Source organism: Enterobacter cloacae complex sp. OE43NF, from assembly GCF_023544405.1.
GTDB classification, from domain to species: domain Bacteria; phylum Pseudomonadota; class Gammaproteobacteria; order Enterobacterales; family Enterobacteriaceae; genus Enterobacter; species Enterobacter cloacae.
Genome location: NZ_JAMJFW010000010.1, coordinates 56,981 through 113,613, shown reverse-complemented (window position 1 = coordinate 113,613; position 56,633 = coordinate 56,981). Strand labels below are relative to the sequence as shown.

The following is a 56,633-nucleotide window of genomic DNA, read 5'->3' as shown; positions in this document are numbered from 1 at the left end:
CGATCCGACGCATCGTCGTCGCGACGGGGGTAATCACGCTCATAGCATTACTCATTACAAAAATTGACACACAATTGCTGTTAATAGCACCGCAGAAAGGGGAGTGCAAGCGAGGAGTTTTCAGGAAGAATACCCCTTACGCCCTGAAGCGTAAGGGGTAAAAGCATTACAGGGCCGCAATCACCGCCTGCTGCTCAATCAGCTTGGTCTTCGCATCGGCGAAAGCAACCAGGCGTTCACGCTCTTTGGCGATGACCGCTTCCGGCGCGCGGGCGACAAAGCCTTCGTTCGCCAGTTTGCTTTCGATTTTGCCAATTTCCACGTCGACTTTCGCCACTTCTTTCGCCAGACGTGCCAGCTCAGCGTCTTTGTCGACGAGACCCGCCATTGGGATCAGCAGCTCAGCGCCGTCGATGATTTTCGTCACGGAGACCGGACCTTTGTCATCGGCTGGCAGCACGGTGATGCTTTCCAGACGCGCCATGGTTTTCAGGAAGGTATTGTTCTCGGTGACACGACGAACAGCCGCGTCGCTGCAACCGCGCAGGAGCAGCTCCAGCGGTTTGCCCGGGGCGATGTTCATTTCTGCACGGATGTTACGTACAGCGACGATCGCCTGCTTCAGCCACTCGGTATCCGCTGAGGCAGCTTCATCCACTTTAGCGGCATCGAATTCCGGGAACGGCTGCAGCATGATGGTGTCGGCGTTGATGCCCGCGATCGCTTTCACACGCTGCCAGATGGTTTCGGTGATAAATGGAATGATCGGGTGCGCCAGACGCAGCAGGCCTTCCAGCACAGTGATCAGCGTGTTACGCGTGCCGCGCAGTTCTGCCTCCGTTCCGCCGTTCATGACCGGCTTCGCCAGCTCCAGGTACCAGTCACAGAACTGGTTCCAGGTGAATTCGTACAGAATGCCCGCCGCGATGTCGAAGCGGTAGCTGTCCAGCGCCTCGCGGAACGCTTTCACCGTCTGGTTGAATTCCGCCAGGATCCAGCGGTCGGCCAGAGAGAGGATCATCTCGCCGCCGTTGAAGCCGCAATCCTGATCTTCGGTGTTCATCAGCACGAAACGGCTGGCGTTCCACAGTTTGTTACAGAAGTTACGGTAACCTTCCAGACGCTTCATGTCCCAGTTGATGTCGCGACCGGTAGAGGCCAGCGCCGCCAGAGTGAAACGCAGGGCGTCAGTACCGTGAGATTCAATCCCGTTCGGGAACTGCTTCTCGGTGCGCTTGCGGATCTTCTCTGCCAGCTGTGGCTGCATCATGTTACCGGTGCGTTTTTCCAGCAGCTCTTCCAGGGAGATCCCGTCCACCATATCCAGCGGGTCAATGACGTTGCCCTTGGATTTGGACATCTTCTGGCCTTCATCGTCACGGATAAGACCGGTCATATAGACGGTATGGAACGGAACCTGCGGCTTGCCGTTTTCATCTTTAATGAAGTGCATGGTCATCATGATCATGCGGGCAATCCAGAAGAAGATGATATCGAAGCCGGACACCATCACGCTGGTTGGGTGGAACTGACGCAGCGCGTCGGTGTTCTCTGGCCAGCCGAGGGTGGAGAAGGTCCACAGCGCGGAGGAGAACCAGGTATCCAGCACGTCTTCGTCCTGACGCAGGGCAACATCTGCGCTCAGGTTATTTTCCTGACGCACTTCATCTTCACTGCGGCCAACGTATACATTGCCTTCGTTGTCATACCATGCCGGGATACGGTGACCCCACCACAGCTGACGGGAGATACACCAGTCCTGAATATCGCGCATCCAGGAGAAGTACATGTTTTCGTACTGCTTCGGCACGAACTGAATGCTGCCGTTTTCAACCGCTTCAACAGCCGGTTTTGCCAGCACGTCGGCACGCACATACCACTGGTCGGTCAGCATTGGCTCGATAACCACGCCACCACGGTCGCCGTACGGCACGGTCAAATCGTGAGGTTTAATCTCTTCCAGCAGGCCGAGTGCGTCAACAGCAGCCACAATCGCTTTACGCGCGGCAAAGCGTTCCAGCTTCTGGAACTCTGCCGGAATGTCGCTTGAGTAAACGTCGGATTCGTTGCCTTTGGTGTCATACACTTCTGCGCTTTCACGGATGTCACCGTCGAACGTCAGAATGTTGATCATCGGCAGGGCGTGACGACGACCCACTTCGTAGTCGTTGAAGTCGTGCGCCGGGGTGATTTTCACGCAGCCGGTGCCTTTTTCCATGTCGGCGTGTTCGTCGCCCACTATCGGAATGCGGCGGTTCACCAGCGGCAGCACCACGAATTTGCCAATCAGATCTTTATAACGCGGATCTTCCGGGTTAACGGCCACGCCGGTATCGCCCAGCAGGGTTTCCGGACGGGTGGTTGCCACCACTAAGTAATCTTTACCGTCTGCGGTTTTCGCGCCGTCGGCCAGCGGATAGCGGATGTGCCACATGGAACCTTTAGACTCGCGGTTTTCCACTTCCAGGTCAGAGATCGCGGTGCGCAGTTTCGGGTCCCAGTTAACCAGGCGTTTGCCACGGTAAATCAGGTCTTCTTTGTACAGACGGACGAACACTTCTTTTACGGCGTTGGAAAGGCCTTCGTCCATGGTGAAACGCTCGCGCTCCCAGTCTACGGAGTTACCGAGACGGCGCATCTGACGGGTAATGGTGCCGCCAGATTCTGCTTTCCACTGCCAGATTTTATCGATAAAGGCGTCGCGACCGTAATCGTGACGGGTTTTACCCTCTTCAGCGGCAATCTTACGCTCAACCACCATCTGGGTCGCGATACCCGCGTGGTCAGTCCCCGCCTGCCACAGGGTGTTTTTGCCCTGCATGCGCTGGTAGCGGATCATGGTATCCATGATGGTCTGCTGGAAGGCATGACCCATATGCAAACTGCCGGTGACGTTCGGCGGCGGGATCATGATGCAGAAGGACTCTTTGCTTTCATCGCCGTTAGGCTTGAAATAGCCCTGCTGTTCCCAGTGCTCGTAAAGCGGCTGTTCGATATCGCGTGGGTTATATGTCTTTTCCATTATTTCCAGGTTGCCGTATTCAGGTTAAAACCAGCCAGGCGGTACGCTTTGTAGCGTTCGCGCGCCAGTTGTTTCAAGGATTCTTCGTAAGGGACAAAGTCTACCACTTCTGTGAAAGCGGTGGCAAAATCTGCAAAATCTATCCGCAGGCTAATCAGAATATCGCGCGCGCTGCTGTTGCGCTTTTGCGGCCAGGCTATCTCGACCGGTGCGCCGCCGCGCGGCCCTTCGCCAGACAGGTTATGCGGTACAAAACTCTCCGGCGGGCGCGCCCACAGCGCTTCGTCAAGACGAATCGCCTGCTGTTCATCTTCACAGGCAATCAGAACCCGCTTACCTGCGCGCCAACGTTCTGCGGCAATTTCACACACCAACTGTTCTACGGCGCTGAGGCCATCCTGATGGGTGTCATTGTCCAGAAGGTAGAACGTTGCATTCTTCATATATGGGGCTTCTTGTGCTCACTTTAAATACTTAAGCCGGGTGGCGGCTTCGCCTTACCCGGCCTACGGTTTACTGCCGTTTTGACTTACTCGTCGCCGTTAAATCCGGCGCGGTTTAGCAGGAACTGCGACAGCAACGCAACCGGACGACCGGTCGCGCCTTTGGCTTTTCCGGAGCGCCATGCGGTGCCGGCAATATCCAGGTGCGCCCAGTTGTACTTGCGGGTGAAGCGTGCCAGGAAGCAACCCGCGGTGATGGCACCACCAGGACGGCCGCCGATGTTCGCCATGTCCGCAAAGTTAGACTCCAGCTGCTCCTGGTATTCGTCACCCAGTGGCAGACGCCATGCGCGGTCGCCGGCTTGTTCGGACGCGCCGATAAGTTCGTGCGCCAGCGGATTGTGGTTCGACATCAGGCCGGTGATGTGGTGGCCCAGCGCGATCACGCAGGCACCGGTCAGGGTGGCCACGTCGATCACCACGTCAGGTTCGAAGCGTTCAACGTAGGTTAATACATCGCACAGCACCAGACGGCCCTCGGCATCGGTGTTCAGCACCTCAACGGTCTGGCCGGACATGGTGGTCAGGACATCACCCGGACGATAAGCGCGTCCACCCGGCATGTTTTCGCAGCCCGCCAGCACGCCGATAACGTTAATCGGTAACTGAAGTTCAGCCACCATACGCATCACGCCATACACCGCCGCTGCACCACACATGTCGTACTTCATCTCATCCATGCCTTCAGAAGGCTTGATGGAGATACCACCGGAGTCGAAGGTCAGGCCTTTACCGACCAGCACAACAGGACGCGCGTCTTCTGACGGATTGCCCTTGTATTCGATAACCGACATCAGGGATTCGTTCTGCGAGCCGTTGCCCACCGCCAGGTAAGAGTGCATACCCAGCTCTTTCATCTGCTGTTCGCCGATAACGCGGGTGATGACATTCTTGCTGTAGGAGTCAGCCAGCTGGCGCGCCTGAGAGGCCAGATAGGCGGCGTTACAGATATTAGGCGGCATGTTGCCCAGATCTTTTGCGGCTTTAATCCCGGCGGCAATCGCCAGACCGTGCTGGATGGCGCGCTCGCCGCTGGTGAGTTCGCGACGGGTTGGCACGTTAAAGACCATTTTACGCAGCGGACGGCGCGGCTCGCTTTTGTTGGTCTTGAGCTGATCGAAGCTGTACAGGCTCTCTTTTGCGGTTTCGACAGCCTGGCGCACTTTCCAGTAGGTGTTACGACCTTTGACGTGCAGTTCGGTCAGGAAGCAAACGGCTTCCATTGAGCCGGTGTCATTCAGGGTATTAATTGTTTTCTGAATCACCTGCTTATACTGACGTTCATCCAGCTCGCGCTCTTTACCGCAGCCAATCAGCAGAATACGTTCGGACAGCACGTTCGGAACATGGTGCAGTAACAGCGTCTGCCCAGGTTTGCCTTCCAGTTCGCCACGGCGCAGCAGGGCGCTAATGTAGCCGTCACTGATTTTATCGAGTTGCTCGGCGATCGGGGAGAGTCGGCGTGGTTCAAAGACGCCCACAACGATGCAGGCACTCCGCTGTTTCTCCGGGCTACCGCTTTTTACACTGAACTCCATGCACTACGCTCCTGAATCTTAAAGACAACAGCGGCTGCTACGGATAGAATTGAAACCTTTCGTAACTCAAGTCCGCTGTTGTGGTGACTTCGTGTTAATCTTACGTTATTACGGTTTCGACACGTCAGAAAAAGTCCTGAAGCGTGAATCCGCCGGGTGTTTTAATCTTAGCGATGATTTCGACGACTCAAGAGAATAAATGACGTTTAAGCCATGAAACAAGCGATTTTCCAGCAAAGAGACGGGTTTTTACGGGCGTATTTAAAGTGATAATCATAAGATATCTGGTGCGGGAGACGCTCAAAAGCCAACTGGCGATCCTCTTCATCCTGCTGCTGATTTTTTTCTGTCAGAAGCTGGTCAAGATCCTCGGTGCGGCCGTTGACGGCGAAATTCCAACGAATCTGGTGCTTTCCCTGCTTGGTTTAGGGATCCCGGAAATGGCGCAGCTTATTCTGCCGCTAAGTCTTTTCCTCGGTCTGCTCATGACGCTCGGTAAGCTTTATACCGAGAGTGAAATCACGGTGATGCATGCCTGTGGCTTGAGCAAAGCTGTTCTGGTGAAAGCCGCCATGATACTGGCGCTGTTCACGGGTATCGTCGCCGCGGTGAATGTGATGTGGGCGGGCCCACTGTCCTCTCGTCATCAGGATGAAGTGCTGGCTGAAGCAAAAGCGAACCCCGGTATGGCGGCATTAGCGCAGGGGCAGTTCCAGCAGGCGACCGACGGAAACTCAGTGCTGTTTATTGAGAGCGTTGACGGCAGCAAATTCAACGACGTCTTCCTGGCACAGCTGCGGACCAAAGGAAACGCCCGTCCATCGGTGGTGGTAGCAGACTCCGGTCAGCTTGCGCAGCGCAAAGATGGTTCCCAGGTCGTGACGCTGAATAAAGGCACCCGCTTTGAAGGCACCGCGATGCTTCGTGACTTCCGTATTACGGATTTCCAGAACTATCAGGCCATTATTGGTCATCAGGCGGTGGCGCTCGATCCAACGGATACCGAGCAAATGGATATGCGTACGCTGTGGAACACTGATACTGACAGAGCGCGTGCGGAGTTCCACTGGCGTATTACGCTCGTCTTCACCGTGTTTATGATGGCATTGATTGTCGTGCCGCTGAGCGTGGTGAACCCGCGTCAGGGGCGCGTGCTCTCAATGCTGCCGGCGATGCTGCTGTACCTGATCTACTTCCTGCTGCAAACCTCGATTCGTTCTAACGGCGCGAAGGGTAAGCTGGACCCGATGCTCTGGACGTGGTTCGTCAACAGCCTGTACATCTTACTGGCGCTGGGATTAAACCTGTGGGATACGGTGCCAGTGCGCCGCATACGTGCCCGATTTTCGCGTAAAGGAGCCATCTAATGCAGGCGTTTGGCGTTCTTGATCGCTATATCGGTAAAACCATTTTCACCACCATCATGATGACGTTGTTCATGCTGGTGTCGCTCTCCGGCATTATTAAATTTGTCGATCAGCTGAAAAAAGCCGGGCAAGGGAGCTACGACGCGCTGGGTGCAGGGATGTATACCCTGCTCAGCGTGCCAAAAGATGTGCAGATCTTCTTCCCGATGGCGGCCCTGCTGGGCGCGCTGCTGGGGCTGGGGATGCTGGCACAGCGCAGCGAACTGGTTGTGATGCAGGCATCGGGCTTTACCCGTTTGCAGGTGGCGCTGTCGGTCATGAAAACTGCGATCCCACTGGTGCTGTTGACCATGGCGATTGGCGAGTGGGTGGCACCGCAGGGCGAACAGATGGCGCGTAACTATCGTGCCCAGGCGATGTACGGCGGTTCACTGCTCTCTACACAGCAAGGGTTATGGGCGAAAGATGGCCAGAACTTCGTCTATATCGAACGTGTGAAAGGGGATGATGAGCTGGGCGGCGTGAGTATTTACGCCTTCAATGATGAGCGTCGTTTACAGTCTGTACGTCACGCATCGTCAGCGAAGTTTGACCCCGAACACAAGCAGTGGCGGTTATCCCAGGTTGACGAGTCTGACCTGACGAACCCAAAACAGATCACCGGCTCTCAGACGGTGTCCGGGACGTGGAAAACCAACCTCACGCCGGACAAACTCGGGGTGGTGGCGCTGGATCCGGACGCGCTCTCCATCAGCGGGTTGCACAACTACGTCAAATACCTGAAGTCGAGCGGGCAGGATGCCGGGCGCTATCAACTCAATATGTGGAGCAAAATCTTCCAGCCGATGTCCGTGGCGGTCATGATGCTGATGGCCCTGTCGTTTATCTTTGGCCCGCTGCGTAGCGTACCGATGGGTGTTCGAGTGGTCACCGGGATCAGCTTCGGCTTTGTATTCTACGTCCTCGATCAGATCTTTGGCCCGCTGACGCTGGTTTACGGCATTCCGCCAATTATTGGTGCGCTGCTGCCGAGCGCCAGCTTCCTGCTGATCAGCCTCTGGCTGCTGCTGAAACGCTCCTGATTGTCCTCTCCTCGCTTCCGGTTAGCCGGAAGCGAGGCTAATCTCCTGTTTCACCCCGCACTTTTTCTCACAACCTTCAACGTCCCGCCGCGAATTTGAGTATTATTGAGCGATAAAGTCGTGAAGGGATCCTCTATGAAGCAAATTCGAATGCTTGCCCAGTACTACGTCGACCTGATGATGAAGCTCGGGCTGGTGCGTTTCTCCATGCTGCTGGCGCTGGCGCTGGTTGTTCTGGCCATTGTCGTGCAAATGGCCGTGACCATGGTGTTGCATGGTCAGGTCGAGAGTATCGACGTCATCCGCTCTATCTTCTTCGGTTTGCTGATCACCCCCTGGGCGGTCTATTTTCTTTCCGTCGTCGTTGAACAGTTGGAAGAGTCCCGTCAGCGCCTGTCAAAACTGGTTGATAAGCTGGAAGAGATGCGCGAGCGCGATTTAAAGCTCAACGTCCAACTGAAAGACAACATTGCCCAGCTTAACCAGGAGATTTCAGATCGTGAGAAGGCGGAAGCCGAGCGTCAGGCGACGCTTGAGCAGCTGAAAATCGAAATGAAAGAGCGTGAGGTGACGCAGATCCAGCTTGAGCAGCAATCCTCTTTCCTGCGTTCATTCCTTGATGCTTCTCCGGATCTGGTTTTCTACCGCAACGAAGACAAAGAGTTCTCCGGCTGTAACCGGGCGATGGAGCTGCTGACCGGCAAAAGCGAAAAGCAGCTGATCCACCTGAAACCCCAGGATGTGTACTCAGAAGAGGCGGCCGCCAAGGTCATGGAGACGGACGAAAAAGTCTTCCGCCACAATGTCTCGCTGACCTATGAACAGTGGCTGGATTACCCGGACGGGCGTAAAGCCTGCTTTGAGATCCGTAAAGTGCCGTACTACGACCGCGTCGGGAAACGCCACGGCCTGATGGGCTTTGGCCGCGATATCACCGAGCGTAAGCGTTATCAGGATGCCCTTGAGCGCGCCAGCCGCGATAAGACGACTTTCATCTCCACCATTAGCCATGAACTGCGTACCCCGTTGAACGGCATCGTCGGCTTAAGCCGTATTCTGCTGGACACCGACCTGACGGCGGAGCAGGAAAAATACCTCAAAACGATCCATGTCTCGGCGGTCACGCTGGGGAATATCTTCAACGATATTATCGACATGGATAAGATGGAGCGCCGTAAAGTCCAGCTTGATAACCAGCCGGTTGATTTCACCAGCTTCCTTGCCGATCTGGAAAACCTGTCCGGCCTGCAGGCGCAGCAAAAGGGGCTGAGCTTTGTCATGGAGCCAACCCTGCCGCTGCCGCACAAAGTGGTCACGGACGGCACGCGTCTGCGCCAAATCCTCTGGAACCTGATCAGCAACGCGGTGAAATTTACCCAGCAGGGGCAGGTGGCGGTGCGTATCCGCTATGACGAAGGCGACATGCTGCACTTTGAGGTGGAAGACTCAGGCATTGGCATTCCGCAGGAAGAGCAGGACAAAATCTTTGCCATGTATTATCAGGTGAAGGACAGCAACGGTGGTAAGCCTGCTACCGGCACGGGCATTGGCCTTGCGGTATCGAAACGGCTCGCGAAGAGCATGGGCGGTGATATCACCGTGGCCAGCCAGGCGGGCAAAGGCTCTACCTTTACGCTGACGGTGCATGCCCCGGCGGTGGCAGAAGAGGTTGAGGATACCTTTGAACAAGACGATATGCCGCTCCCTGCGCTGCATGTTCTGCTGGTCGAAGACATCGAGCTGAACGTGATTGTGGCGCGCTCGGTGCTGGAAAAACTGGGTAACAGCGTGGACGTGGCGATGACCGGAAAAGCCGCGCTGGAGATGTTTAAACCGGGCGAATATGACCTCGTCCTGCTGGATATTCAACTGCCGGACATGACCGGGCTGGATATCTCCCGTGCGCTGACAACGCAGTATGCCGCCGATGAACTGCCGCCGCTGGTCGCGCTGACGGCCAACGTCCTGAAAGATAAAAAAGAGTACCTCGATGCCGGTATGGATGATGTGCTCAGCAAGCCGCTGGCGGTGCCTGCTCTGACCGCCATGATCAAGAAGTTCTGGGATACCCATGATGAAGAGGAGAGCACCATGACGTCTGTTGATAGCGCGAAGGCCCAAACGATTCTGGATACTGCGATGCTGGAGCAGTACATCGACCTGGTTGGCCCAAAACTGATTACCGATGGTCTGGCCGTGTTCGAAAAAATGATGCCTGGCTACCTGAGCGTGCTGGAGTCCAACCTGACCGCACGCGATCAGAAAGGCATTGTGGAAGAAGGACATAAGATCAAAGGCGCTGCAGGCTCTGTCGGGTTACGCCACTTACAGCAGTTGGGACAACAGATTCAGTCACCTGATTTACCGGCATGGGAAGATAACGTGGGTGATTGGGTCGAAGAGATGAAACAAGAGTGGCAGAACGATGTGGCGGTGCTAAAAGCCTGGGTGGATGCCAGAAAAAAATGACCCCGGCTTAACCGGGGTGCGCGAATACTGCGCCAACACCAGGGAAATCGTGGCTGCGCCTGATTTTTCGTGTTGTTTTCGCATGGGCGCCGCCTGAAAATTTAGGCCGCACGCAGATAAGATAGCAAATCTTAAATGGTTTGTTACATGAATCAGTGAAATGTGTGAAGCATAGCGTTTTAATCAAAATTAATTATGTGCTTCAGCAAGTTGCAAAGAAGGAACGTCAGGATGAAAAAGGTTGGTGTCGTACTGAGCGGATGCGGTGTTTACGATGGTTCAGAAATTCATGAAGCCGTCATCACGCTGCTGGCCCTGGCAAGGCAGGGGGCGGAAGCGATCTGTTTCGCGCCAGACAAAAAGCAGGCAGATGTGATTAATCATCTGACCGGAGAGGCCATGGCGGAAACCCGTAACGTACTGATTGAAGCGGCGCGTATTGCGCGTGGCGATGTCCACCCCCTTATTCAGGCGGACGCCGCTGAGCTCGATGCGTTAATCGTGCCGGGCGGGTTTGGGGCGGCCAAAAATCTCAGTACCTTTGCTTCAGAAGGGGCGGCGTGTCAGATCGATCCCCATTTAAAAGCGCTGTCGCAGGCGATGCACGCGGCAGGTAAACCGCAGGGCTTTATCTGTATCGCGCCGGCAATGCTGCCTAAAATTTTTGATTTCCCGCTGCGGCTGACAATCGGCACCGATATTGATACCGCAGAAATCATCGAGGAGATGGGCGGCGAGCACGTACCTTGTCCGGTGGATGACATTGTGGTGGATGAAGACAACAAGGTCGTTACCACGCCTGCCTGGATGCTGGCGCAGAATATTGCCGAGGCCGCTGCAGGCATCGAAAAACTGGTGGCCAGAGTGCTGGTGATGACTGAATGAGTCGTAAATTCGGCGCAGGCGCGTGGGTGAAACGCGCCCTGTTGCGCATCGTTCTCGTGCTCGCGGTATTCTGGGGCGGCGGACTCGCCTTATTCAGCATTATGCCGGTCCCGTTTTCGGCCGTGATGGTCGAGCGTCAGCTTGGGGCATGGCTCAGCGGTGATTTCAGCTATGTGGCCCACTCGGACTGGGTAAGTATGGATGAGATCTCACCTTTTATGGGGCTGGCGGTCATTGCGGCAGAGGATCAGAAATTCCCGGAACACTGGGGGTTTGACGTGGCGGCAATCGAGAAAGCGCTGGCGCACAATGAACGCCACGAAAACCGCGTCCGTGGGGCATCGACATTATCGCAGCAAACCGCAAAGAATCTGTTCCTGTGGGACGGTCGCAGCTGGGTACGAAAAGGGCTGGAAGCGGGGTTGACGCTGGGGATGGAAACGGTCTGGAGCAAAAAACGCATTCTGACCGTCTATCTCAATATTGCTGAGTTTGGCGATGGTGTGTTTGGTGTGGAGGCCGCCGCGCAGCGCTATTTCAATAAACCGGCCAGCCGACTGAGTATGTCCGAAGCAGCGCTCCTGGCTGCCGTCTTGCCTAATCCCATCCGCTTTAAGGCTAATGCCCCTTCAGGGTACGTGCGAAGCCGTCAGGCGTGGATCATGCGCCAGATGCGTCAGTTAGGCGGGGAAGGGTTTATGCAGCGTAATAAGCTGATGTAGGGCGGGTAAGCGCAGCGCCACCCGCCAGCGGGGCTGAAATTAATCCTCGTCAAACCCGGCGTTAAACAGCGCAATCACCGCCGCCAGCGCTTCCTCTTCCTGTGGGCCGGTGGCTTCGACTTCAATCTGGCGACCTTTGGCGGAGTCCAGCATCAGCAGCGCAATGACGCTGTTTGCTTCCGCTTCGGTCCCTTCATCATTTCGCAGCAGAACTTCCGCATCGAAACCCTGCATCAGTTCAAACAGCTTCATTGCCGGGCGGGCGTGCATGCCCAGCTTATTGGTGATCTCAACGGTTTGTTTTACGGTCATGTTTTACGTTTTTCCAGCGTGCGATGACGGGACTGAACGTTCTTTCCGCGTGAACGGAAATAGTCGGCCAGCTGTTCGGCGATATAGACCGAACGATGTTTACCGCCGGTACAGCCAATCGCCACCGTCAGATAGCTACGATTGTTTGTCTCCAGCATAGGTAACCATAGCTCAAGGTAGCTTCGCGTCTGGTAGATAAAATTGTGAACTTCTGTGTGCCTGTCGAGGAACGCCGCGACGGGTTTATCCAGACCGGTCATTGGACGCAGTTTCGGATCCCAGTGCGGGTTTGGCAGGAAGCGCACGTCGAAAACATAATCCGCATCGATAGGAATGCCGTGCTTAAAACCGAATGACTCAAACACCATTGTCAGTTCACGCTCGCGTTTGCCCAGTAAACGGGTACGCAGCATTTCTGCCAGCTCGTGAACGGACATTTCGGAGGTGTCGACAATCAAATCGGCACGTGAGCGCAGGGGCTCCAGCAGGTCGCTCTCTTCGTCGATTGCGCTCTCCAGAGAGAGGTTCTTGCTGGAAAGCGGGTGCAAACGACGGGTATCGCTGTAGCGACGGATCAGCGTGTTGCGGTCCGCATCAAGGAACAACAGCTGAGGTGAAAACGTGTCCGGCAGGTTGCTCATCGCCTGTTCAAAGATTTCTGGCGATTCAGGCATGTTACGGACGTCGATGCTGACGGCGGCAGAGATTTGTCTGTCTGCAAGGGTGCGTGCCAGCTCGGGCAGCAGTACCACCGGCAGGTTATCGACGCAGTAAAAACCCATGTCTTCCAGCGCGCGCAGGGCGACGGATTTCCCCGACCCTGAACGGCCACTGACAATCATCAGCACCATGTTCCGTTTCTCCTCAGGACAACAGATGTGAAGGCCATCTCCTGGTTATGCCTCATCCTGACTGCCTTCTGCTTCAGTGATAATTTCATAAAGCTCTTCATCACTTTGCGCTGAGCGCAGTCGACGGCAGATGGTTTTATCGGCCAGGCGTTTAGCGACCAGTGAAAGCGTATGCAGATGGGTTTTCGTCTGATCGGCAGGAACCAGCAGCGCGAAGAGGAGATCAACGGGCTGGTTATCGATGGCATCAAAGGCAATAGGCGTTTCCAGTTGCACAAACACACCGACGGCACGCAAGGTGTCCTCTTCCAGTTTGCCATGCGGGATCGCAATGCCGTTGCCGATACCGGTACTGCCCATTTTTTCACGGGTCAGGATGGCTTCGAATACGACCTGCGGTGGCAGGCCCAGCTGTTTTGCGGCCAGTTCACTGATAATCTCCAGCGCACGTTTTTTGCTCTGGCAGTGAACGCCACTGCGGGTACATTCCTGGTTAAGGACATTGCTCAATTGAAGAGCGGAATCGTTGTTCATCATAATTTCACCTAAGCGCTAACTGTACAAATGGCCTGTTGTGCTCCACAACAGGCCTTCCTGCACCCGTTAACTGCCCGGACAATTAGTGTTGTTTCAGTTTATCTTTATGTTTATTGAGCTGTCTTGCAAGCTTATCAATCAAGCCGTCGATAGCAGCGTACATGTCTTGCCCTTCCGCACTGGCGTGGAGTTCGCCCCCATTGACATGCAGGGTTGCATCCGAGATATGAGTCACTTTCTCCACTTTCAACACAATATAGACCTGATTGATCCTTTCGAAATACTGCTCGAGTTTTGCGAATTTCGTGTTCACAAAGTCGCGTAAAGCTTCAGTAATTTCGACGTTTTGTCCAGTGATGTTGAGCTGCATAGTGTCTTCCTTATCGGTTGTGTCAGACCAGCTGTTTACGCTGGTTAGACGGCGGAATGGATAAAGACTCTCGATACTTCGCAACAGTACGACGTGCCACCATAATACCCTGGTCGGACAGCATGGTGGTTAACTTACTGTCGCTCAGTGGCTTCGCGGGGTTCTCCGCGGCGATCAACTTCTTCACCAGTGCACGAATCGCCGTTGACGAGGCTTCGCCACCGCCTTCGGTATTCACATGGCTGGAGAAGAAATACTTAAGCTCAAATATACCGCGAGGACTGTGCAGATACTTCTGCGTGGTCACGCGGGAAATCGTTGATTCATGCATCTCGACGGCCTGGGCGATATCCGCCAGCACCATCGGTTTCATATACTCTTCGCCCTGCTCAAAGAAAGCCTGCTGTTGTTCGACGATACAGCGGCTCACACGCAACAGCGTATCATTGCGGCTCTCCAGGCTTTTGATTAACCAACGCGCTTCCTGCAGATTGCTACGAATATACTGGTTGTCGGCGTCGTTACGCGCGCTGGTGCACATGGAGGCATATTGCTGATTGATTTGCAGGCGAGGAATGCTGTCTGAATTGAGTTCAACGACCCAGCGGCCGTTGTGTTTTCTGACCAGCACGTCAGGTATGACGTATTCAGGCTCACTGGTCTGGATCGACTGGCCGGGGCGAGGATCGAGCGACTGAATCAGGTTAACCGCCTCTTTCAGCACCTCTTCTTTCAGACGCGTAACGCGCATCAGGGTACGGAAATCATGGTTAGCCAGCAGATCCAGATGATCGCTGATGATTAAGCGGGCTTCATCGATCCAGGGCGTCTCTTTGCTGAACTGCGAAAGCTGGATCAGCAGACAGTCGCGCAGGTCTTTCGCTGCTACGCCCACCGGGTCGAAACGCTGAATGCGCTTCAGAACGGCTTCTATCTCTTCAAGTTCAATCTCGTCATCGCCCATGCTTTCCAGAATATCGTCCAGCGTGACGGTCAGATAGCCGGTGTCGTCAACGGCATCGACGATGGAGGTGGCAATCGCGCGATCGGTATCGGAGAAAGGGGTTAGCTCCACCTGCCACATCAGGTAATCCTGTAGTGACTGGGTGGTTTCACCCTGATAGACCGGTAGCTCATCGTCCTGGTAGTCTGCACGCGTGCCGGAAGGGGTTCCGGCGGTGTAGATTTCATCCCAGCTGGCATCCAGCGGAAGCTCGTCCGGCATCTCTTTTTGTTCGAGTGCATCGGCGGTATCGAGGGCTTCCGTGTCCTGTGATTGCTGAGTGTCTACCTCGTCATGAAGATCGGCTTGCTCCAGCAGCGGATTGCTGTCCAGCGCTTGCTGGAGCTCCTGCTGGAGTTCTAATGTGGACAGTTGCAACAAGCGAATCGCCTGCTGTAACTGCGGCGTCATCGCCAGTTGTTGGCTGAGCCTTAATTGCAAACCTTGCTTCATGTTCAGAGCATTTTTCTCCGGTTCGGCGTTACGTTACCTCTACCCTATCAGAGTCTGAAGTCTTCCCCAAGATAGACGCGCTTAACATGATCATCTTCGAGGATCTGCTGTGGCGTGCCGTGGGCGATCAGGTTGCCCTGGCTCACGATATACGCACGTTCACATACGGCCAGTGTTTCACGGACATTGTGGTCAGTAATCAACACGCCAAGACCGCTGTCGCGCAGATGCTCAATAATACGTTTAATGTCGATAACGGAGATGGGGTCAACGCCTGCAAATGGTTCATCCAGCAGGATGAACTTCGGGTTTGCTGCCAACGCGCGTGCAATTTCAACACGGCGGCGTTCCCCCCCGGACAGCGCCTGACCAAGGCTATCGCGCAGGTGCTCAATGTGAAACTCTTCCATCAGCTCGTTGGCGCGATCCTGACGCTGTTCGCTGGTCAGGTCGTCACGAATTTGCAGAACGGCCATCAGGTTATCGAAGACGCTCAGGCGACGGAAAATGGAGGCTTCCTGCGGCAGGTAGCCAATACCACGGCGTGCGCGCGCATGCAGTGGCAGAAGGCTGATGTCTTCATCATCAATGATGATGTTACCGGCATCGCGTGGGACAATACCCACAACCATGTAGAAGGTCGTGGTTTTACCTGCACCGTTTGGACCAAGCAGGCCAACAATTTCGCCGGAGTTGACGGTCAGACTGACATCTTCCACGACACGGCGGCCCTTATAGGCCTTCGCGAGATTTTTTGCAGTTAATGTTGCCATAACGAATTAGTTACTCTTCTTCTGTGCCGGGGCCTGGCCCTTGCCTTTGTCCTGCAGCTGAGACGGCACCAGTACGGTGGTGACGCGTTTGCCTTTCTCGCTGGAGGCCTGCATTTTTTGCTCTTTCACCAGATAGGTGATCTTATCGCCGGTGATATTGCTATCGAGCTGTTCCAGATAGGCGTTACCGGTAAGGATGACCAGATCTTTCGCCAGTTCATAATGCATGTGGCTGGCATGGCCCTTCACTGGCTTGCCGTTGTCCTGCATCTGGTAGAACGTGGCCGGGTTGCCGTAGCCATCAATGATCTCTTTGCCCTCTTCGCCACCTGGACGGGTAACGACCACCTTATCGGCATTAATCTTGATGGTGCCCTGGGTCATGACCACGTTGCCGGTAAAGGTAACGACATTACCCTGCATATCAAGAGACTGCGTATCGGACTCGATATGGATCGGCTGTTCTGTATCGCCAGTAACAGCAAGCGCGGGAAGACTGGCCGCCAGCATCGCGCTGGCGATAATTACTTTAAGGCTGAGTTTGTTTGTTTTGAATTTCATAGGAGGTTCTAACCTTTTCAATCAGCTCGGCGTTTTTGCTGCGTAAGTTCCCGCGCATTCTTAAACCGCTGGAATTAAATGTTGTGCCGTACAGAGTGACCAGATCCTGCGACGTCACATCCTGAGTGACCAGGTTGATCTGGGCATTATCTGTCGTAATTTTGCGCAGTTGTGAGTCAGCGGTCAGGGCGTTGACTTCAACATGGCCATAAAGATAAAGCATACGGTCATTCGTCAGTTTTGCCCGGTCAGACTTAATCGACCACGTCGGCACTTTGTCCTTATCAAACGTCGTCATGACCGGCTGGGTAAACCACGAAATACCGTCATCTGAAAAATATTCAACGTGCTGGGCAATCAGGCGATAGTTCAGCGCACCTTCCGGGCTATAGACTACGGTATCACTGTGATCGCTTTTATAGGTTGGATCGTTATTGTTGATCACTTCCGTTTGCGTATCGTCACGATCGGCAAGGTTCACGCCAATCAGTATCAGTGCGACAAGCGAAAGCAGAATGATAACCCAACGTCTGGTTTTACTCATATCGATTGCCCTTTGGCCTCATCAAGCTTGCCCTGCGCCAGCAGAAGCAGATCGCAGACTTCACGTACGGCACCACGGCCACCGTTGATGTGGGTAACATAATCAGCCCGCGGGAGCAGCAGCGGATGCGCATCCGCAACCGCGACACTCAGGCCAATCTCGGCCATTACCGGCCAGTCGATCAGGTCGTCCCCGACATAGGCCACATGTTCTGGCGCGATAGACAGTTTACCCAGTAAATCATTGAAAGCAGCCATCTTATCGGACTGTCCCTGATACAGATGGGTAATGCCCAACGTTTCACAGCGATCTTCTACCAGTTTAGCTTTTCGCCCGGTGATGATGGCAACCTCGATACCCGATGTGAGCGCACAACGAATACCGTAGCCATCGCGAACGTTGAACGCTTTCAGCTCTTCACCATTATTGCCCATGTAAATCAGGCCATCGGACAGTACGCCGTCCACATCCAGAATCAGCAGGCGAATATTTTCTGCCTTTGCCATCACGTGGGCACTGACCGGACCATAACAGGTTGCAAGGGATGCACCCGCATTACTCATTGTCTTATCCTTCATTACACTACGCCTGCGCGCAGCAGATCATGCATATGTACCACACCCAGCAATTGGTCGCCATCGGCAACCATCACTGAGGTGATATGTCGGGACTGCATCAGGTTCAGTACATCCACCGCCAGCGTGCCCGGGCGAACGCGAATCCCGCCGGGCGTCATCACATCGACAATACCCAGCGTGCGAACATCCACGCCCATGTCGAACACGCGACGCAGGTCACCGTCGGTGAAAATCCCTTCGATCTTCATCAGATCGTCACACACCACCGTCATGCCCAGGTTTTTACGGGTGATTTCCAGCAGCGCATCACGCAGGGAGGCCTCTTTACTGACGTGAGGGATTTCATCGCCAGTATGCATAATATCGTTAACCCGCAGCAGCAGTTTCCGACCCAGCGCACCGCCAGGATGGGAGAGCGCGAAATCTTCAGGGGTAAAACCGCGGGCTTCAAGGAGCGCAACGGCAAGCGCGTCGCCCATCACCAGCGCCGCGGTGGTGCTGGATGTTGGCGCGAGACCCAGTGGGCAGGCCTCTTTCGGCACTTTCACGCACAGGTGAATATCCGCCGCACGTGCCATGCTGCTTTCCGGGCGGCTGGTCATGCAAATGAGCGGGACCTGCAGCCGCTTCAGAACCGGTATCAGCGCCAGGATCTCGTTGGACTCCCCGGAGTTTGACAGCGCAATGACGACATCCTGCGGCGTCACCATGCCCAGATCGCCGTGTGCCGCTTCTCCTGGATGTACAAAGAAGGAGGAGGTGCCGGTGCTGGCGAAAGTGGCGGCCATTTTGCGGCCAATGTGGCCGGACTTGCCCATCCCCATTACCACGACTTTACCGGCACAGTAGAACATCTTCTCACAGGCCAGACTGAAATCCTGATTAATGTACTGATCTAACTGCGCCAGACCTTCACGTTCAATCTCCAGAACGTCTTTGCCTGCTTTCTGAAAGTCAAAACCCGGCTGCAATTCTATTTGCGACATAATGCGTTTCCGTTTACCCAGAGAGAAGAGGCGAAAGCCAGTACAGCATCGCCATCCATACGATAAATCCACCCGTCAGCAGCGCACCTGCGCCTTTGCCGATCTGTCGTTGCCGCCGCCAGCAGAGCAGGGCAAAGATAACGCTTACCAGCAACATCACCCCGTAATCACGTGAGAAGGCCAGCGGGTTAAACGGCCCGGGCGTTATCAGGGCTGGCAGGCCCATGACGATGGCAATATTGAAGATGTTCGAGCCGATAATATTGCCGATGGCGATGTCATCTTCACCTTTACGTGCCCCGGCAATGGCCGTGGCCAGCTCCGGCAGGCTGGTGCCGATGGCGATCACGGTCAGGCCAATGGTCAGTTCGCTCATGGCGAAATAATTCGCCAGTACCGTCGCGTTATCCACGACCATCCGTGTTGCCATGGGCATAATGATCAACGCGACACCCAGCCAGAGCAGTGCAACAGGCAGCGTACCTTCACGCGGTAGCTCGGCGACCTGCTCACGCGTCAGGCTGTCCTGACCCTGTTTTTCCGCCAGGCGGGCAATGTTAACACTATAGAGCAGCCAGATGACCGCCAGCGCCAGCAAGAAAATGCCGTCACTGTAGCTCAGAACGCCATCGTAAAATACGCATCCTGCCAACAGGCTTACGATCAACATTAGCGGCAATTCCCGGCGCAGAACATCAGAATGCACGCGAAATGGATGGAGCAGCGCGGCCAGGCCCAGAATAAGCAGAATATTGACGATGTTAGAGCCAATCGCGGTGCCAACAGCAAGGTCTATCTGACCATGCAGCGATGCCGTCACAGAGACGATGATTTCAGGCAGGGAGGTTCCAACACTGACCACGGTCATCCCGATGACAACAGGGGGGACGCCAGTGAGGCGGCACAGGATCGATGCAGCAAACACCAAACGGTCAGCACTGTAGACCACCAAAAGTAAACCAATTATTAACAGTGCTGTTGCTAAAAGCATCAAAAGTCCTTTCTTCAGGTATACTCGCCGGTCCACCGCGCGGGAATTGTTAGCGCTGCATACAGCCTAAGACGTAACGAATTCCTAATTTTGACTTTATGCGCCGGAAAAGTAAAACAAATGCCAGCTTTCGCTAACCTCTACGGCTAATATTCTGTAAAAATGTGGGGTTTAGGGCTGATTTAAGCTTCACGCTTCGCATGAAGCAGGGTAAGAAAGGAACCGTAAATGAGTCAAACGATGGCGAATTTAGTCGATGTCCGTGGGGTGAGCTTTTCTCGCGGCAACAGATTGATATTTGATGATATTTCGTTGACCGTGCCGCGTGGCAAAATCACAGCCATCATGGGACCGTCCGGGATCGGTAAAACGACCCTGCTGCGACTTATCGGTGGGCAGATCCCACCCGATAGCGGTGAAATCCTCTTCGACGGCGAAAACGTACCGGAGATGTCGCGGTCGCGCCTGTATACTGTGCGCAAGCGGATGAGCATGCTCTTTCAGTCGGGGGCCTTGTTCACCGACATGAACGTCTTTGATAATGTCGCCTATCCGCTGCGCGAGCATACGCAGCTTCCGCCAGAGCTGCTGAAAAGCACGGTAATGATGAAGCTGGAGGCGGTAGGGCTGCGTGGCGCCGCAAAGCTGATGCCGTCAGAGCTGTCTGGTGGCATGGCGCGTCGCGCCGCGCTGGCGAGAGCCATTGCGCTGGAACCCGATTTAATCATGTTCGACGAACCGTTTGTCGGACAGGATCCAATTACGATGGGCGTGCTGGTGAAGCTCATCTCTGAATTGAACAGCGCGCTCGGCGTCACCTGCATTGTGGTGTCTCACGATGTGCCGGAAGTGTTGAGTATTGCCGACTATGCCTACATTGTGGCAGACAAAAGGATCGTCGCGCACGGCAGCGCCCAGGCGTTGCAGGAAAACTGCGATCCGCGAGTACGGCAGTTCCTCGACGGTATTGCGGATGGGCCTGTGCCGTTCCGCTACCCTGCGGGCGACTATCGTGACGATTTATTGGGAATAGGGAGTTAAGCCACTCATGCTGTTAAATGCGTTGGCCGCTCTTGGACACCGTGGCATAAAAACCATCAGGACGTTCGGGCGCGCCGGATTGATGTTGTTCAACGCGCTGGTCGGCAAGCCGGAGTTCCGCAAGCACGCGCCTTTACTGGTACGGCAACTCTATAACGTCGGCGTGCTGTCGATGCTGATCATCATTGTGTCCGGTCTGTTTATCGGCATGGTGCTGGGGCTGCAGGGCTACCTTGTTCTGACGACCTACAGCGCGGAAACCAGCCTCGGCATGCTGGTGGCGCTTTCGCTGCTGCGTGAACTGGGGCCGGTGGTGGCGGCACTGCTGTTTGCCGGACGCGCGGGGTCGGCACTCACCGCAGAGATTGGTCTGATGCGTGCCACCGAGCAGCTTTCCAGTATGGAAATGATGGCGGTCGATCCGTTGCGGCGTGTTATCTCCCCCCGTTTCTGGGCAGGGGTTATCTCCTTACCGTTGCTGACTATCCTGTTTGTGGCCGTCGGTATCTGGGGCGGTTCGCTGGTGGGCGTTCACTGGAAAGGCATTGATGCCGGTTTCTTCTGGTCTGCCATGCAGGACGCCATCGATCTGCGAATGGATCTGGTTAACTGTTTGATTAAAAGCGTGGTATTTGCCATTACGGTCACCTGGATTGCGTTATTTAATGGTTACGATGCCATCCCGACGTCGGCGGGCATTAGCCGTGCAACTACACGTACTGTCGTACATTCGTCGCTGGCCGTACTGGGTCTGGATTTTGTGCTCACCGCACTGATGTTTGGGAATTGAGTTCATGCAAACGAGAAAAAATGAAATTTGGGTCGGCGTGTTCCTGTTGCTGGCACTGCTTGCCGCACTGTTTATCTGCCTGAGAGCGGCGGATATCACCTCAGTGCGTACCGAACCGACTTATCGCATCTATGCCACTTTCGACAATATCGGAGGGCTGAAGGCGCGCTCTCCTGTGCGTATTGGCGGTGTGGTTATTGGCCGTGTGGCTGACATTACGCTTGATGAAAAAACCTATCTGCCGCGCGTGGCGATGGATATTGAAGAGCGTTACAACCATATCCCGGATACCAGCTCGCTTTCTATCCGCACCTCCGGCCTGCTGGGCGAACAATATCTGGCATTGAACGTTGGCTTTGAAGATCCTGAGCTTGGAACGACTATCCTTAAAGACGGTAGCGTCATCCAGGATACCAAGTCCGCGATGGTGCTGGAGGACATGATTGGTCAGTTCCTTTACAACAGTAAGGGAGATGATAAAAAGTCCGATGCTGCCCCTGCGCAGACTGAAGATCATACCAACGTCGCACCGACACCTGGCACGACGAATTAATATCAGGAGAAGTCATTCATGTTTAAACGACTGTTAATGGTTGCCATGCTGGTTATTGCCCCTCTCACGGCAGCACACGCCGCGGATCAGAGCAACCCGTACAAACTGATGGACGAAGCCGCGAAGAAAACCTTCGATCGTCTTAAAAACGAACAGCCTAAAATTCGTTCTAATCCTGATTATCTGCGTGACGTGGTCGATCAGGAGCTGCTGCCGTATGTGCAGATCAAATATGCCGGTGCGTTGGTGCTGGGGCGTTATTACAAAGACGCTACCCCTGCGCAGCGTGAAGCCTACTTTGCTGCCTTCCGTGAATATCTGAAACAGGCTTACGGCCAGGCGCTGGCGATGTACCACGGCCAGACCTACCAGATTGCACCGGAACAGCCGCTGGGTGATGCCACCATTGTGCCTATTCGCGTCACGATCATCGATCCTAACGGTCGTCCACCGGTTCGCCTGGATTTCCAGTGGCGTAAAAACAGCCAGACCGGTAACTGGCAGGCGTATGACATGATCGCCGAAGGGGTGAGCATGATCACGACTAAACAGAATGAGTGGAGCGACCTGCTGCGTACTAAAGGCATTGATGGTCTGACCGCCCAGCTTCAGTCTATCTCTCGCCAGAAAATCACCCTGGATGAGAAGAAGTAATGTCGCAGCAACTGAGCTGGTCGCGTGAGGGCGAAACATTAAAGCTGTCCGGTGAACTCGATCAGGATCTGCTCAACCCGTTATGGGATAAACGCCATGACGCCATGCAGGGCGTTACGCTGATCGATTTGAGCGGCGTCACGCGGGTAGATACGGCTGGGGTGGCGCTGCTTGCCCACCTCATTGCCGTGGGGAAAAAGCAGGGGGCAACCGTAATGCTTCACGGGGCCAGCGATAATGTCGTCACCCTGGCGCAGCTCTACAATCTTCCTCAGGACGTACTGCCGCATTAATATTTTCAGTGCGTTACTTCTGAAAGCCCTGACAGTTTCATCGTCGGGGCTTTTTGCTTGTTTAAGACGACGCCACTTTGCTCTAAGATGTTGGGCTTGTTTTCACTATCAGATGATTAAGAACCCATGGAAAATCATGAAATCCAGACAGTGCTGATGAATGCACTCTCCCTTCAGGAAGCCCACGTCACAGGCGATGGCAGTCACTTCCAGGTTATTGCTGTGGGTGAGATGTTCGACGGTATGAGCCGTGTGAAGAAACAGCAGGCTGTGTACGCGCCGCTGATGGAATATATTGCGGATAACCGCATCCACGCCCTGTCGATTAAAGCGTTCACCCCGCAAGAGTGGGCACGCGATCGCAAACTAAACGGTTTTTGAGCTGAGGGCGATGCGCCCGCAGCACGGTTGAATTTATAAGAGAGCACACCATGGATAAATTTCGTGTACAGGGGCCGACGCGCCTCCAGGGCGAAGTCACAATTTCTGGCGCGAAAAACGCCGCGCTGCCGATCCTCTTTGCTGCGCTGCTCGCAGAAGAGCCGGTAGAAATTCAGAACGTACCGAAGCTGAAAGATATCGACACCACCATGAAGCTGCTCACCCAGTTGGGGACGAAAGTCGAGCGTAATGGCTCCGTCTGGATCGATGCCAGCAACGTGAACAACTTCTCAGCACCGTACGACCTGGTGAAAACCATGCGTGCATCCATCTGGGCGCTTGGCCCGCTGGTAGCGCGTTTTGGTCAGGGACAGGTGTCACTGCCTGGTGGTTGCGCCATTGGCGCGCGTCCTGTTGACCTGCATATCTTCGGTCTGGAGAAGCTGGGCGCGGAGATCAAACTGGAAGAAGGTTACGTTAAAGCGTCCGTAAATGGCCGCCTGAAAGGCGCACACATTGTCATGGACAAAGTGAGCGTTGGCGCAACCGTCACCATTATGTCCGCGGCAACGCTGGCAGAAGGTACCACTATTATCGAAAACGCCGCGCGCGAGCCGGAAATTGTGGATACCGCCAACTTCCTCGTGGCGCTGGGTGCAAAAATCTCTGGCCAGGGTACCGATCGCATCACCATTGAAGGCGTTGAGCGTCTGGGTGGCGGTGTGTATCGCGTTCTGCCAGACCGTATTGAAACCGGGACTTTCCTGGTGGCTGCGGCCATTTCTGGCGGCAAGATTGTTTGCCGTAATGTGCAGCCTGACACCCTGGATGCGGTGCTGGCGAAGCTGCGTGAAGCGGGTGCGGATATCGAAACCGGTGAAGACTGGATCAGCCTTGATATGCACGGTAAACGTCCAAAAGCGGTAACCGTTCGCACGGCACCGCATCCGGCATTCCCGACCGATATGCAGGCTCAGTTCACGCTGCTGAACCTGGTGGCGGAAGGTACCGGTGTGATCACCGAGACTATCTTCGAGAACCGCTTCATGCACGTACCGGAACTGATCCGTATGGGCGCACATGCAGAGATCGAAAGTAACACGGTGATTTGCCACGGTGTTGAGAAGCTCTCCGGTGCGCAGGTTATGGCAACCGATCTGCGTGCGTCTGCGAGCCTGGTATTAGCGGGTTGTATCGCGGAAGGAACGACGGTTGTGGATCGTATCTACCACATCGATCGTGGTTACGAGCGTATTGAAGACAAACTGCGCGCGCTGGGTGCCAATATCGAGCGTGTGAAGGGCGAGTAATCGTTCCGGCAGCCCCCTGCCAGAGATGGCCGGGGGGTTGCTGTTCCTGTCAAAAAAAAGCGCGTCAGACCGCTTGCTCTTTCCTGGTTTTTTTCTGGCGAATCATACGTGTTCTGTCAATAAACTCATGGGTAATAGGATCGTGGTAACGCGAGGGCCAAATGACCCACGGGTGCGTCTCCAGCGCCGATGCAATAATCAATTCACCCTTTGGCCAGGGGCGAGTCAGGGCATTTGCCAGCGTTGATGAGCTCAATCCATTGCGACGTGATTCAGCGGCGAGCGATGTTCCTTTTTTGCGCAGCGCAGCAATAATATCTGCTGAGTGCCAGTCGATAAATTTCATATCCATAAAGCTGTCCTTGTGTTCGTAATCACCCACGTCATTTCTACCGAAACGACGGGGTTACTATACTCATTTTGAACACAGGCTCTAAAAAGTTCGCGTTACTTGAAGGAATATTCAGAATAAGACATGGCTTTATTCATGCGGTCTGTAAACCGATGATTTTACGCGAATATGGAATTTATAAGAACTTATTGAAATCTCCCCGCGAAGGCCGCGGGGAGAAGCGAGAGGTTAACGATCGCGCTGTACGGCGATGTGGGCAAGGCCGATTAACGCATCGCGCCATGGGCTGTCTGGAATGACCTGCAGTGCCGCGATGGCTTTATCCGCCTCTTCTTCAGCGCGCTGACGCGTCCACTCCAGCGAGCCGCAGATGGCCATTGTTTCCAGTACCGGTTCCAGTAGATGGCGACCATTTCCCTGCTCAATCGCTTCACGGATCATTTTCGCCTGGTCAGCGGATCCGTTGTGCATGGCATGGAGCAGCGGCAGGGTCGGTTTACCTTCGTTGAGGTCATCGCCGACGTTTTTGCCGAGCGTTTCGCCATCAGCACTGTAGTCCAGCAAATCGTCAATCAGCTGGAATGCGGTCCCCAGATAACGGCCATAGTCCTGCAGCCCTTTTTCCTGCGCAGCGGTACAGCCAGCCAGAATGCCGGAACATTGCGCCGCGGCTTCAAACAGGCGCGCGGTTTTGCTGTAGATTACGCGCATGTAATTTTCTTCGGTGATGTCAGGATCGTTGACGTTCATCAGCTGCAGCACTTCGCCTTCCGCGATCACGTTAACGGCTTCAGACATCACTTCCAGCACTTTCAGAGAGCCGAGGCTGGTCATCATCTGGAAGGCACGGGTATAGATAAAATCACCGACCAGAACGCTGGCTGCGTTGCCGAAGGCGGCGTTTGCCGTGGCTTTGCCACGACGCATGTCTGATTCATCCACAACATCATCATGCAGAAGCGTCGCAGTGTGAATAAATTCGATCAGTGCTGCGATAGTGACATGAGCCTTTCCCTGATAACCCACGGCTCTGGCGGCCAGTATGGCAATCATCGGGCGAATACGTTTACCGCCGCCGCTGACGATGTAATAGCCCAACTGATTGATTAGCTGAACATCAGAGTTGAGTTGTTCCAGGATTGCTGCATTCACACCCGCCATATCTTGCGCGGTTAACTCGTTGATTTTTTCTAAATTCATCGCAAAAGCCGGGCTTTTTATCCTGTTTATCCCATCTTTGATGGGGTAACGAAGGGTTTCGGTTTATCAATAGTATTGCTGATTGTACTGAAAAAACGGCTCAGATAAACGCTACCGTACGTGTTGTGTTTTTTTTCTTCATGTATTGATGGTAGCACTTGTCAAAGGCTCGCGTTTTGCGTAATATTCGCGCCCTATTGTGAATATTTATAGCGCACTCTGATTCATACGAGGATGTGCGCGGAAGCGGAGTTTATATGTACGCGGTTTTCCAAAGTGGTGGTAAACAACACCGAGTAAGCGAAGGTCAGACCGTTCGCCTGGAAAAGCTGGACATCGCAACTGGCGAATCTGTTGAGTTCGCAGAAGTTCTGATGATCGCAAACGGTGAAGAAGTCAAAATCGGCGTTCCTTTCGTTGATGGCGGCGTTATCAAAGCTGAAGTTGTTGCTCACGGTCGTGGCGAGAAAGTTAAAATCGTTAAGTTTCGTCGTCGTAAACACTACCGTAAGCAGCAGGGCCACCGTCAGTGGTTCACTGATGTGAAAATTACTGGCATCAGCGCCTAAGACCTGAGGAGAGATTTAAATGGCACATAAAAAGGCTGGCGGCTCCACACGTAACGGTCGCGATTCAGAAGCTAAACGCCTGGGCGTTAAGCGTTTCGGTGGCGAATCCGTTCTGGCGGGTAGCATCATCGTTCGTCAACGTGGTACCAAATTCCACGCTGGCAACAACGTAGGTTGCGGTCGTGACCACACTCTGTTTGCTAAAGCAGACGGTAAAGTGAAATTTGAAGTTAAAGGCCCGAACAACCGTAAATACATCAGCATCGTTGCTGAGTAAGGTTTTCTCGGTCCGGTAACGGATTAAAGCCCCGCAACCTGTTGCGGGGCTTTTTACATTGGAAACCCGGTAATTTTTTCTGTAGGGAAAACGGGCATGAAGCAGCAGGCCGGCATTGGAATTCTTTTGGCGCTCACAACCGCAATGTGCTGGGGTGCGCTGCCAATTGCAATGAAGCAGGTACTGGAAGTGATGGAACCGCCTACGGTGGTGTTTTATCGCTTTCTGATGGCAAGTATCGGCCTGGGTGCCATCCTTGCTGTTAAAGGCAAGCTTCCGCCCCTGCGTCTCTTCCGTAAACCGCGCTGGCTGGTATTACTGGCTATCGCGACGGGGGGACTGTTTGGTAACTTCATTCTGTTCAGTTCTTCCCTGCAATATCTCAGCCCGACGGCGTCGCAAGTGATTGGTCAACTTTCACCGGTCGGCATGATGGTTGCCAGCGTCGTTATCCTCAAGGAGAAGATGCGCGGTACGCAGATCGTCGGGGCGAGCATGCTGCTATGTGGCCTGGTAATGTTCTTCAATACCAGCCTGATAGAGATTTTTACCCGCCTGACCGATTACACCTGGGGTGTAATCTTCGGTGTGGGGGCAGCAACGGTTTGGGTGAGCTATGGCGTCGCGCAAAAGGTGTTATTGCGTCGTCTTGCCTCACAGCAGATCCTCTTTTTGCTGTACACTTTGTGTACAATAGCATTATTGCCGTTAGCGAAGCCGGGGGTGATCACCCTGCTTAGCGACTGGCAGCTGGCGTGCCTCATATTTTGTGGGCTGAATACGCTGGTCGGTTATGGCGCGCTGGCCGAAGCAATGGCGCGCTGGCAGGCAGCACAGGTGAGCGCATTGATTACGCTCACTCCGCTGTTTACGCTGTTATTTTCAGATTTGTTATCAATGGCCTGGCCCGATGTCTTCGTCAGACCGATGCTCAACCTGTTGGGCTATCTCGGTGCGTTTGTCGTGGTTGCGGGCGCGATGTATTCCGCCATTGGTCATCGTCTCTGGGGGCGTTGGCGCAAAAATGAAGCGGTCCCCGCTCAGGCGAATGATTTACGGAGAGTAAAATGAAGTTTGTTGATGAAGCGACGATCCTGGTCGTGGCAGGTGATGGCGGCAACGGTTGCGTAAGCTTCCGCCGTGAAAAATATATTCCTCGTGGTGGCCCTGACGGCGGCGATGGCGGCGACGGCGGTGACGTATGGCTGGAGGCGGATGAGAACCTCAACACGCTGATCGACTACCGTTTCGAAAAATCTTTCCGCGCTGAGCGTGGCCAGAACGGCCAGAGTCGTGACTGTACCGGTAAACGTGGTAAAGACGTCACCATTAAGGTACCGGTGGGTACGCGTGTGATCGATCAGGGTACCGGTGAGACTATGGGCGACATGACCAAACACGGTCAGCGTCTGATGGTTGCAAAAGGGGGGTGGCACGGTCTGGGCAACAGCCGTTTCAAATCTTCCGTCAACCGTACGCCGCGTCAGAAAACAATGGGTACGCCGGGCGATAAGCGCGACCTGCAGCTGGAGCTGATGCTGCTGGCCGATGTGGGGATGCTGGGGATGCCAAACGCTGGTAAATCCACCTTTATTCGCGCCGTCTCTGCCGCTAAGCCAAAAGTAGCGGACTATCCGTTTACCACGCTGGTGCCAAGCCTGGGCGTTGTCCGTATGGATAACGAGAAGAGCTTTGTGGTTGCCGATATCCCGGGTCTGATTGAAGGCGCAGCGGAAGGTGCCGGTCTGGGTATCCGCTTCCTGAAACACCTTGAGCGCTGCCGTGTACTGCTGCACCTCATCGATATCGATCCGATCGACGGGTCCGATCCGGTAGAAAATGCCCGTATCATCGTCGGCGAGCTGGAGAAATACAGCGAGAAACTGGCGAACAAACCGCGCTGGCTGGTCTTTAACAAGATTGACCTGATGGATAAAGCCGAAGCGGAAGCAAAAGCGAAAGCCATTGCTGAAGCGATGGGGTGGGAAGAGAAATACTACCTGATCTCTGCGGCAAGCCAGGTTGGCGTAAAAGATCTCTGCTGGGATGTGATGACCTTTATCATCGAGAACCCGGTTGTTCAGGCGGAAGAAGCGAAGCAGCCTGAAAAAGTCGAATTCATGTGGGATGACTACCACCGTCAACAGCTTGAAGAGCTGGAAGCGGAAGAGGAAGACGACTGGGACGACGACTGGGATGAAGACGACGAAGAAGGCGTCGAGTTCATCTACAAGCACTAATGACCCGATAAGGCCCCTGTTGATACAGGGGCTTTTTTTATTCTAACGTTGAAGGCAGCCAGCAACTGGCAATGAGTCCGCCTTCTGCGGCATTCTCCAGCGTCAGCTTTCCGTGGTGAAGCTGCACAATGCGTTGCACAATGCTCAGACCCAGGCCACTGCCACCGTAGCGCTGATCGAGACGACGGAACGGCTCGGTAATTGACTGCCGGTGTGCTTCATCAATACCGGGACCCTGATCGATAACACTAACCCGCGTACCGCCGTCCTGTGCGGTCAATGTCACTGTGATGGTGGTCCCTGCGGGGCTATAACGCCCGGCATTCTCCAGCAGGTTACGCAGCATGAGTCGCAGAAGCACCGCGTCCCCCTGCACCGTTAGCGGACTTTTGGCCGGCCATATCACCGTATGTTCTTTGGCTTCATGCTCAAGGCCAAGCGGGGTGATGATATTGTCTGTCCAGTTTACCGTCTCGTAGTGGCCGCTCGCCATTGCCTGCCCGGCCCGCGCCAGCATCAGCAGCTGTTCAATGGTATGCATGAGTTGATCGATACGGCTGATTAATGCTGAAGCCTGTGGCGAACCTGACTGTGCCATCAGTTCCAGATGCAATCTGATCCCGGCGAGTGGGGTTCGCAGTTCATGCGCGGCATCGGCGGTAAAGAGCCTTTCCTGTTGAATGGTGTGATCAAGCCTGGCGAGCAATTGGTTCAGAGAGGTTGTGACGGCGCCAATCTCTTCCATGTCTGAATACATGGGCAGCGGAGTGAGGTTGTCCGCCGAACGATTCGCCAGACTGGCCCGCAATTGATTCAGCGGACGAGTTATCCAGGTGACTGCCCAGAAGGAGAAGAGCAGGGTAAAACCGACCATCACCAGGGAAGGGACCAGCAGCGAGGCAATCGCTTCGCGGATCTCTTTTTCGACATGGTTGTTACGTGCCTTTGCAGACAGCGTTTCATTGACCAGAAAGCCAATCTGTTCGCGGCTTTCATGCCACAGCCAAATCACGCTTATCAACTGGAAAAATAACAGGATCACCGCCAGCAAAACCATTAATCGCCGACGCATACTGTTCATTTCTGTCTCTCCAGACGATAACCCACGCCACGAACGGTTTTTATCCGGTCTTTGCCAAGTTTGCGTCGCAAATTGTGAATGTGGACTTCAAGGGTATTTGACCCCGGATCGTCCTGCCAGGAGTAGATATCCTGCTGGAGGGTTTCACGGTGTACCGTCTGCCCGCTACGCATGATCAGACGCGTAAGCAGGGCGAACTCTTTCGGTGTGACCTCAACAGGCAGAGACTGGCACAGCACCTGCTGAGTTTGCAGATTCAGGGTAATATCACCGTCGGTCAGTAAGTTATCACTGTGCCCCTGATAGCGGCGAATTAACGCCCGCACGCGCGCCTGTAGCTCTGCAAGGGCAAACGGCTTCACCAGATAATCATCCGCGCCGGAATCCAGGCCGTTGATACGATCTTCGATGGCATCGCGCGCCGTCAGGATCAACACCGGGTTGTCAACACCGCGACGCCGCCACTGGCTTAACAACGTGGCCCCGTCTTTATCCGGGAGGCCCAGATCGAGGATCACCAGACTGTATTCACCGCTCTGGATCAGGGCATCCGCCTCTGCCGCCGTGGCGGCGCAGTCGAGGGCATAGCCTTCATTGGACAGCGCCAGCGCCAGCCCTTCCTGTAATAACAGATCGTCTTCAACTATAAGTAGTTTCATCGCTAGTTATTCTGGTAGATGTCCTTATAAAGCCTGCTTTCGAAGCGCACCAGCGGGATACGGCGATTGCGCTGGTCGGCCGGTTCGACGGCATAGCCGGAAAGATACTGCACGAATGCCAGACGCTGCCCGCTGGCGGTGGTGATGAAGCCTGCAAGGTTGTAAACACCCTGCAGTGAACCTGTTTTGGCTGATACCTTACCGTCCACACCGGCCGCGTGAAGACCGGCCCGGTACTGAAGTGAACCGTCATGCCCGGCAAGTGGCAGCATCGAAATAAAGTTTAGCTCAGTGTCATGTTGTGCAATGTACTGAAGCACTTGCATCATGGTTGCCGGGGAGATCAAATTGTGACGTGATAACCCGGAACCATCGACAGCGATGGTGTTGCCCAGATCGATCCCCGCCTGCTGACGAAGGATCTGACGCACAGCGTCGGAACCCGCACGCCAGGTTCCCGGAACGCCAAAACGCGCGTGACCAATCATGCGGAACACGGTGTCGGCGATCATATTGTCAGACTTCTTCAGCATGATCCTTAGCAAATCGTGCAACGGTGCAGACTGTTTGCTGGCGACAACCGTGCCGGGTTGATTAACCTGCGTCTGGCGGAGCAGGGTACCGGTATAGGTGATCCCAGCCTGTTTCAGTTCGTCCTTGAGAATTGCGCCCGCGTAGCTTGCGCCATCCTGGATGGCGAAGGCCAGCGGGAGGGGATCGGCGCGTTGCGTCAGGCAACCGGTAAGCGTGAAGCGGTTAAGGTCGCCGGGCACCACATCCAGTTCGCAATATTGCGCATCCGGGGAGCCTTTTGCCAGCGTTCGGACCTGGCTAAACATGGTGACCGGGTAGTAAGACGCCACGCGAATAAACGCTAAATCGTCCGGTTTTGGCGCGCTGTAAAGCGAAATCGAGAAGCAGTTACGATCAACAATCGCTGCCGATGGCGGTGCGCTAAAGCACTGCGTCATGTCGTTCCACGGCCAGCCCGGCGCTTTATCGTGGCTGGCAAAGATGGAGGTGTCGATCAACACGTTGCCATCGATCTTCTGCACGCCAGATTTTTTCAGCACCGCCACCATGTTGCGGATATCCTGACGCTTGAAGGTGGGGTCACCGCCAAAACGGGCAATAAGATCGCCTTTCAGTTCACCGTCTTTAACCTCTCCTTTAGTCTCAAGAGTCGTGGTAAAACGGAAGTCAGGACCAAGCTGAAGCAGGGCAGCGAGCGCAGTGATCACCTTCTGAGTACTGGCAGGCAGCGCCATTTGTTGACTGTGGTAGTCAATCTCAGGTGCCTGCGCGCCGACCTTCTGCACCATCAGAGCAAGGTTGGCCCCGGCAGGGAGCTGATTAATGTATTCATCAACATTCGCGGCCTGAACGCTGAACGTTATACTGGTAGTCAATCCGATGATAAATCTGGAAAATCGCATAATCTCGCGCTAACAACCCGAAAACAAACCGTCATACTACGGTGCATGGCACTGCAAAGTAAACGATGACCCATAGTGAACTTCGCGGTAAAATACGTATCAAATTGAAAATTGCTGCTGACCTGGGGCGTTGCTCCCGGGTCGGTTTTCTTTTTGCTTCTGGCCCGCTCACGAGGGCCGGGGCAGGGAACACTGCTCCCAACAGGAATGTTTAAGAGGTATAACAAATGCAAGCTATTCCGATGACCTTACGTGGTGCCGAAAAACTGCGCGAAGAGCTGGATTTCCTGAAATCTGTTCGTCGCCCTGAAATCATCGCCGCTATCGCGGAAGCGCGTGAGCATGGCGACCTGAAAGAGAACGCTGAATACCACGCGGCGCGTGAGCAGCAGGGTTTCTGTGAAGGGCGTATTAAAGATATCGAAGCTAAGCTGTCCAATGCGCAGGTTATCGATATCACCAAAATGCCAAACAATGGGCGTGTGATCTTTGGTTCGACCGTTAGCGTGCTGAACCTGGACACTGACGAAGAGCAGACTTACCGCATCGTGGGTGACGATGAAGCAGACTTCAAACAGAACCTGATTTCAGTGAACTCACCGATTGCTCGCGGCCTGATTGGCAAAGAGCAGGACGATGTCGTGACCATCCGTACCCCGGGTGGCGAAGTGGAATACGAAATTATTAAGGTTGAGTACCTGTAATTCGCCTCTCCACGAAGATGTTGATACATTGTAAAGAAAGGAAAAAGGCCGCATAGCGGCCTTTTATCAACTCAAGGAGCATGGCATTTTGCTCACCTGCTGACAGAAATCCCTCGTTTTACACAGAAAATGTGTTTAATTCAGGATATCCTTAGCGTGGCAGCGAGATTTTACGCTCTTTAGTTGGGCGATAGAGCACCAGCGTTTTACCGATGACCTGCACGTTACAGGCACCGGTTTCGCGCACGATGGCTTCCACGATCAAGTTCTTCGTGTCTCTGTCTTCAGAGGCAATTTTCACCTTGATCAGCTCGTGGTGTTCCAGCGCTTGTTCAATCTCGGCAAGCACCCCTTCGGTCAAACCATTGTTGCCAAGCATGACTACAGGCTTGAGCGGATGTGCCAGACCTTTAAGGTGCTGTTTTTGTTTAGTACTCAGATTCATCGTATATTTTTGCTTACGTTGGGATTGAAAACGGTTCATTCTACCGCCATCTCCCTTATATCGCCAAATAGCTGCGTAGAAATTTACGTCACAGGCAAGCAACGATGAACCAGGACGGAAATGTTAAATGACAGGTAAAAAGCGTTCTGCCAGCTCCAGCCGCTGGCTTCAGGAACACTTTAGCGATAAATATGTTCAACAGGCACAGAAAAAGGGGTTGCGTTCCCGTGCCTGGTTTAAACTTGATGAAATACAGCAAAGTGACAAACTTTTTAAGCCGGGGATGACGGTGGTTGACCTCGGTGCGGCACCTGGCGGATGGTCGCAGTATGCGGTAACGCAGATTGGCGGCACGGGCCGCATCATCGCATGCGATCTTTTACCAATGGATCCCATCGTTGGTGTCGACTTCCTTCAGGGCGACTTTCGTGATGAATTAGTGCTGAAAGCGATACTTGATCGTGTTGGTGACAGTAAGGTCCAGGTTGTCATGTCGGATATGGCACCAAATATGTGTGGAACACCGGCGGTGGATATCCCCCGCGCCATGTATCTGGTGGAGCTAGCGTTAGAAATGTGTCGTGATGTACTAGCGCCTGGTGGTAGTTTTGTTGTGAAGGTGTTTCAGGGCGAAGGTTTCGAGGAGTATCTTAAGGAAATTCGCTCCCTGTTTGCGAAGGTTAAAGTTCGTAAGCCGGACTCTTCCCGGGCCCGTTCCCGTGAAGTGTATATTGTAGCGACCGGGCGAAAATGATAACCGGTAGATTTCAGACGAAAGTTTGAATGACACTGGATATAGAGTATCCTGACGCTGTTTTTAACACAGTTGTAATATGAGGTTAATCCCTTGAGTGACATGGCGAAAAACCTAATACTCTGGCTGGTCATTGCCGTTGTGCTGATGTCAGTATTCCAGAGCTTTGGGCCCAGCGAGTCGAATGGCCGCAAGGTGGATTATTCTACCTTCCTGCAGGAGGTCAATCAGGACCAGGTTCGCGAAGCGCGTATCAACGGACGTGAGATCAACGTTACCAAGAAAGATAGTAACCGTTACACGACTTACATCCCGGTGAACGATCCTAAGCTGCTTGATAACCTTCTGACTAAAAACGTCAAGGTGGTAGGTGAGCCGCCAGAAGAACCGAGCCTGCTGGCTTCTATCTTCATCTCCTGGTTCCCGATGCTGCTTCTTATCGGCGTCTGGATCTTCTTTATGCGCCAGATGCAGGGCGGCGGTGGCAAAGGTGCCATGTCGTTCGGTAAGAGCAAGGCGCGTATGTTGACGGAAGATCAGATCAAAACCACGTTTGCAGACGTCGCCGGTTGTGACGAAGCAAAAGAAGAGGTGGGTGAACTGGTTGAATACCTGCGCGAGCCGAGCCGTTTCCAGAAGCTGGGCGGTAAGATCCCGAAAGGCGTCCTGATGGTCGGCCCTCCGGGTACCGGTAAGACCCTGCTGGCGAAAGCCATCGCGGGTGAAGCGAAGGTACCGTTCTTTACTATTTCAGGTTCTGACTTCGTAGAAATGTTCGTGGGTGTCGGTGCTTCTCGTGTGCGTGACATGTTCGAGCAGGCTAAAAAGGCAGCACCGTGCATTATCTTCATCGATGAAATCGACGCCGTAGGCCGCCAGCGTGGCGCTGGTCTGGGCGGTGGTCACGATGAACGTGAGCAGACCCTGAACCAGATGCTGGTTGAGATGGACGGCTTCGAAGGTAACGAGGGTATTATCGTTATCGCGGCAACTAACCGTCCGGACGTTCTTGACCCTGCGCTGCTGCGTCCAGGCCGTTTCGACCGTCAGGTTGTGGTCGGTCTGCCGGATGTTCGTGGTCGTGAACAGATTCTGAAAGTGCACATGCGTCGCGTACCGCTGGCGCCAGATATCGACGCGGCAATCATTGCGCGCGGTACTCCGGGCTTCTCCGGTGCGGACCTGGCTAACCTGGTCAACGAAGCTGCACTGTTTGCCGCTCGCGGTAACAAACGTGTAGTGTCGATGGTGGAATTCGAAAAAGCGAAAGACAAAATCATGATGGGTGCGGAACGTCGCTCCATGGTGATGACGGAAGCGCAAAAAGAGTCCACGGCATACCACGAAGCGGGCCACGCGATTATCGGTCGACTGGTGCCGGAACACGATCCGGTGCATAAAGTGACGATCATTCCGCGCGGTCGTGCGCTGGGTGTGACCTTCTTCCTGCCTGAAGGCGACGCGATCAGCGCCAGCCGTCAGAAGCTGGAAAGCCAGATTTCAACCCTGTACGGCGGTCGTCTGGCGGAAGAGATTATCTACGGTCCGGAACATGTTTCTACCGGTGCGTCCAACGATATTAAAGTGGCGACAAACCTGGCGCGTAACATGGTGACCCAATGGGGCTTCTCCGACAAACTCGGTCCACTGCTTTATGCAGAGGAAGAGGGCGAAGTATTCCTGGGCCGTTCTGTGGCGAAAGCGAAACATATGTCTGATGAAACGGCTCGTATCATCGACCAGGAAGTGAAAGCGCTGATTGAACGTAACTACGGTCGCGCACGTCAGATCCTGAACGACAATATGGACATCCTGCATTCGATGAAAGATGCGCTCATGAAATATGAGACCATCGATGCTCCGCAGATTGACGACCTGATGGCTCGTCGCGAAGTGCGTCCGCCAGCAGGCTGGGAAGACCCAGGCGCTTCCAACAATTCTGACAACAATGGCACCCCGCGTGCGCCGCGTCCGGTTGATGAACCGCGTACGCCGAACCCGGGTAACACCATGTCAGAACAGTTGGGCGACAAGTAAGTCACTGCTGTTGGCGAGTGTGTCTGTACCTCAAACCCTGGAGCTTGCTCCGGGGTTTTTCTTTTCTGTTTAACCACATTAATACCAGGGATTTAGCCATGAAACTTTTCGCCCAGGACTCGCATCTCGATCTCTCACATCCGCATGTGATGGGGATCCTGAATGTTACCCCTGACTCCTTCTCAGATGGCGGTACGCATAACACGCTTATTGAGGCGGTTAAGCACGCCAATCTGATGATCAACGCGGGCGCTACCATCATTGACGTTGGCGGTGAGTCGACGCGTCCGGGGGCGGCAGAGGTTTCAGTGGAGGAAGAACTGGCGCGTGTGGTGCCGGTGGTTGAAGCCATCGCACAACGTTTTGAGGTGTGGATATCCGTGGACACGTCTAAGCCAGAGGTGATTCGTGAAGTGGCGCGAGTGGGTGCTCACATCATCAATGATATCCGCTCTCTGACCGAGCCGGGGGCGATTGAAGCGGCTGCGGAAACCGGGCTGCCGGTTTGTCTGATGCATATGCAGGGAAAACCGAAAACGATGCAGGATGCGCCTAAGTATGAGGATGTCTTTGCGGATGTGAATCGCTTCTTTATTGAGCATATTGCACGCTGTGAACGTGCAGGTATCGCAAAAGAGAAATTGCTGCTCGACCCGGGGTTCGGTTTCGGTAAAAATCTCTCCCACAATTATGCGTTGCTTGCGCGTTTATCCGAGTTTCATCATTTCGGCCTGCCGTTGCTGGTTGGCATGTCGAGAAAGTCGATGATTGGGCAGTTGCTGAATGTCGGGCCGAGTGAACGCCTGAGCGGCAGTCTGGCCTGCGCGGTGATTGCAGCAATGCAAGGCGCGCATATTATCCGTGTCCATGATGTTAAAGAAACAGTAGAAGCCATGCGTGTGGTGGAAGCCACACTGGCAGCGAAGGAAAAGAAACGCTATGAGTAATCGTAAATATTTTGGTACCGATGGTATCCGTGGGCGCGTAGGCGATGCTCCAATCACCCCTGATTTTGTGCTTAAGCTTGGCTGGGCTGCTGGCAAGGTTCTGGCACGTCATGGCTCGCGTAAGATCATCATTGGCAAAGACACCCGCATTTCCGGCTATATGCTGGAGTCCGCACTGGAAGCCGGTCTCGCCGCTGCCGGGCTTTCAGCATCCTTTACTGGCCCAATGCCAACACCTGCTGTCGCCTATCTGACGCGTACCTTCCGCGCGGAAGCCGGCATCGTGATTTCCGCCTCACATAACCCGTTCTATGATAACGGTATCAAGTTCTTCTCCATCGATGGCACCAAGCTGCCGGATGATGTGGAAGAGGCGATCGAAGCCGAAATGGAAAAAGAGATCACCTGTGTTGATTCCGCTGAGCTGGGCAAAGCAAACCGTATTGTCGATGCGGCTGGTCGTTACATTGAATTCTGCAAAGGGACCTTCCCGAACGAGCTAAGCCTGGCTCACCTCAAAATTGTGGTGGACTGTGCAAACGGCGCGACGTATCACATTGCGCCGAATGTTTTCCGCGAGCTTGGGGCGAAAGTGATCACCATCGGCTGTGAGCCTGATGGTCTGAACATTAACGAACAGGTTGGTGCGACGGACGTTCGTGCCCTGCAGGCACGCGTGCTGGCAGAAAAAGCGGACCTGGGTATTGCCCTGGACGGCGACGGCGACCGTGTGATCATGGTTGACCACGAAGGGAACAAGGTCGATGGCGACCAGATCCTCTACATTATTGCGCGTGAAGGTCTGCGTCAGGGACAGCTGCGCGGTGGTGCGGTTGGCACGCTGATGAGCAACATGGGTCTGGAGCTGGCATTGAAACAGCTGGGGATCCCGTTTGTTCGCGCGAAGGTGGGTGACCGCTACGTGCTGGAAAAACTGCAGGAGAAAGGCTGGCGCATTGGCGCTGAAAACTCCGGCCATGTGATCCTGCTCGACAAAACCACCACCGGTGACGGCATTGTGGCAGCGCTTCAGGTTGTTGCCGCGATGGCACGTAACCATATGAGCCTGCACGATCTTTGCAGCGGCATGAAAATGTTCCCGCAGATCCTTGTGAACGTGCGCTTCACCGCAGGCAAAGGCGATCCGCTGGAAAATGATAACGTCAAAGCGGTGATGGCAGACGTTGAGGCTGCGCTTGGCAACCGTGGGCGTGTCCTGCTGCGTAAGTCAGGTACTGAACCGCTGATCCGCGTGATGGTGGAAGGCGAAGACGAAGCGCAGGTGACTGAATTTGCGCACCGTATTGCAGATGCTGTAAAAGCTGCATAACTTTTCACAGTAAGTGTTTAAAAAGGCGGCGCTTGCCGCCTTAGTTTTAAGCATTTAATGGCTTTTTGCTGTTTTTTTCTGCAGTTGATACAATGCGTCAAAATTGCCCTTGCGAAGGTCATTCGCTTTGGTTAGTATTCACACCCGCTTCAGTGGGAAACAAAAATCCTGCTAATTGGTCGAAGCATTGGTATGCGGCAAATCCGCAAGGAACAGGTTGATTATGTACGAAGCTCTTTTAGTTATTTTCCTTATTGTAGCCATCGCTCTCGTAGCGCTGATTATGCTGCAGCAAGGTAAAGGCGCTGATATGGGAGCCTCCTTCGGAGCAGGCGCTTCCGGTACGCTGTTCGGTTCAAGTGGTTCTGCGAACTTCATGACCCGTACTACAGCGATTCTGGCTACGCTGTTCTTCATCATCAGCCTGGTGCTTGGCAATATCAACAGCAACAAGACCAGCAAAGGAAGCGAGTGGGAAAACCTGAGCGCGCCAGCGAAAACTGAGCAGACTCAGCCAGCTGCACCGGCTAAGCCAACCAGCGATATCCCGCAGTAAGTATTCCGTACCGAGGTGGTGGAATTGGTAGACACGCTACCTTGAGGTGGTAGTGCCCTAACGGGCTTGTGGGTTCGAGTCCCATCCTCGGTACCAATATTCCAGAAAAAAGACGTCGAAAGACGTCTTTTTTTTCGTCTGTATTCTGTGGATCTGATCCTTTGTAGGGCGGGTAAGCGCAGCGCCACCCGCCATTGCCCGGTGGCGCTGCGCTTACCGGGCCTACGAAGGCTACAAAAAAGGCGCCTGTTGGGCGCCTTTTGGATGTCTTCTCTCGATTACTTCTTATCGCTGTGCTCCAGGTTTTCAACCTGCGGCAGGCCGTTGCCGGAACTGGCTGACAGCAGGCCATTCTCAACGTAGTTGAACAGCTTCTCACGGGTATCGGTGATATCCAGATTACGCATGGTCAGCTGGCCGATACGGTCATCAGGTGAGAACACGGATTCACCTTTTTCCATGGTCAGACGTTCTGCTTTGTAGGTCAGGTTGTCAGACACAGTGTTCAGAATGGAGTAGTCATTCCCGCGACGCAGTTCCAGAGTGACTTCGCCAGTGATAGCGCTTGCCACCCAACGCTGCAGGGCATCACGCAGCATCAGTGCCTGTGGATCGAACCAGCGGCCCTGATACAGCAGTTTACCCAACTGACGGCCATGGGAGTGATACTGCTCGATGGTATCTTCGTTGTGAATGCCGGTCAGCAGACGCTCATAGGCAATATGCAGCAGCGCCATCCCCGGGGCTTCATAGATGCCACGGCTTTTCGCTTCGATGATACGGTTTTCGATCTGATCGCTCATACCCAGGCCGTGACGACCGCCGATGCGGTTCGCTTCCAGCATCAGTTCCACATCATCAGAGAAGGTCTTGCCGTTCAGGGCTACCGGGTGGCCACGCTCGAAACGCACGGTCACTTCTTCTGCCGGGATTTTGACGCTTTCATCCCAGAATTTCACGCCCATGATTGGGTTAACGATTTTCACGCTGGAGTTCAGGAACTCCAGATCTTTTGCTTCGTGCGTTGCGCCCAGCATGTTGGAGTCAGTGGAGTAGGCTTTTTCGACGGACATTTTATAGTCGAAGCCGCAGGCGATCATAAATTCAGACATTTCATGACGGCCGCCCAGCTCATCGATAAAATCGGTGTCCAGCCACGGTTTGTAAATCTGCAGCTCGGCGTTGGTCAGCAGGCCATAACGATAGAAACGTTCAATGTCGTTGCCTTTATAGGTACTGCCGTCACCCCAGATGTTCACGCCATCTTCTTTCATGGCGGCAACCAGCATGGTGCCGGTCACGGCACGGCCCAGTGGGGTGGTGTTGAAATAGGTCAGACCGCCGGTGGTATTATGGAACGCGCCACACTGGATAGCGGCAATACCTTCGGCGACCAGCTGCTTACGACAATCAATCAGACGTGCGTTCTCTGCGCCATACTCTTTAGCACGACGAGGAATGGCATCATAGTCGTCCTCATCCGGCTGACCCAGGTTCGCAGTATATGCATACGGAACCGCTCCCTTTTGGCGCATCCACAGCAGTGCAGCGCTGGTATCCAGGCCGCCTGAAAAAGCGATGCCAATACGTTGTCCTACCGGAAGATGCTTGAGAATCGTCGTCATAAAATAAAACCCTGCGTGATTGACTGATTAGAGACCGCTTTCGCTCTCGATGCATGTTTATGCAAAATAAGTGAGTATTCATTTAATCATCTTTTGTCGATGACCGGAAGAGACTCGTGCGTTTTTTGTAAAAATTTCCCTCCGTATGCCCTGGCGGAAACTGAGTTGACAGATGGGGCTCACTATCAATATACTAAACGCCGGTTTTACGTCCCGTCTTCGGTACCAAATCCCAGCATTATTTGCAAATTCTGTCCAAAACGCGTAGAATTTGCCACGTTTCAGGCGCGGGGTGGAGCAGCCTGGTAGCTCGTCGGGCTCATAACCCGAAGGTCGTCGGTTCAAATCCGGCCCCCGCAACCACTTTCCCATAAAGTCATTTTTCAAATATACTGTGAAGACTCAGAGCCTTCGTAGCTGGATTTGAAAAAATTCTTTCGGAGAGTGCTCCAGGCCACAGTTGTGGCTATAGGGTTCAGTTATCTAAAGCCCCGATTTATCGGGGTTTTTTGTTATCTGACTACAGAATAACTGGGCTTTACGCCCTTTTTTTATGTCTTGGGGGTGGGCTTGTCCACATTAGAGCAAAAATTAACAGAGATGATTACTGCACCGGTCGAAGCACTGGGCTACGAACTGGTCGGCATCGAATTCGTTCGCGGCCGCACATCGACGCTGCGCATCTATATTGATAGTGAAGATGGCATCAATGTTGATGATTGTGCTGATGTTAGCCACCAGGTGAGTGCGGTTCTTGATGTTGAAGACCCAATTACCGTTGCGTACAACCTGGAAGTTTCCTCACCTGGCCTCGATCGCCCGATGTTCACGGCCGAGCACTATGTGCGCTTTACCGGTGAAGAAGTGGCTCTCGTTCTGCGTATGGCCGTACAGAACCGCCGTAAATGGCAGGGAATTATCAAAGCCGTTGATGGTGAAATGATCACGGTAACAGTCGAAGGCAAAGATGAAGTGTTCGCGCTGAGTAATATCCAGAAGGCGAACCTGGTTCCCCACTTTTAACAGTCTGGATTGAGGTGAAAAGCCCGCGATGAACAAAGAAATTTTGGCTGTTGTTGAAGCCGTCTCCAACGAGAAATCACTGCCGCGTGAAAAGATTTTCGAAGCGCTGGAAAGTGCACTGGCTACAGCAACCAAGAAAAAATACGAACAAGAGATCGATGTTCGCGTAGAAATCGATCGTAAAAGCGGTGACTTCGATACATTCCGTCGTTGGGTAATCGTTGAAGAAGTGACCCAGCCAACCAAAGAGATCACCCTGGAAGCGGCGCGTTTTGAAGACGAAAGCCTGAATGTTGGTGACTATGTTGAAGATCAGATTGAATCTGTGACCTTCGACCGTATCACCACCCAGACCGCAAAACAGGTTATCGTGCAGAAAGTTCGCGAAGCCGAGCGTGCGCTGGTTGTCGATCAGTTCCGCGATCAGGAAGGCGAAATCATCACTGGCGTGGTGAAGAAAGTGAACCGCGACAACATCTCTCTGGAGATCAAATCCGAAGGGATGCCGGGCAACGCTGAAGCTGTGATTCTCCGTGAAGACATGCTGCCGCGTGAAAACTTCCGCCCTGGCGACCGTATCCGTGGTGTGCTGTATGCCGTTCGCCCTGAAGCGCGTGGTGCACAGCTGTTCGTGACCCGTTCTAAACCAGAAATGCTGGTTGAACTGTTCCGTATCGAAGTGCCGGAAATCGGCGAAGAAGTTATCGAAATTAAAGCGGCGGCTCGCGATCCGGGCTCCCGTGCGAAAATTGCGGTGAAAACCAACGACAAGCGTATCGACCCGGTCGGTGCTTGCGTCGGTATGCGTGGTGCGCGTGTTCAGGCGGTCTCTACCGAGCTGGGCGGCGAACGTATCGATATCGTTCTGTGGGATGACAACCCGGCGCAGTTCGTGATCAACGCAATGGCTCCGGCGGATGTGGCGTCTATCGTTGTTGACGAAGACAAACACACCATGGATATCGCTGTTGAAGCGGGTAACCTGGCGCAGGCAATCGGCCGTAACGGTCAGAACGTACGCCTGGCGTCACAGCTGAGCGGCTGGGAACTCAACGTGATGACCGTTGATGACCTGCAGGCCAAGCATCAGGCTGAAGCCCATGCGGCGATCGATACCTTCACGAAATACCTGGACATTGACGAAGAGTTCGCCACGGTTCTGGTAGAAGAAGGTTTCTCTACGCTGGAAGAACTGGCCTATGTGCCAATGAAAGAGCTGCTGGAAATTGACGGTCTGGATGAACCAACCGTTGAAGCCCTGCGTGAACGCGCTAAAAACGCACTGACCACCCTGGCACTGGCTCAGGAAGAAAGCCTTGGCGACAAAAAGCCGGCTGATGACCTGCTGAATCTGGAAGGTCTTGATCGTGCGATTGCGTTCAAGCTGGCTGCCCGTGGTGTTTGTACGCTGGAAGATCTCGCTGAGCAAGGCGTTGATGACCTGGCTGATATCGAAGGTTTAACCGACGAGAAAGCCGGCGAACTCATCATGGCCGCACGTAATATTTGCTGGTTCGGCGACGAAGCGTAATAAACTGTAGCAGGAAGGAACAGCATGACTGATGTAACTGTAAAATCGCTGGCTGCTGAGATTCAGACCTCCGTGGACCGCCTGGTACAGCAATTTGCTGATGCAGGGATCCCGAAGACCGCTGATGACTCAGTGACGGCAAACGAAAAACAAACCTTGTTAGCGCACCTCAACCATGAACACGGCTCTGCGCCTGACAAGCTGACGCTGCAGCGCAAAACGCGCAGCACGTTGAATATTCCAGGTACCGGTGGCAAAAGTAAATCGGTACAAATTGAAGTCCGCAAGACGCGCACCTTTGTAAAACGTGATCCGCAAGAGGCAGAGCGCCTTGCCGCGGAAGAGCAGGCACAGCGTGAAGCGGAAGAACAAGCTCAGCGTGAGGCAGAAGCAACTGCCAAACGTGAGGCAGAATTAAAAGCTGAACGTGAGGCCGCAGAAAAAGCGAAACGCGACGCAAGTGAAAAAGTGAAGCGTGAAGCTGCGGAAAAAGACAAAGTGAGCAATCAACAGACAGACGAAATGACCAAAACCGCCCAGGCTGAAAAAGCCCGTCGTGAAAATGAAGCTGCCGAACTGAAGCGTAAAGCCGAAGAAGAAGCACGCCGCAAGCTTGAAGAAGAAGCGCGTCGTGTGGCTGAAGAAGCGCGCCGTATGGCAGAAGAAAACGAGAAGAACGGTATTGATACCGCTGAGCAGTCTGAAGATACCAGCGACTATCACGTGACCACTTCTCAGCACGCGCGTCAGGCTGAAGATGATAACGACCGTGAAGTAGAAGGCGGCCGTGGCCGTGGTCGCAATGCGAAAGCAGCGCGTCCTGCGAAAAAAGGCAACAAACACGCCGAGTCTAAAGCTGACCGTGAAGAAGCGCGTGCAGCCGTGCGTGGCGGTAAAGGCGGCAAACAGCGTAAAGGTTCTTCCCTGCAGCAGGGCTTCCAGAAGCCAGCTCAGGCCGTTAACCGTGACGTTGTGATCGGCGAAACCATCACCGTTGGCGATCTGGCGAACAAAATGGCGGTTAAAGGCTCTCAGGTCATCAAAGCGATGATGAAACTGGGCGCAATGGCGACCATCAACCAGGTGATCGACCAGGAAACCGCACAGCTGGTTGCCGAAGAGATGGGCCACAAAGTTATCCTGCGTCGTGAAAACGAGCTGGAAGAAGCAGTAATGAGCGACCGTGATACCGGTGCTGCGGCAGAACCGCGTGCGCCAGTTGTGACCATCATGGGTCACGTTGACCACGGTAAAACCTCTCTGCTCGACTACATTCGTTCTACGAAAGTGGCTTCCGGTGAAGCGGGTGGTATTACCCAGCACATCGGTGCATATCACGTAGAAACCGACAACGGTATGATCACCTTCCTGGATACCCCAGGCCACGCCGCGTTTACCTCAATGCGTGCTCGTGGTGCTCAGGCGACAGATATCGTTGTTCTGGTTGTTGCTGCAGACGATGGCGTCATGCCACAGACCATCGAAGCTATCCAGCACGCGAAAGCGGCGGGTGTGCCGGTTGTGGTTGCAGTGAACAAGATCGATAAGCCAGAAGCGGATCCAGATCGTGTTAAAAACGAACTGTCCCAGTACGGCATCCTGCCAGAAGAGTGGGGCGGTGAAAGCCAGTTCGTACACGTGTCTGCGAAAGCAGGTACCGGTATCGACGAGCTGCTGGACGCGATCCTGCTGCAGGCTGAAGTTCTGGAGCTGAAAGCGATCCGTAACGGTATGGCGAGCGGCGCGGTTATCGAATCCTTCCTGGATAAAGGCCGTGGCCCGGTGGCTACCGTTCTGGTTCGCGAAGGTACACTGCATAAAGGCGATATCGTCCTGTGTGGTTTCGAATACGGTCGTGTTCGTGCGATGCGTAACGAACTGGGTCAGGAAGTGCTGGAAGCAGGTCCGTCCATTCCAGTGGAAATCCTCGGTCTGTCCGGTGTGCCGGCTGCTGGTGACGAAGTGACCGTTGTGCGTGACGAGAAGAAAGCGCGTGAAGTTGCACTGTACCGTCAGGGCAAATTCCGTGAAGTTAAACTGGCTCGTCAGCAGAAATCTAAACTCGAGAACATGTTCGCGAACATGGCTGAAGGCGAAGTTCACGAAGTGAACGTCGTACTGAAAGCTGACGTTCAGGGTTCTGTGGAAGCGATTTCCGACTCCTTGCTGAAACTGTCTACTGACGAAGTTAAAGTGAAGATCATCGGTTCTGGCGTAGGTGGTATCACCGAAACCGACGCAACCCTGGCGGCTGCCTCTAACGCCATTCTGGTTGGCTTCAACGTGCGTGCTGATGCGTCTGCTCGCCGCGTGATCGAAGCAGAAAGCCTGGATCTGCGTTACTACTCCGTCATCTATAACCTGATCGACGAAGTGAAAGCAGCGATGAGCGGTATGCTGTCTCCAGAGCTGAAACAGCAGATCATCGGTCTGGCTGAAGTGCGCGATGTGTTCAAATCGCCGAAATTCGGTGCGATCGCGGGCTGTATGGTTACCGAAGGTACCATCAAGCGTCACAACCCAATCCGCGTACTGCGTGACAACGTGGTTATCTACGAAGGCGAGCTGGAATCCCTGCGCCGCTTCAAAGATGACGTTAACGAAGTCCGTAACGGCATGGAATGTGGTATCGGCGTGAAGAACTACAACGACGTTCGCGTTGGCGATATGATCGAAGTGTTCGAAATCATCGAGATCCAACGCAGCATCGACTAATCCTGTTGGGATAGGTCCATATGTCGGCCGGGATCGCCTCGTGCCACCCGGCAATAATTTTAAAAAGGGGCTTTAGCCCCTTTTTTGTCTGGAGAATTTATTATGGCGAAAGAATTTGGTCGCCCGCAGCGCGTAGCGCAGGAAATGCAGAAAGAGATCGCGCTCATTCTGCAACGCGAAATTAAAGATCCGCGTGTGGGCATGATGACCACCGTGTCCGGCGTGGAGATGTCCCGTGACCTCGCGTATGCCAAAGTGTTCGTGACGTTCCTGAACGATCAGGACGAAGCAGCAGTGAAAAATGGTATTAAAGCGCTGCAGGAAGCCTCTGGTTTCATCCGCTCTCTGCTCGGCAAAGCGATGCGTCTGCGTATCGTGCCTGAGCTGACCTTCTTCTACGACAACTCCCTGGTCGAAGGTATGCGTATGTCCAACCTGGTGACCAGCGTGGTGAAACATGACGACGAACGTCGTGTTAACCCGGCGGACGACAGCAAGGAGGACTGATGAGTCGTCCTCGTCGTCGTGGCCGCGACGTGCATGGTGTGCTGCTGCTGGATAAACCCCAGGGCGCATCCAGCAACGACGTGCTGCAAAAAGTGAAGCGTATTTATAATGCCAACCGTGCGGGCCATACAGGCGCGCTGGACCCCCTGGCGACGGGCATGCTGCCCATCTGCCTGGGGGAGGCAACAAAGTTTTCTCAGTACCTGCTGGATTCCGATAAGCGTTATCGCGTTATCGCCAGGCTGGGCCAGCGCACGGACACCTCCGATGCCGATGGTCAGGTGGTGGAAGAGCGTCCTGTGACGTTTAGCGCAGAGCAACTGGATGCGGCGCTGGAGAGCTTCCGTGGCGATACGCTGCAGGTGCCGTCGATGTATTCGGCACTGAAATATCAGGGTAAAAAGCTCTACGAATATGCGCGCCAGGGTATTGAAGTGCCGCGTGAAGCCCGCCCGATTACCGTGTATGAACTGCTCTTTATTCGCCACGAGGGTGACGAACTGGAGCTGGAAGTGCACTGTTCGAAAGGCACCTATATTCGCACCATTATCGACGACCTGGGCGAGAAGCTGGGCTGCGGTGCGCATGTTATCTACCTGCGTCGCCTGGCCGTCAGTAAATATCCGGTTGAGCGGATGGTGACCCTTGAGCATTTGCACGCGCTGGTTGAACAGGCGCAAGCGCAGGGTGTTGCCGCGGCAGATTTGCTTGACCCGCTGCTGATGCCGATGGATAGCCCGGCGGCCGACTTCCCGGTTGTTAATCTTCCTTTAACATCGTCCGTTTACTTTAAGAACGGAAACCCGGTTCGGACCACGAATGCACCGCTGGAAGGCCTGGTACGCGTGACCGAAGGGGATGACGGTAAGTTTATCGGCATGGGTGAAATGGACGGTGAAGGACGCGTTGCGCCCCGCCGTCTGGTGGTGGAATACCCGGTCGAAGGCTGACGGCGATATCAGCTCACCTTGCGGTAAACCGGTGAGGCGAGTAGAATATCGCGGCTTAACGTCCGGCAAATTGTTTAACAATTTTGCGGGGCGTATACGGGGATCGCTGAATTAGAGATCGGCATCCTTACATTCTTTATACTTTGGAGTTTGAAAATGTCTCTAAGCGTTGAAGCTAAAGCTAAAATCGTTTCTGAGTTTGGTCGTGGTACTAACGACAGCGGTTCTACCGAAGTTCAGGTTGCACTGCTGACTGCACAGATTAACCACCTGCAGGGTCACTTTGCAGAGCACAAAAAAGATCACCACAGCCGTCGTGGTCTGCTGCGTATGGTTTCTCAGCGTCGTAAACTGCTCGACTACCTGAAACGTAAAGATGTTGCACGTTACTCCGCGCTGATCGAGCGTCTGGGTCTGCGTCGCTAAGTCTTGCGAGTTTCAGAAAAGGGGGCCTGATGGCCCCTTTTTTCAACCGGACCGCAGCAATTCACTGGAAACTATTGTATTGTTGCTATAAATGATCTTCCTTGCAGAGGTTCGCGCGGCTAATGAGAGGCTTCACCCATGGGGGTGTTGGTTGTCATTAGTCGCGAGGATGCGAAGAAGGTCGGGTTAAATCGTCAGCACACCGGTGGTGTGCTGTCAAACATTTAAGAAAGGACAGAATTTTGCTGAATCCGATCGTTCGTAAATTCCAGTATGGTCAGCATACCGTCACGCTGGAAACCGGCATGATGGCACGTCAGGCTACTGCTGCCGTTATGGTAAGCATGGATGACACCGCGGTATTCGTGACCGTTGTTGGCCAGAAAAAAGCTAAACCAGGTCAGGACTTCTTCCCACTGACCGTTAACTACCAGGAGCGTACTTACGCTGCCGGTAAAATCCCGGGTGGCTTCTTCCGTCGTGAAGGCCGCCCAAGCGAAGGCGAAACCCTGATCGCGCGTCTGATTGACCGCCCGGTTCGTCCGCTGTTCCCGGAAGGCTTCGTAAACGAAGTGCAGGTTATCGCGACCGTGGTTTCCGTTAACCCACAGGTTAACCCGGATATCGTTGCGATGATCGGTGCCTCCGCTGCGCTGTCTCTGTCCGGTATTCCATTCAATGGTCCTATCGGTGCCGCGCGCGTTGGTTACATCAACGACCAGTACGTGCTGAACCCGACTCAGGAAGAGCTGAAAGAAAGTAAGCTGGACCTGGTTGTTGCCGGTACGGAAGCCGCCGTTCTGATGGTTGAGTCTGAAGCAGAGCTGCTGAGCGAAGACCAGATGCTGGGTGCTGTGGTCTTCGGCCACGACCAACAGCAGGTTGTTATCCAGAACATCAACGAGCTGGTGAAAGAAGCCGGTAAACCACGTTGGGACTGGCAGCCTGAAGCCGCTAACGACGCGCTGAACGCACGCGTTGCTGCACTGGCTGAAGCGCGTCTGAGCGATGCATACCGTATCACCGACAAGCAGGAGCGTTATGCTCAGGTTGACGTGATCAAAGACGAAACCATCGCCACGCTGGTTGCTGAAGACGAAACGCTGGACGCTAACGAGCTGAGCGAAATTCTGCACGCAATCGAGAAAAACGTTGTTCGTAGCCGCGTACTGGCTGGCGAGCCGCGTATCGATGGCCGTGAAAAAGACATGATCCGTGGTCTGGACGTGCGTACTGGCGTACTGCCACGTACTCACGGTTCTGCGCTGTTCACCCGTGGCGAAACGCAGGCGCTGGTTACCGCGACCCTGGGTACTGCACGTGACGCACAGATCATCGACGAGTTGATGGGCGAGCGCACTGACAGCTTCCTGTTCCACTATAACTTCCCTCCGTACTCCGTAGGGGAAACCGGTATGGTGGGTTCGCCTAAGCGTCGTGAAATTGGTCACGGTCGTCTGGCGAAGCGCGGCGTGCTGGCAGTGATGCCAGACGCAGACAAATTCCCATACACCGTTCGTGTGGTTTCTGAAATCACCGAATCCAACGGTTCTTCTTCCATGGCTTCCGTGTGTGGTGCCTCTCTGGCGCTGATGGATGCAGGCGTGCCAATCAAAGCCGCCGTTGCGGGTATCGCAATGGGTCTGGTGAAAGAGGGCGACAACTTTGTTGTTCTGTCTGACATTCTGGGCGACGAAGACCACCTGGGCGATATGGACTTCAAAGTGGCGGGTTCCCGCGACGGTATCTCTGCACTGCAGATGGATATCAAAATTGAAGGTATCACCAAAGAGATCATGCAGGTTGCTCTGAACCAGGCTAAAGGTGCGCGTCTGCACATCCTGGGCGTGATGGAACAGGCTATCAACGCGCCGCGCGGTGATATCTCCGAGTTCGCTCCGCGTATTCACACCATCAAGATCAATCCAGACAAGATCAAAGATGTTATCGGTAAGGGCGGTTCCGTGATCCGTGCGCTGACCGAAGAGACCGGCACCACCATTGAAATCGAAGATGACGGTACGGTGAAGATCGCAGCGACCGACGGCGAAAAAGCGAAATTCGCGATTCGTCGCATCGAAGAAATCACTGCAGAAATCGAAGTGGGCCGTATCTACAATGGTAAAGTGACCCGTATCGTTGACTTTGGCGCGTTCGTTGCCATCGGTGGCGGTAAAGAAGGTCTGGTACACATCTCTCAAATCGCTGACAAGCGCGTTGAGAAAGTGACCGATTACCTGCAGATGGGTCAGGAAGTACCGGTTAAAGTTCTGGAAGTTGACCGCCAGGGCCGTATCCGTCTGAGCATTAAAGAAGCAACCGAGCAGTCTCAGCCAGCTGCTGCGCCAGAAGCACCGGCAGCAGAACAGCAAGGCGAGTAAGGTTGCCATTTGCCCTCCGCATCGCGGAGGGCCATTATCAGGCAGGACGCCTTGTTAAGCCGCCGGGGGACAGGACGTTCATCCAATAGTTGTCTTCGGGAGTGGGAAATGAAGCCTTTTTTGCGCTGGTGTTTCGTTGCGACAGCTTTAACGCTGGCAGGATGCAGCAACTCTGCCTGGCGTAAGAGCGAAGTCCTCGCAGTGCCATTGCAACCGACTTTGCAGCAGGAAGTGATTCTGGCACGCATGGAACAAATTCTTGCCAGTCGGGCTTTAACCGATGACGAACGCGCACAGCTTTTATATGAGCGCGGAGTGTTGTATGATAGTCTCGGTCTGAGGGCATTAGCGCGAAATGATTTCTCACAAGCGCTGGCTATCCGACCTGATATGCCTGAAGTATTCAATTACTTAGGCATTTATTTAACGCAGGCAGGCAATTTTGATGCTGCCTATGAAGCGTTTGATTCTGTACTTGAGCTTGATCCAACTTACAACTACGCGCACTTGAATCGCGGTATCGCATTGTATTACGGCGGTCGTGATAAGTTAGCGCAAGATGATCTGCTGGCGTTTTATCAAGACGATCCTAATGATCCTTTCCGTAGCCTGTGGCTTTACATCGTTGAGCAGAAGCTCGATGAGAAACAGGCAAAAGAGGCACTGAAACAGCGCTTCGACAAATCGGACAAGGAACAGTGGGGATGGAACATTGTCGAGTTCTACCTGGGCAACATTAGCGAAGCAACGCTGATGGAACGCCTCAAGGCGGACGCAACGGATAACACCTCGCTCGCTGAGCATCTCAGTGAAACCAACTTCTATTTAGGTAAGTACTACCTAAGTCTGGGGGATAAGGACAGCGCTACGGCACTGTTCAAATTAGCGGTTGCTAACAACGTACACAACTTCGTTGAGCACCGTTATGCATTGTTGGAATTATCGCTCTTGGGCCAGGAGCAAGATGACCTGGCAGAATCGGACCAGCAATAGCTGACGACATAAACATCAGCCCGTAATCTTTTTGATTGCCATCACCTTCACTGGTGAGGGCGTTGTTGTTCGTCAATACACCTAATTTGAGCCGGTTCACACTTTTCAATGAAAATTGCAGATCATTTTCACGATGAGCTAAGTAGACTGGCCGCCATTGACATTGAGGCACTCGTACTACATGGCTGAATTCGAAACCACTTTTGCAGATCTGGGCCTGAAGGCTCCTATCCTTGAAGCTCTTAACGATCTCGGTTACGAAAAACCATCTCCGATCCAGGCAGAATGTATCCCACATCTGCTCTCTGGTCGTGACGTGCTGGGCATGGCCCAGACTGGTAGCGGCAAAACCGCAGCATTCTCGCTGCCGCTGCTGAACAACATTGATCCGGACCTGCGTGCACCGCAGATCCTCGTCCTGGCTCCAACCCGTGAACTGGCGGTTCAGGTTGCGGAAGCGATGACGGAATTCTCTAAACACATGCGCGGCGTAAACGTGGTAGCCCTGTACGGCGGCCAGCGTTATGACGTGCAGTTACGCGCCCTGCGCCAGGGCCCACAGATTGTTGTCGGTACGCCGGGCCGTCTGCTGGATCACCTGAAGCGCGGTACACTGGATCTCTCTAAACTGAGCGGTCTGGTACTGGATGAAGCCGACGAAATGCTGCGTATGGGCTTCATCGAAGACGTAGAAACCATCATGGCGCAGATCCCGGAAGGTCACCAGACCGCTCTGTTCTCTGCCACCATGCCAGAAGCAATCCGTCGCATTACCCGCCGCTTCATGAAAGAGCCGCAGGAAGTGCGCATTCAGTCCAGCGTTACCACTCGCCCGGACATCAGCCAGAGCTACTGGTCTGTGTACGGCATGCGCAAAAACGAAGCGCTGGTGCGTTTCCTGGAAGCGGAAGATTTTGATGCGGCGATTATCTTCGTTCGTACCAAAAACGCGACCCTGGAAGTGGCTGAAGCCCTGGAGCGTAACGGCTACAACAGCGCAGCGCTGAATGGCGACATGAACCAGGCTCTGCGTGAGCAGACGCTGGAGCGTCTGAAAGACGGTCGTCTGGATATCCTGATTGCAACCGACGTGGCAGCACGTGGTCTGGACGTTGAGCGTATCAGCCTGGTTGTAAACTACGACATCCCAATGGACTCTGAGTCTTACGTTCACCGTATCGGCCGTACCGGTCGTGCAGGTCGTGCGGGTCGTGCCCTGCTGTTCGTTGAGAACCGCGAGCGTCGTCTGCTGCGTAACATTGAACGCACCATGAAGCTGACCATTCCGGAAGCGGAGCTGCCAAACGCAGAACTGCTGGGCAAACGCCGTCTGGAAAAATTCGCCGCGAAAGTCCAGCAGCAGCTGGAAAGCAGCGATCTGGATCAGTACCGTGCGCTGCTGGCGCAGATTCAGCCAACCGCTGAAGGCGAAGAGCTGGATATCGAAACGCTGGCTGCAGCACTGCTGAAGATGGCACAGGGCGAACGTACCCTGATCGTGCCACCAGATGCACCGATGCGTCCTCGTCGTGAGTTCCGCGATCGTGACGATCGCTTCGAACGCCGTGGTGACCGTAACGATCGTGGCCCACGTGGTGACCGTTCAGAGCGTGGTGGCGAAGACCGTCCACGTCGTGAACGTCGTGACGCTGGCGAAATGGAACTGTACCGCATTGAAGTGGGCCGTGATGATGGTGTTGAAGTTCGTCATATCGTTGGCGCGATCGCGAACGAAGGCGACATCAGCAGCCGTTACATCGGTAACATCAAGCTGTTCGCATCTCACTCCACCATCGAGCTGCCAAAAGGCATGCCGGGCGAAGTACTGCAGCACTTTACTCGCACCCGCATCCTGAACAAGCCGATGAACATGCAGCTGCTGGGCGATGCACAGCCACGTCCTGACCGTGGCGGCGAACGTCGTGGCGGTGGTCGCGGTTTCGGTGGCGAGCGTCGTGAAGGCGGTCGCAGCGAAGGCCGCGGTGGTGAAGGTCGTCGTTTCTCCGGTGAACGCCGTGATAGCCGTGGCCCACGTCGTGAAGAAGGCACCAGCCGTCGTCGTTTCGGTGACGCGTAAGCCTTTCGTTTCTGACGTAAAGTAATATATACAGCCCCGATAAAGACTATCGGGGCTTTTTTTATTCCCTTTGTACTCTTGTACTGGTACAGTGCAGCACATTAAAATGCAAACCACATTTTTGACTGGAGATATGGCTGTATGGCGACACTAACCACCACCCAAACGTCACCTTCGCTGCTTGGCGGCGTGGTGATCATCGGCGGAACCATTATTGGTGCCGGGATGTTCTCCCTGCCAGTGGTCATGTCCGGTGCGTGGTTCTTCTGGTCGCTGGCTGCGCTGGTCTTCACCTGGTTCTGTATGCTCCATTCAGGGCTGATGATCCTTGAAGCCAACCTGAACTACCGCATTGGCTCCAGCTTCGACACCATCACGAAAGATCTGCTGGGTAAAGGCTGGAACCTGGTGAACGGCCTTTCCATCGCGTTTGTGCTCTACATCCTGACCTACGCGTACATCTCGGCAAGCGGCTCGATTCTGCATCACACCTTTTCGGAGATGTCGCTGCACGTTCCGGCGCGTCTGGCCGGGTTGTGCTTTGCGCTGGGTGTCGCGTTTATCGTCTGGATGAGTACCAAAGCGGTGAGCCGGATGACGGCCATCGTTCTGGGCGCAAAGGTCATCACTTTCTTTCTGACCTTCGGTAGCCTGCTGGGGCACGTTACCCCGTCAACACTGTTTAACGTGGCTGAAACCAATACGTCGTACACGCCGTATCTGCTGATGACCCTGCCGTTCTGTCTGGCGTCGTTTGGCTACCACGGCAACGTACCGAGCCTGATGAAGTACTACGGCAAAGACCCGCGGACAATCGTCAAGTGCCTGGTTTACGGTACGCTGCTGGCGCTGGGGCTGTATGTGATTTGGCTGCTGGGGACGATGGGCAACATCCCGCGTCCTGAGTTTATCGGCATTGCGCAGAAGGGCGGGAATATAGATGTGCTGGTGCAGGCGCTGAGCGGTGTACTGAACAGCCGCAGTCTGGATCTGCTGCTGGTGGTATTCTCCAACTTTGCGGTTGCGAGCTCTTTCCTCGGCGTGACGCTCGGCCTGTTTGACTATCTGGCGGACCTGTTTGGCTTTGATGACTCCGCTATGGGGCGCTTCAAAACCGCACTGCTGACCTTCCTGCCACCGATGGTGGGCGGCCTGCTGTGGCCGAACGGCTTCCTGTACGCCATTGGTTATGCCGGTCTGGCGGCTACCATCTGGGCGGCAATTGTGCCGGCGCTTCTGGCGCGTAAATCCCGTCAGCGCTTCGGTAGCCCGAAATTCCGCGTCTGGGGCGGTAAACCGATGATTGCACTGATTCTGGTGTTTGGTGTTGGTAACGCGCTGGTCCACGTGCTGTCGAGCTTTAATCTGTTGCCGGTATATCAGTAAGTTTTTGTGCCGGATGGCGGCTACGCCTTATCCGGCCTACGCGATCCCGTAGGCCCGGTAAGCGAAGCGCCACCGGGCAAAAAAACTACCCCACCAACTCCTCTTTCACCTGCATCGCCAGCTCAAACGAGTGCAAACGCGCCTGATGATCGAAAATCTGGCCGTTAACCATAATCTCATCAGCCTGCGTTTCGCGCAGCACCGCCTCAAGCCCGTGACGCACCTTCGCTTTATCTCCCACCAGCGACATGCTCAGCGCCTGTTGAACACCATACTGCTCGGAAGCTGACCACAGCTGATGCATATTCTCCACCGGCGGTGGAAGCTGGCCGGTCTCACCGCGACGCAGCTTCACAAACGCCTGCTGCATAGAGGTAAACAGGAATTCCGCATCGCGATTGCTGTCGGCGGCAATGATATTGATACACACCATCGCGTACGGTTTCTCCAGCCTTTCAGAAGGTTTGAAGTTCGTGCGGTAGAGATGCAGCGCCTGATGCAGCATATCCGGTGCGAAGTGGGAGGCGAACGCGAAGGGCAGCCCCAGCTGTGCAGCAAGCTGCGCGCTATAAAGACTTGAGCCTAACAGCCATACCGGGATCTTCTCGCCATAGCCCGGCACCGGGCGCACGTGCGGGTTCGGGTCACGCGCATCGAACCAGCCCACCAGTTCAGCCACATCACGCGGGAAATTGTCGATGTCACCGCTCATATGGCGACGCAGGGCGCGCATGGTGGGCTGGTCGCTGCCCGGCGCACGGCCAAGGCCTAAATCAATACGGCCCGGGTAGAGGGTATTCAGCGTACCAAACTGCTCGGCGATCACCAGAGGAGCATGGTTTGGCAGCATCACGCCACCGGATCCCAGGTGCAGGGTAGTGGTGTTCGCGGCCAGATAGCCAATCAGCACCGAGGTGGCAGCGCTGGCGATGCCGACCATGTTGTGATGTTCCGCCAGCCAGTAACGGTGATAGCCACGCTTTTCGGCCAGTTGAGCCAGATCGAGAGAGTGCGAAAAGGCTTCTCTTGCCGAGGAGCCTTGTGGGATCGGCGCCAGATCCAGCACCGAAAACGGAAGGGTTTTGTCAGTCATAACAGCTCACTTTGTCGACGGTCAATCTTTAATACTGCATTAAATAATGATAACCGTTGTTAACAAAGTGAGCCTTTTTCAGGCCTGCAGCTCCAGTCCGGCCAGCCGCTTCCAGTAGCCGTTACAGTCACTGTTTGCCGTCAGCGGCAGCGGCGATGCGCCGTTTTCATTGGCGCGAAAAGCATCCAGCATGGCAAACACGCTGGTGTCCAGCGGGGACAGACGTACCATGTCCACCAGTCCGTCCATCGACGCCAGCTCGTTACCAAGGTTATACACATAACCACTCATGGTCTGAATGCCGTTCAGGACAAACACCTGCTGATTCTCCTGCGACAGCATGCTGCGTCCGTTCGGGTACTTGATGCAGCAGGTTTCGCACTCGTCTTTCGGGCGATCTTCAGAGCGGGCAGTGAAGCAGCGGGCAGAGTACGCCAGCGGCAGATGGCCATAGCTCAACACTTCCACTTCAAACTGGTTGCGAATACCCAGCTCGTCACACTGGTTCAGGAGGTTTACCAGCCAGTCACGCGACAGCTCTACCGGCATGCACCAGCGCGTCATCCCCTGTTTCAGCAGCAGGCGCAGGGTCACGGCGTTATAGCAGTTCAATGCATGGCCCGCGACAAACGGCAGCTTGCGTTCGGCGCACATATTCACCACGCCCAGATCGCTGGCCTCCAGCAGAAACTCGCCGTTCTCCACGTAGCGCTTCAGCTCACCCAGTTCAGATGAGGCCTGCACCAGCGCCAGTGTAGAGAGCACCACCT

At 54.3% G+C, this 56,633-nt stretch carries 57 protein-coding genes and 2 tRNA genes (2 of these 59 running past the window's edge); 35 read left to right on the top strand and 24 right to left on the bottom strand.

Annotated elements, in window-relative coordinates; all coding sequences use genetic code 11:
* The 4 genes from M8370_RS07165 to pepA all read right to left on the bottom strand — a co-directional run.
* Nucleotides 1-43: the 5' portion of a GNAT family N-acetyltransferase gene (locus M8370_RS07165; protein WP_013098953.1), read on the bottom strand. It extends 461 nt beyond the left edge of the window; the window shows 43 of its 504 coding nt (coding positions 1-43); the start codon lies at nt 41-43; the stop codon falls past the left edge of the window.
* Nucleotides 44-166: 123 nt separating this feature from the next.
* The gene (locus M8370_RS07160) at nt 167-3,022 is read right to left on the bottom strand and encodes a valine--tRNA ligase (RefSeq protein ID WP_013098952.1); all 2,856 of its coding nucleotides are present in this window, start codon (nt 3,020-3,022) and stop codon (nt 167-169) included.
* A complete protein-coding gene (gene holC / locus M8370_RS07155) occupies nt 3,022-3,465 on the bottom strand; it encodes a DNA polymerase III subunit chi (RefSeq protein ID WP_008502815.1) in 444 nt (147 codons plus the stop codon). The genes M8370_RS07160 and holC overlap by 1 nt, the downstream gene beginning before the upstream one ends.
* A gap of 86 nt (nt 3,466-3,551) precedes the next feature.
* The gene (pepA, locus tag M8370_RS07150; protein ID WP_013098951.1) at nt 3,552-5,063 is read right to left on the bottom strand and encodes a leucyl aminopeptidase; all 1,512 of its coding nucleotides are present in this window, start codon (nt 5,061-5,063) and stop codon (nt 3,552-3,554) included.
* Between the two features lie 266 nt (nt 5,064-5,329).
* Between pepA and lptF the strand changes: the two genes are divergently transcribed.
* The 5 genes from lptF to mtgA all read left to right on the top strand — a co-directional run bounded on the left by lptF (nt 5,330) and on the right by mtgA (nt 11,588).
* On the top strand, nt 5,330-6,430 hold the full coding sequence (lptF, locus tag M8370_RS07145; RefSeq protein ID WP_100168369.1) for an LPS export ABC transporter permease LptF: 1,101 nt from the start codon (nt 5,330-5,332) through the stop codon (nt 6,428-6,430).
* Nucleotides 6,430-7,512 (top strand): LPS export ABC transporter permease LptG, encoded by a 1,083-nt coding sequence (lptG, locus tag M8370_RS07140; protein WP_013098949.1) that lies wholly within the window; start codon nt 6,430-6,432, stop codon nt 7,510-7,512. Before lptF ends, lptG begins: the two co-directional genes overlap by 1 nt.
* A gap of 135 nt (nt 7,513-7,647) precedes the next feature.
* Nucleotides 7,648-9,981: an aerobic respiration two-component sensor histidine kinase ArcB gene (gene arcB, locus M8370_RS07135; RefSeq protein WP_013098948.1), complete on the top strand. Its 2,334-nt coding sequence runs from the start codon at nt 7,648-7,650 to the stop codon at nt 9,979-9,981.
* 231 nt (nt 9,982-10,212) lie between these two features.
* Entirely contained in the window at nt 10,213-10,866 is a 654-nt protein-coding gene (elbB, locus tag M8370_RS07130) for an isoprenoid biosynthesis glyoxalase ElbB (protein WP_038983638.1), read from the top strand.
* A complete protein-coding gene (mtgA, locus tag M8370_RS07125; protein ID WP_013098946.1) occupies nt 10,863-11,588 on the top strand; it encodes a monofunctional biosynthetic peptidoglycan transglycosylase in 726 nt (241 codons plus the stop codon). The genes elbB and mtgA overlap by 4 nt, the downstream gene beginning before the upstream one ends.
* Before the next feature lie 39 nt (nt 11,589-11,627).
* On the opposite strand, the gene npr is transcribed toward mtgA, so the two are convergent.
* The 11 genes from npr to M8370_RS07070 form a co-directional block, all read right to left on the bottom strand.
* On the bottom strand, nt 11,628-11,900 hold the full coding sequence (gene npr / locus M8370_RS07120; protein WP_003861872.1) for a PTS phosphocarrier protein NPr: 273 nt from the start codon (nt 11,898-11,900) through the stop codon (nt 11,628-11,630).
* On the bottom strand, nt 11,897-12,751 hold the full coding sequence (gene rapZ, locus M8370_RS07115) for an RNase adapter RapZ (RefSeq protein WP_013098945.1): 855 nt from the start codon (nt 12,749-12,751) through the stop codon (nt 11,897-11,899). The genes npr and rapZ overlap by 4 nt, the downstream gene beginning before the upstream one ends.
* Before the next feature lie 45 nt (nt 12,752-12,796).
* Nucleotides 12,797-13,288 (bottom strand): PTS IIA-like nitrogen regulatory protein PtsN, encoded by a 492-nt coding sequence (ptsN, locus tag M8370_RS07110; RefSeq protein WP_013098944.1) that lies wholly within the window; start codon nt 13,286-13,288, stop codon nt 12,797-12,799.
* 82 nt (nt 13,289-13,370) lie between these two features.
* Entirely contained in the window at nt 13,371-13,658 is a 288-nt protein-coding gene (gene hpf, locus M8370_RS07105; RefSeq protein ID WP_013098943.1) for a ribosome hibernation promoting factor, read from the bottom strand.
* A 22-nt stretch (nt 13,659-13,680) separates the two neighbouring features.
* On the bottom strand, nt 13,681-15,114 hold the full coding sequence (rpoN, locus tag M8370_RS07100) for an RNA polymerase factor sigma-54 (protein WP_013098942.1): 1,434 nt from the start codon (nt 15,112-15,114) through the stop codon (nt 13,681-13,683).
* Between the two features lie 47 nt (nt 15,115-15,161).
* On the bottom strand, nt 15,162-15,887 hold the full coding sequence (lptB, locus tag M8370_RS07095) for an LPS export ABC transporter ATP-binding protein (protein ID WP_013098941.1): 726 nt from the start codon (nt 15,885-15,887) through the stop codon (nt 15,162-15,164).
* Nucleotides 15,888-15,893: 6 nt separating this feature from the next.
* Nucleotides 15,894-16,448 carry a lipopolysaccharide ABC transporter substrate-binding protein LptA gene (gene lptA, locus M8370_RS07090; protein WP_250020704.1) on the bottom strand — a complete coding sequence of 185 codons (555 nt, stop codon included), beginning with the start codon at nt 16,446-16,448 and terminating at the stop codon, nt 15,894-15,896.
* Complete coding sequence (gene lptC, locus M8370_RS07085; protein ID WP_013098939.1) at nt 16,417-16,992, bottom strand: LPS export ABC transporter periplasmic protein LptC; 576 nt, start codon at nt 16,990-16,992, stop codon at nt 16,417-16,419. Before lptC ends, lptA begins: the two co-directional genes overlap by 32 nt.
* A complete protein-coding gene (kdsC, locus tag M8370_RS07080) occupies nt 16,989-17,555 on the bottom strand; it encodes a 3-deoxy-manno-octulosonate-8-phosphatase KdsC (protein WP_250020703.1) in 567 nt (188 codons plus the stop codon). The genes lptC and kdsC overlap by 4 nt, the downstream gene beginning before the upstream one ends.
* Nucleotides 17,556-17,569: 14 nt before the next feature.
* A complete protein-coding gene (gene kdsD / locus M8370_RS07075; protein ID WP_029883390.1) occupies nt 17,570-18,556 on the bottom strand; it encodes an arabinose-5-phosphate isomerase KdsD in 987 nt (328 codons plus the stop codon).
* A 13-nt stretch (nt 18,557-18,569) separates the two neighbouring features.
* Nucleotides 18,570-19,547: a calcium/sodium antiporter gene (locus M8370_RS07070; RefSeq protein WP_013098936.1), complete on the bottom strand. Its 978-nt coding sequence runs from the start codon at nt 19,545-19,547 to the stop codon at nt 18,570-18,572.
* A 228-nt stretch (nt 19,548-19,775) separates the two neighbouring features.
* Between M8370_RS07070 and mlaF the strand changes: the two genes are divergently transcribed.
* From mlaF to murA, 7 genes are all read left to right on the top strand, one after another.
* Nucleotides 19,776-20,588: a phospholipid ABC transporter ATP-binding protein MlaF gene (gene mlaF / locus M8370_RS07065; protein ID WP_020687352.1), complete on the top strand. Its 813-nt coding sequence runs from the start codon at nt 19,776-19,778 to the stop codon at nt 20,586-20,588.
* 7 nt (nt 20,589-20,595) lie between these two features.
* Nucleotides 20,596-21,378, top strand: coding sequence for a lipid asymmetry maintenance ABC transporter permease subunit MlaE (mlaE, locus tag M8370_RS07060; RefSeq protein WP_010436044.1), 783 nt, complete (start codon nt 20,596-20,598; stop codon nt 21,376-21,378).
* A 4-nt stretch (nt 21,379-21,382) separates the two neighbouring features.
* A complete protein-coding gene (mlaD, locus tag M8370_RS07055; RefSeq protein ID WP_013098934.1) occupies nt 21,383-21,931 on the top strand; it encodes an outer membrane lipid asymmetry maintenance protein MlaD in 549 nt (182 codons plus the stop codon).
* An 18-nt stretch (nt 21,932-21,949) separates the two neighbouring features.
* Nucleotides 21,950-22,585, top strand: a complete 636-nt coding sequence (gene mlaC / locus M8370_RS07050; RefSeq protein WP_013098933.1) for a phospholipid-binding protein MlaC — start codon at nt 21,950-21,952, stop codon at nt 22,583-22,585.
* Nucleotides 22,585-22,878 carry a lipid asymmetry maintenance protein MlaB gene (gene mlaB, locus M8370_RS07045; protein WP_023622313.1) on the top strand — a complete coding sequence of 98 codons (294 nt, stop codon included), beginning with the start codon at nt 22,585-22,587 and terminating at the stop codon, nt 22,876-22,878. The genes mlaC and mlaB overlap by 1 nt, the downstream gene beginning before the upstream one ends.
* Before the next feature lie 126 nt (nt 22,879-23,004).
* The gene (gene ibaG, locus M8370_RS07040) at nt 23,005-23,259 is read left to right on the top strand and encodes a BolA family iron metabolism protein IbaG (protein WP_008501458.1); all 255 of its coding nucleotides are present in this window, start codon (nt 23,005-23,007) and stop codon (nt 23,257-23,259) included.
* Nucleotides 23,260-23,309: 50 nt separating this feature from the next.
* Nucleotides 23,310-24,569, top strand: a complete 1,260-nt coding sequence (gene murA / locus M8370_RS07035) for a UDP-N-acetylglucosamine 1-carboxyvinyltransferase (protein ID WP_250020702.1) — start codon at nt 23,310-23,312, stop codon at nt 24,567-24,569.
* 64 nt (nt 24,570-24,633) lie between these two features.
* Here murA and sfsB read toward each other — a convergent pair whose 3' ends face one another.
* A complete protein-coding gene (gene sfsB / locus M8370_RS07030; protein WP_057071236.1) occupies nt 24,634-24,921 on the bottom strand; it encodes a DNA-binding transcriptional regulator SfsB in 288 nt (95 codons plus the stop codon).
* A gap of 228 nt (nt 24,922-25,149) precedes the next feature.
* On the bottom strand, nt 25,150-26,121 hold the full coding sequence (gene ispB, locus M8370_RS07025; protein WP_013098929.1) for an octaprenyl diphosphate synthase: 972 nt from the start codon (nt 26,119-26,121) through the stop codon (nt 25,150-25,152).
* A gap of 257 nt (nt 26,122-26,378) precedes the next feature.
* Here ispB and rplU point away from each other — a divergent pair, with 257 nt between their 5' ends.
* From rplU to cgtA, 4 genes are all read left to right on the top strand, one after another.
* Entirely contained in the window at nt 26,379-26,690 is a 312-nt protein-coding gene (gene rplU / locus M8370_RS07020) for a 50S ribosomal protein L21 (protein ID WP_003025032.1), read from the top strand.
* Nucleotides 26,691-26,709: 19 nt separating this feature from the next.
* Entirely contained in the window at nt 26,710-26,967 is a 258-nt protein-coding gene (gene rpmA / locus M8370_RS07015; RefSeq protein WP_004385076.1) for a 50S ribosomal protein L27, read from the top strand.
* 96 nt (nt 26,968-27,063) lie between these two features.
* Nucleotides 27,064-28,038, top strand: a complete 975-nt coding sequence (locus M8370_RS07010) for a DMT family transporter (RefSeq protein ID WP_250020701.1) — start codon at nt 27,064-27,066, stop codon at nt 28,036-28,038.
* Nucleotides 28,035-29,207, top strand: a complete 1,173-nt coding sequence (gene cgtA, locus M8370_RS07005) for an Obg family GTPase CgtA (protein ID WP_014833442.1) — start codon at nt 28,035-28,037, stop codon at nt 29,205-29,207. Before M8370_RS07010 ends, cgtA begins: the two co-directional genes overlap by 4 nt.
* A gap of 37 nt (nt 29,208-29,244) precedes the next feature.
* On the opposite strand, the gene pmrB is transcribed toward cgtA, so the two are convergent.
* From pmrB to dacB, 3 genes are read right to left on the bottom strand one after another with little or no spacing between them, the layout of a single operon-like run.
* Complete coding sequence (pmrB, locus tag M8370_RS07000; RefSeq protein WP_029883388.1) at nt 29,245-30,288, bottom strand: two-component system sensor histidine kinase PmrB; 1,044 nt, start codon at nt 30,286-30,288, stop codon at nt 29,245-29,247.
* Nucleotides 30,285-30,947: a two-component system response regulator PmrA gene (pmrA, locus tag M8370_RS06995; protein ID WP_013098925.1), complete on the bottom strand. Its 663-nt coding sequence runs from the start codon at nt 30,945-30,947 to the stop codon at nt 30,285-30,287. Before pmrA ends, pmrB begins: the two co-directional genes overlap by 4 nt.
* Before the next feature lie 2 nt (nt 30,948-30,949).
* Nucleotides 30,950-32,383 carry a serine-type D-Ala-D-Ala carboxypeptidase gene (gene dacB, locus M8370_RS06990; protein ID WP_045293570.1) on the bottom strand — a complete coding sequence of 478 codons (1,434 nt, stop codon included), beginning with the start codon at nt 32,381-32,383 and terminating at the stop codon, nt 30,950-30,952.
* Nucleotides 32,384-32,610: 227 nt separating this feature from the next.
* On the opposite strand from dacB, the gene greA reads away from it, so the two are divergent.
* Nucleotides 32,611-33,087, top strand: coding sequence for a transcription elongation factor GreA (greA, locus tag M8370_RS06985; protein ID WP_013098923.1), 477 nt, complete (start codon nt 32,611-32,613; stop codon nt 33,085-33,087).
* A gap of 151 nt (nt 33,088-33,238) precedes the next feature.
* Here the strand turns inward: greA and yhbY are convergent, their stop codons facing one another.
* Nucleotides 33,239-33,532: a ribosome assembly RNA-binding protein YhbY gene (yhbY, locus tag M8370_RS06980; protein ID WP_014833438.1), complete on the bottom strand. Its 294-nt coding sequence runs from the start codon at nt 33,530-33,532 to the stop codon at nt 33,239-33,241.
* A 127-nt stretch (nt 33,533-33,659) separates the two neighbouring features.
* Between yhbY and rlmE the strand changes: the two genes are divergently transcribed.
* The 6 genes from rlmE (at nt 33,660) to M8370_RS06950 (ending at nt 39,252) form a co-directional block, all read left to right on the top strand.
* Nucleotides 33,660-34,286 (top strand): 23S rRNA (uridine(2552)-2'-O)-methyltransferase RlmE, encoded by a 627-nt coding sequence (rlmE, locus tag M8370_RS06975; RefSeq protein WP_250020700.1) that lies wholly within the window; start codon nt 33,660-33,662, stop codon nt 34,284-34,286.
* Between the two features lie 102 nt (nt 34,287-34,388).
* The gene (gene ftsH, locus M8370_RS06970; protein ID WP_013098921.1) at nt 34,389-36,323 is read left to right on the top strand and encodes an ATP-dependent zinc metalloprotease FtsH; all 1,935 of its coding nucleotides are present in this window, start codon (nt 34,389-34,391) and stop codon (nt 36,321-36,323) included.
* 98 nt (nt 36,324-36,421) lie between these two features.
* Nucleotides 36,422-37,270, top strand: coding sequence for a dihydropteroate synthase (gene folP / locus M8370_RS06965; protein WP_020687345.1), 849 nt, complete (start codon nt 36,422-36,424; stop codon nt 37,268-37,270).
* Nucleotides 37,263-38,600 carry a phosphoglucosamine mutase gene (gene glmM / locus M8370_RS06960; RefSeq protein ID WP_013098919.1) on the top strand — a complete coding sequence of 446 codons (1,338 nt, stop codon included), beginning with the start codon at nt 37,263-37,265 and terminating at the stop codon, nt 38,598-38,600. Before folP ends, glmM begins: the two co-directional genes overlap by 8 nt.
* 223 nt (nt 38,601-38,823) lie before the next feature.
* Nucleotides 38,824-39,156, top strand: a complete 333-nt coding sequence (gene secG, locus M8370_RS06955) for a preprotein translocase subunit SecG (RefSeq protein WP_003861803.1) — start codon at nt 38,824-38,826, stop codon at nt 39,154-39,156.
* Between the two features lie 9 nt (nt 39,157-39,165).
* Nucleotides 39,166-39,252, top strand: a tRNA-Leu gene (locus tag M8370_RS06950).
* Nucleotides 39,253-39,434: 182 nt separating this feature from the next.
* On the opposite strand, the gene argG is transcribed toward M8370_RS06950, so the two are convergent.
* On the bottom strand, nt 39,435-40,781 hold the full coding sequence (gene argG / locus M8370_RS06945) for an argininosuccinate synthase (RefSeq protein ID WP_029883387.1): 1,347 nt from the start codon (nt 40,779-40,781) through the stop codon (nt 39,435-39,437).
* A gap of 286 nt (nt 40,782-41,067) precedes the next feature.
* Here argG and M8370_RS06940 point away from each other — a divergent pair.
* The 12 genes from M8370_RS06940 to mtr all read left to right on the top strand — a co-directional run bounded on the left by M8370_RS06940 (nt 41,068) and on the right by mtr (nt 54,770).
* Nucleotides 41,068-41,144, top strand: a tRNA-Met gene (locus M8370_RS06940).
* Nucleotides 41,145-41,351: 207 nt separating this feature from the next.
* Nucleotides 41,352-41,804 (top strand): ribosome maturation factor RimP, encoded by a 453-nt coding sequence (rimP, locus tag M8370_RS06935; RefSeq protein WP_014833432.1) that lies wholly within the window; start codon nt 41,352-41,354, stop codon nt 41,802-41,804.
* A 28-nt stretch (nt 41,805-41,832) separates the two neighbouring features.
* Nucleotides 41,833-43,335, top strand: a complete 1,503-nt coding sequence (gene nusA / locus M8370_RS06930; protein WP_013098917.1) for a transcription termination factor NusA — start codon at nt 41,833-41,835, stop codon at nt 43,333-43,335.
* A 24-nt stretch (nt 43,336-43,359) separates the two neighbouring features.
* Nucleotides 43,360-46,050: a translation initiation factor IF-2 gene (gene infB, locus M8370_RS06925; protein ID WP_250020699.1), complete on the top strand. Its 2,691-nt coding sequence runs from the start codon at nt 43,360-43,362 to the stop codon at nt 46,048-46,050.
* Between the two features lie 102 nt (nt 46,051-46,152).
* A complete protein-coding gene (rbfA, locus tag M8370_RS06920) occupies nt 46,153-46,557 on the top strand; it encodes a 30S ribosome-binding factor RbfA (RefSeq protein WP_003024988.1) in 405 nt (134 codons plus the stop codon).
* Nucleotides 46,557-47,507 carry a tRNA pseudouridine(55) synthase TruB gene (gene truB, locus M8370_RS06915; protein WP_013098915.1) on the top strand — a complete coding sequence of 317 codons (951 nt, stop codon included), beginning with the start codon at nt 46,557-46,559 and terminating at the stop codon, nt 47,505-47,507. The genes rbfA and truB overlap by 1 nt, the downstream gene beginning before the upstream one ends.
* Before the next feature lie 156 nt (nt 47,508-47,663).
* The gene (rpsO, locus tag M8370_RS06910) at nt 47,664-47,933 is read left to right on the top strand and encodes a 30S ribosomal protein S15 (RefSeq protein ID WP_013098914.1); all 270 of its coding nucleotides are present in this window, start codon (nt 47,664-47,666) and stop codon (nt 47,931-47,933) included.
* Between the two features lie 242 nt (nt 47,934-48,175).
* Nucleotides 48,176-50,314, top strand: coding sequence for a polyribonucleotide nucleotidyltransferase (gene pnp / locus M8370_RS06905; protein WP_013098913.1), 2,139 nt, complete (start codon nt 48,176-48,178; stop codon nt 50,312-50,314).
* 108 nt (nt 50,315-50,422) lie between these two features.
* Complete coding sequence (nlpI, locus tag M8370_RS06900; RefSeq protein WP_013098912.1) at nt 50,423-51,307, top strand: lipoprotein NlpI; 885 nt, start codon at nt 50,423-50,425, stop codon at nt 51,305-51,307.
* Nucleotides 51,308-51,415: 108 nt separating this feature from the next.
* A complete protein-coding gene (gene yrbN / locus M8370_RS06895) occupies nt 51,416-51,496 on the top strand; it encodes a protein YrbN (protein WP_097533792.1) in 81 nt (26 codons plus the stop codon).
* Complete coding sequence (locus M8370_RS06890; RefSeq protein WP_013098911.1) at nt 51,489-53,384, top strand: DEAD/DEAH family ATP-dependent RNA helicase; 1,896 nt, start codon at nt 51,489-51,491, stop codon at nt 53,382-53,384. The genes yrbN and M8370_RS06890 overlap by 8 nt, the downstream gene beginning before the upstream one ends.
* Nucleotides 53,385-53,525: 141 nt before the next feature.
* Nucleotides 53,526-54,770: a tryptophan permease gene (mtr, locus tag M8370_RS06885; protein WP_013098910.1), complete on the top strand. Its 1,245-nt coding sequence runs from the start codon at nt 53,526-53,528 to the stop codon at nt 54,768-54,770.
* Nucleotides 54,771-54,855: 85 nt separating this feature from the next.
* Here mtr and M8370_RS06880 read toward each other — a convergent pair whose 3' ends face one another.
* Together M8370_RS06880 and M8370_RS06875 are read right to left on the bottom strand one after the other, a co-directional pair.
* Complete coding sequence (locus M8370_RS06880; protein WP_058661935.1) at nt 54,856-55,863, bottom strand: luciferase-like monooxygenase; 1,008 nt, start codon at nt 55,861-55,863, stop codon at nt 54,856-54,858.
* Nucleotides 55,864-55,941: 78 nt separating this feature from the next.
* Nucleotides 55,942-56,633: the 3' portion of a U32 family peptidase gene (locus M8370_RS06875; RefSeq protein WP_038420694.1), read on the bottom strand. It continues 187 nt past the right edge of the window; 692 of the gene's 879 nt are visible here — the last part of the coding sequence; its start codon lies beyond the right edge, outside the window; its stop codon occupies nt 55,942-55,944.

Excerpts from the sequence above, each read along its gene's own strand:
- infB (WP_250020699.1), top strand. The coding sequence starts at position 43,360 with ATGACTGATGTAACTGTAAAATCGCTGGCTGCTGAGATTCAGACCTCC.
- murA (WP_250020702.1), top strand. The coding sequence starts at position 23,310 with ATGGATAAATTTCGTGTACAGGGGCCGACGCGCCTCCAGGGCGAAGTC.
- lptC (WP_013098939.1), bottom strand. The coding sequence starts at position 16,992 with ATGAGTAAAACCAGACGTTGGGTTATCATTCTGCTTTCGCTTGTCGCA.
- rpmA (WP_004385076.1), top strand. The coding sequence starts at position 26,710 with ATGGCACATAAAAAGGCTGGCGGCTCCACACGTAACGGTCGCGATTCA.
- mlaF (WP_020687352.1), top strand. The coding sequence starts at position 19,776 with ATGAGTCAAACGATGGCGAATTTAGTCGATGTCCGTGGGGTGAGCTTT.
- yhbY (WP_014833438.1), bottom strand. The coding sequence starts at position 33,532 with ATGAATCTGAGTACTAAACAAAAACAGCACCTTAAAGGTCTGGCACAT.
- pmrB (WP_029883388.1), bottom strand. The coding sequence starts at position 30,288 with ATGAACAGTATGCGTCGGCGATTAATGGTTTTGCTGGCGGTGATCCTG.
- sfsB (WP_057071236.1), bottom strand. The coding sequence starts at position 24,921 with ATGGATATGAAATTTATCGACTGGCACTCAGCAGATATTATTGCTGCG.
- mtgA (WP_013098946.1), top strand. The coding sequence starts at position 10,863 with ATGAGTCGTAAATTCGGCGCAGGCGCGTGGGTGAAACGCGCCCTGTTG.
- arcB (WP_013098948.1), top strand. The coding sequence starts at position 7,648 with ATGAAGCAAATTCGAATGCTTGCCCAGTACTACGTCGACCTGATGATG.
- glmM (WP_013098919.1), top strand. The coding sequence starts at position 37,263 with ATGAGTAATCGTAAATATTTTGGTACCGATGGTATCCGTGGGCGCGTA.
- nlpI (WP_013098912.1), top strand. The coding sequence starts at position 50,423 with ATGAAGCCTTTTTTGCGCTGGTGTTTCGTTGCGACAGCTTTAACGCTG.
- rplU (WP_003025032.1), top strand. The coding sequence starts at position 26,379 with ATGTACGCGGTTTTCCAAAGTGGTGGTAAACAACACCGAGTAAGCGAA.
- rlmE (WP_250020700.1), top strand. The coding sequence starts at position 33,660 with ATGACAGGTAAAAAGCGTTCTGCCAGCTCCAGCCGCTGGCTTCAGGAA.
- rpoN (WP_013098942.1), bottom strand. The coding sequence starts at position 15,114 with ATGAAGCAAGGTTTGCAATTAAGGCTCAGCCAACAACTGGCGATGACG.
- mlaE (WP_010436044.1), top strand. The coding sequence starts at position 20,596 with ATGCTGTTAAATGCGTTGGCCGCTCTTGGACACCGTGGCATAAAAACC.
- M8370_RS07160 (WP_013098952.1), bottom strand. The coding sequence starts at position 3,022 with ATGGAAAAGACATATAACCCACGCGATATCGAACAGCCGCTTTACGAG.
- ispB (WP_013098929.1), bottom strand. The coding sequence starts at position 26,121 with ATGAATTTAGAAAAAATCAACGAGTTAACCGCGCAAGATATGGCGGGT.
- argG (WP_029883387.1), bottom strand. The coding sequence starts at position 40,781 with ATGACGACGATTCTCAAGCATCTTCCGGTAGGACAACGTATTGGCATC.
- dacB (WP_045293570.1), bottom strand. The coding sequence starts at position 32,383 with ATGCGATTTTCCAGATTTATCATCGGATTGACTACCAGTATAACGTTC.
- nusA (WP_013098917.1), top strand. The coding sequence starts at position 41,833 with ATGAACAAAGAAATTTTGGCTGTTGTTGAAGCCGTCTCCAACGAGAAA.
- hpf (WP_013098943.1), bottom strand. The coding sequence starts at position 13,658 with ATGCAGCTCAACATCACTGGACAAAACGTCGAAATTACTGAAGCTTTA.
- M8370_RS07070 (WP_013098936.1), bottom strand. The coding sequence starts at position 19,547 with ATGCTTTTAGCAACAGCACTGTTAATAATTGGTTTACTTTTGGTGGTC.
- mtr (WP_013098910.1), top strand. The coding sequence starts at position 53,526 with ATGGCGACACTAACCACCACCCAAACGTCACCTTCGCTGCTTGGCGGC.
- ibaG (WP_008501458.1), top strand. The coding sequence starts at position 23,005 with ATGGAAAATCATGAAATCCAGACAGTGCTGATGAATGCACTCTCCCTT.
- lptG (WP_013098949.1), top strand. The coding sequence starts at position 6,430 with ATGCAGGCGTTTGGCGTTCTTGATCGCTATATCGGTAAAACCATTTTC.
- cgtA (WP_014833442.1), top strand. The coding sequence starts at position 28,035 with ATGAAGTTTGTTGATGAAGCGACGATCCTGGTCGTGGCAGGTGATGGC.
- ftsH (WP_013098921.1), top strand. The coding sequence starts at position 34,389 with ATGGCGAAAAACCTAATACTCTGGCTGGTCATTGCCGTTGTGCTGATG.
- M8370_RS06890 (WP_013098911.1), top strand. The coding sequence starts at position 51,489 with ATGGCTGAATTCGAAACCACTTTTGCAGATCTGGGCCTGAAGGCTCCT.
- elbB (WP_038983638.1), top strand. The coding sequence starts at position 10,213 with ATGAAAAAGGTTGGTGTCGTACTGAGCGGATGCGGTGTTTACGATGGT.
- lptB (WP_013098941.1), bottom strand. The coding sequence starts at position 15,887 with ATGGCAACATTAACTGCAAAAAATCTCGCGAAGGCCTATAAGGGCCGC.
- rbfA (WP_003024988.1), top strand. The coding sequence starts at position 46,153 with ATGGCGAAAGAATTTGGTCGCCCGCAGCGCGTAGCGCAGGAAATGCAG.
- mlaD (WP_013098934.1), top strand. The coding sequence starts at position 21,383 with ATGCAAACGAGAAAAAATGAAATTTGGGTCGGCGTGTTCCTGTTGCTG.
- lptA (WP_250020704.1), bottom strand. The coding sequence starts at position 16,448 with ATGAAATTCAAAACAAACAAACTCAGCCTTAAAGTAATTATCGCCAGC.
- pepA (WP_013098951.1), bottom strand. The coding sequence starts at position 5,063 with ATGGAGTTCAGTGTAAAAAGCGGTAGCCCGGAGAAACAGCGGAGTGCC.
- secG (WP_003861803.1), top strand. The coding sequence starts at position 38,824 with ATGTACGAAGCTCTTTTAGTTATTTTCCTTATTGTAGCCATCGCTCTC.
- holC (WP_008502815.1), bottom strand. The coding sequence starts at position 3,465 with ATGAAGAATGCAACGTTCTACCTTCTGGACAATGACACCCATCAGGAT.
- kdsC (WP_250020703.1), bottom strand. The coding sequence starts at position 17,555 with ATGAGTAATGCGGGTGCATCCCTTGCAACCTGTTATGGTCCGGTCAGT.
- yrbN (WP_097533792.1), top strand. The coding sequence starts at position 51,416 with ATGAAAATTGCAGATCATTTTCACGATGAGCTAAGTAGACTGGCCGCC.
- pmrA (WP_013098925.1), bottom strand. The coding sequence starts at position 30,947 with ATGAAACTACTTATAGTTGAAGACGATCTGTTATTACAGGAAGGGCTG.
- kdsD (WP_029883390.1), bottom strand. The coding sequence starts at position 18,556 with ATGTCGCAAATAGAATTGCAGCCGGGTTTTGACTTTCAGAAAGCAGGC.
- mlaC (WP_013098933.1), top strand. The coding sequence starts at position 21,950 with ATGTTTAAACGACTGTTAATGGTTGCCATGCTGGTTATTGCCCCTCTC.
- mlaB (WP_023622313.1), top strand. The coding sequence starts at position 22,585 with ATGTCGCAGCAACTGAGCTGGTCGCGTGAGGGCGAAACATTAAAGCTG.
- folP (WP_020687345.1), top strand. The coding sequence starts at position 36,422 with ATGAAACTTTTCGCCCAGGACTCGCATCTCGATCTCTCACATCCGCAT.
- M8370_RS07010 (WP_250020701.1), top strand. The coding sequence starts at position 27,064 with ATGAAGCAGCAGGCCGGCATTGGAATTCTTTTGGCGCTCACAACCGCA.
- greA (WP_013098923.1), top strand. The coding sequence starts at position 32,611 with ATGCAAGCTATTCCGATGACCTTACGTGGTGCCGAAAAACTGCGCGAA.
- rpsO (WP_013098914.1), top strand. The coding sequence starts at position 47,664 with ATGTCTCTAAGCGTTGAAGCTAAAGCTAAAATCGTTTCTGAGTTTGGT.
- npr (WP_003861872.1), bottom strand. The coding sequence starts at position 11,900 with ATGACCGTAAAACAAACCGTTGAGATCACCAATAAGCTGGGCATGCAC.
- M8370_RS06880 (WP_058661935.1), bottom strand. The coding sequence starts at position 55,863 with ATGACTGACAAAACCCTTCCGTTTTCGGTGCTGGATCTGGCGCCGATC.
- rapZ (WP_013098945.1), bottom strand. The coding sequence starts at position 12,751 with ATGGTGCTGATGATTGTCAGTGGCCGTTCAGGGTCGGGGAAATCCGTC.
- ptsN (WP_013098944.1), bottom strand. The coding sequence starts at position 13,288 with ATGATGAACAACGATTCCGCTCTTCAATTGAGCAATGTCCTTAACCAG.
- truB (WP_013098915.1), top strand. The coding sequence starts at position 46,557 with ATGAGTCGTCCTCGTCGTCGTGGCCGCGACGTGCATGGTGTGCTGCTG.